The sequence below is a fragment of the Streptomyces sp. NPDC001415 genome, assembly GCF_053597395.1.
The window spans coordinates 1-55,817 of sequence record NZ_JBSFIE010000036.1 but is presented as its reverse complement, the minus strand read 5'-3'; the positions used below and the strand labels follow the sequence as shown (position 1 = coordinate 55,817).

Below are 55,817 nucleotides of genomic sequence, written 5' to 3'. Positions count from 1 at the left end.
AGCAGACCGCGGGCCGCGGCCGCCTGGACCGGCGCTGGTCGGCGCCGGCCCGCTCCGGGCTCTTCTTCTCCGTACTCCTGAAGCCGGGCGCGTCGGTGCCCGTCGAACGGTGGGGGTGGCTGCCGCTGCTCACCGGGGTCGCGGTGGCGACGGGACTCGCGCGGGCGGCGGGCGTCGACACGGCCCTGAAGTGGCCCAACGACCTCCTCGTCACGATCCCCAAGGACTCCGACGAGCCCCGTCCGGGGGAGGCCCCAACCGGCGAGGAGCGCAAGGCGGGCGGGATCCTCGCGGAGCGGGCCGGCGCGGACGGCGTCGTCGTCGGCATCGGCCTCAACGTGACCCTGCGCGCCGACGAACTCCCCGTCCCCGGCGCGGGCTCCCTCGCCCTCGCCGGCGCCGTCTCCACGGACCGCGACACCCTGCTGCGCGCGGTCCTTCGCTCCCTTGAGCAGTGGTACGGGTCGTGGCGCGCGGCATCGGGCGACCCGGCGGCGTCCGGCCTCCAGGAGGCGTACGCGGCGGCCTGCGCGACGCTGGGCCGCACGGTGCGGGCGGAGCTGCCCGGCGGCCAGTCGGTCGAGGGCGAGGCGGTCGCGGTGGACGGGGACGGGCGCCTGGTCCTCGCCACCTCGGAGGGCGTCCAGCGCCCGGTGGCGGCGGGGGACATCGTGCACCTGCGCCCGGCGGCGCCCTAGGTCAAGGGGCCGGGTGCTCCCGGGACGTGAGCTACGGCACACCTGCCGTATCGTTGAGCCCGATCCAGCGACAGATCGGCAGGGCAGTGCGCAGGCAACGGGCAGGAGGCGGCCGGTGACCGTCGACGAGACACGGTCCGGTGCGGGTGCCGGTACCGGTACCGGCGGCAGCCCCGGCGGCGCCTCCGGCACCCCTTCGGACCCCCCGGCCTCCGCGTATCCGACGCCGCACCACGCCGTCGACCACACCGCCGAACCGACCGACGACCCGCTCGCCATCCGCCTGGAACAGCTGATCCTCGGCGCCGACCGGCGCTACACCCCCTTCCAGGCGGCCCGTACCGCGGGCGTCTCCATGGAGCTGGCGTCCCGGTTCTGGCGGGCCATGGGGTTCGCCGACATCGGGCAGGCCAAGGCGCTCACCGAGGCCGACGTGCTGGCCCTGCGGCGGCTCGCCGGACTCGTCGAGGCGGGGCTGCTCAGCGAGCCCATGGCGGTGCAGGTCGCGCGCTCCACGGGGCAGACCACCGCCCGGCTGGCCGAATGGCAGATCGATTCTTTTCTGGAGGGGCTCACCGAACCCCCCGAGCCCGGCATGACCCGTACGGAAGTCACGTACCCGCTGGTCGAGCTGCTGCTGCCCGAGCTTGAGGAGTTCCTCGTCTACGTGTGGCGGCGCCAGCTCGCCGCCGCGACCGGGCGCGTCGTGCAGGCCGCGGACGACGAGGAGATGGTGGACCGCCGCCTCGCGGTGGGCTTCGCCGACCTCGTCGGATTCACCCGGCTCACCCGGCGCCTGGAGGAGGAGGAGCTCGGCGAGCTCGTCGAGGCCTTCGAGACGACCGCCGCCGACCTGGTCGCGGCCCACGGCGGGCGGCTCATCAAGACGCTGGGCGACGAGGTCCTCTTCGCCGCCGACGACGCGGGCACGGCCGCCGAGATCTCGCTGCGGCTCATCGAGACCATGGCCGGCGACGAGACGATGCCGGCTCTGCGCGTGGGCATCGCGTTCGGCACCGTCACGACCCGCATGGGAGACGTGTTCGGTACGACGGTGAACCTCGCGAGCCGGCTCACCTCGATAGCCCCCAAGGACGCCGTCCTGGTCGACGGGGCGTTCGCCGAGGAGCTGGCCCGTACCGGAGACGCGCCCGTCTCGGAGGCGCAGGCCGCCCAGGACGCGCTGGCCGCCGAGAAGGAGGGCGAGGAGTCGGCCCCCGCCGCCAAGTACCGCTTCGCGCTCCAGCCCATGTGGCAGCGCCCGGTGCGCGGCCTCGGCGTGGTGGAGCCCTGGCTGCTGCACCGTCGAGAGGCTCAGGGCCTGTCCTAGAAGCCCCGCCGGGCACCGCCTAGGATCACCCCGACGTAACGTTCGTTAACGCGGAGGGGTCGGCATGGCTGAGCAGCGGTTCGGGGAGTTCGTCGTGGTGCGGCGCGAGGGGTACGTCGCCGAGCTGGTGCTCGACCGGCCCAAGGCCATGAACGCCGTCTCCTCGGAGATGGCCCGCTCGATCGCCGCCGCGTGCGACGCGCTCGCCGCCGACCCCGACGCCCGGGTCACCGTGGTGAGCTCCACGAACGAGCGGGCGTTCTGCGTCGGCGCGGACCTGAAGGAGCGCAACTCCTTCACGGACGCCGAGCTCGTACGCCAGCGGCCCACCGCCCGCGCCGCGTACACCGGCGTGCTCGAACTGCCCATGCCCACCGTCGCCGCCGTGCACGGCTTCGCGCTCGGCGGCGGCTTCGAGCTGGCGCTCGCCTGCGACGTGATCGTGGCCGACGCGACCGCCGTGGTGGGCCTGCCCGAGGTGTCGGTCGGCGTCATCCCCGGCGGCGGCGGTACGCAGCTCCTGCCGCGCAGGGTCGGCGCGGCCCGCGCCGCCGAGCTGGTCTTCACCGCGCGCCGCGTCGAGGCCGTGGAGGCAAGGGAGTTGGGGCTCGTCGACGTACTGGCCGACGACGCCCGTACGGAAGCGCTCGCGCTCGCTGGGCGCATGGCGGCCAACTCGCCCGTCGGGCTGCGGGCGGCGAAGCGGGCGATGCGGCTCGGCCAGGGCCTCGACCTGCGGGCCGGCCTGGAGGTCGAGGACGCGGCGTGGCGGTCGGTGGCGTTCTCGGGGGACCGCGCGGAAGGCGTGGCCGCGTTCAACGAGAAGCGGAAGCCGGTGTGGCCCGGGGAGTGATCCCGGATGGCGGGTGCGCGACGGCGTCGACGGCATCCCGGGGGGCAAAACCTACTGAACCTCCCCAAGGTGCAGGAACCTCCCTAAGCTGGAGGAATGGGTGGAGAGGATGCCCGGCTGCGGGCCGTGGTTTCGCTGGCGCAGGCCATGGCCGCGGCACACACGCCGCGCGAGTCCTGGCGCGCCGCGGCGCTCGGTGCGCGCGACGCGCTCGGCGGGAACTTCGCCGCGCTCTCGGTGTGGGAGCGCGAGCTGGGGCACCTTCGGGTCCTGGTGAACGAGGGCGAACGGGCCCACGGCGAGCAGGAGTTCCCCGAGGACGAGACGTACCCGGTGCACCAGTTCCCCGAGATCACCCAGTTCCTGCACGAGCGGTGGGCCGGCGGCGGAGAGCCCAACGCCTGGGTCGAGACGGCCGCCGCGCCGCCCGAAGGCGAAGCGGGGTACTGCCACGAGCGGGTCACCGCGCTGCGCCGACGCGGCCGGGGCTGCTGCGTGGTCGCCCCGATCGTGCTGCACGGACGGGCCTGGGGCGAGCTGTACGTGGCCCGGCCCGTCGGGGCGCCCGTCTTCGACGCGGCCGACGCGGACTTCGCCACGGTGCTCGCCTCCGTCGCGGCGGCCGGTCTCGCCCAGACCGAGCGCCTCGAAGAGGTACGCCGCCTCGCCTTCACCGACCCGCTCACCGGGCTCGCCAACCGCCGCGCGGTCGACATGCGGCTCGACGAGGCGATCGAGCGGCACCGCGCCGACGGGTCCGTCGTCAGCCTCGTCGTGTGCGACCTGAACGGGCTCAAGCGGGTCAACGACACGCTGGGCCACGCCGTGGGTGACCGGCTCCTGGAACGCTTCGGGTCGGTCCTTTCGCTGTGCGGGGCGAGGCTGTCGGGCGCGCTGGCCGCGCGGCTCGGCGGGGATGAGTTCTGCCTGCTTTCCGTGGGGCCCTCCGCCGATGAGGTCCTGGCTGTGAGTGATGAACTCTGCCTGCGGGCAGGGGAGTTGGAGCTCGGGGAGGGGGTCGCGTGCGGGATGGCCTCGACAGGGGACCCCATCGGCCCGGTGCGCTCGGCCCGTCGGCTGTTCCGCCTCGCCGACGCCGCCCAGTACCGGGCGAAGGCCGCGCGTTCGGCGAAGCCGGTGGTGGCGGGGCGGGACGGGGCGGTGCTGCGCCTCGCCGACGCGCCGCCTGTCGCTCCGCATGACCGGCGGAGGTTCCGTGGCCGGAGCTGAGCGCTTCCGCGTGCGGTTGGTCGGGTGCGGGCTGTGGGTGGCTGGGCGCTCCCCCAAGTTCTCGGCTTCTCCCCCAAGTTCTCGGCTTGGCTCGAACAGGGGGGACCCCCATGAACAGGGGGACCCCCATCGCGGCGGAGCCGCACATGTCACAGCCCCGCGCCCTGGCAGGGTTGGTGCCGGCCCGCACCGGAGTGCTTCAGCCCGTCATGGGGGTCCCCCCTGGCCCTTATGGCCTTGGGGGAGTTCGAGGACGAGCGCCGTTCAGGCGCGAACGGGGTCCGGGGCGGAGCCCCAGGGGTCCAGGGCTAGTGACATGACGGGATTCAATCCGTAGGGTGCTGAATATGGATATGCACACTGTCGTGGTGGGGACCTCCGGGACCACCCCCGAGGACGTCATCGCCGTGGCCCGCGGCAACGCGAAGGTCGAGCTCTCCGCCGGGGCGATCGACGCGCTGGCCAAGGCGCGCGAGATCGTCGACGCGCTGGCCGCCAAGCCGGAGCCGGTGTACGGCGTCTCCACCGGCTTCGGTGCCCTCGCCTCCCGGCACATCAGCCCCGAGCTCCGCGCCCAGCTGCAGCGCAACATCGTGCGTTCGCACGCCGCCGGCATGGGTCCGCGGGTGGAGCGCGAGGTCGTCCGTGCGCTCATGTTCCTGCGCCTGAAGACCGTCGCCTCCGGGCACACCGGCGTGCGCCCCTCCGTCGCGCAGACCATGGCCGACGTGCTCAACGCGGGCATCACCCCGGTCGTCCACGAGTACGGCTCGCTCGGCTGCTCCGGCGACCTCGCGCCGCTCTCGCACTGCGCCCTGACCCTCATGGGCGAGGGCGACGCCGAGGGCCCCGACGGCGTCGTGAAGCCCGCCGGCGAGCTGCTCGCCGCGGCCGGCATCGAGCCCGTCGAGCTGCGCGAGAAGGAGGGCCTCGCCCTCCTCAACGGCACCGACGGCATGCTCGGCATGCTCTGCATGGCCATCGCCGACCTCAAGAAGCTCTACACCTCCGCCGACATCACCGCGGCCCTCTCCCTCGAAGCGCTGCTCGGCACCGACAAGGTGCTCGCCCCCGAACTGCACGCCATCCGCCCGCACCCCGGCCAGGGTGCGTCGGCCGCCAACATGCTGGCCGTGCTGAAGGGTTCGGGCCTGACCGGCCACTTCCAGGAGGAAGAGGCGCCGCGTGTGCAGGACGCGTACTCGGTGCGCTGTGCCCCGCAGGTCAACGGCGCGGGCCGCGACACCATCGCGTACGCCCTGACCGTCGCCGAACGCGAGCTGGCCTCCGCCGTCGACAACCCGGTGGTGCTGGCCGACGGCCGCGTCGAGTCCAACGGCAACTTCCACGGCGCCCCGGTCGCCTACGTCCTGGACTTCCTCGCCATCGCCGCCGCCGACCTCGGCTCCATCGCCGAGCGCCGCACCGACCGCCTCCTCGACAAGAACCGCAGCCACGGTCTGCCGCCGTTCCTCGCGGACGACGCGGGTGTCGACTCCGGACTCATGATCGCCCAGTACACGCAGGCCGCCCTGGTCAGCGAGATGAAGCGGCTCGCGGTGCCCGCCTCCGCCGACTCCATCCCGTCCTCCGCCATGCAGGAGGACCACGTCTCCATGGGCTGGTCGGCCGCCCGCAAGCTGCGCACGGCCGTCGACAACCTGACCCGCATCATCGCCGTCGAGATGTACGCGGCGACCCGCGGCATCGAGCTGCGCAAGGGCCTCACCCCGGCGCCCGCCTCGCAGGCCGCCATCGCCGCGGCCCGCGCGGCCGGCGTCCAGGGCCCCGGCCCGGACCGCTTCCTCGCCCCCGACCTGGCCGCCGCGGACGCCTTCGTACGCGAAGGAAAGCTGGTCGCCGCCGTGGAGCCGGTGACGGGTCCGCTCGCCTGACCCACCCGCTCATACGGAAGGGCCGCCCGGGATCCAGTATCCCGGGCGGCCCTTTCCGTATGGCCGACTTCCGTACGCGCTGCGGCAGTTGCGGTGTGTGTACGGAGTGGTCAGCAACCCCGCGATCTGCGGACCGAGTACGTCACGAACCCCGCCCCGAGGCCCAGGAACAGCGTGCCGCCGACCAGGTAGGGGGAGGTGTTCGCGCCGCCGGTGTCGGCGAGGGCGAGGGGGCCTTCGGTGGGGGCGGGGTCGGCCCGGTACGCGGAGTGCGCGGGGGCCGTCGAAGGGTGCTGCTCGTCCGTCGCGTTGGCGGACGGGACGAACCAGAGGGCGCAGAGCAGGGTGCCCGCCGCGGTGGCGGTGAGCAGGGGACGACGAGCGGCGGACAAGTGAGCGATCCCCTTGCGAATACGTCGAATTGGCGGGATGCGCTGATGCTAGTGAAAGCAGCGGGTCGTGGGAAAGTCGCGGCCCGCTTGAGCCCTACGCTCCCTCGCATGAGCGAAGAAGAGACATCACGGTTTGTTCGGCTCCGCGTCGATTTGGTCCTGGAGATCGAGGACGCCGACCGGCTAGCGGCGGCCGCCCTGGAGCGCATCGCCGAGGACCCGGCAATGCGACCCGAGGAACGCGCGCATGCCGAGGCGGCGGTGCGGGAAGACGGAGCGGAGGCCCTCGCCTACCTCGTGGACCCCGTGGACCTCGTGGAGGCGCTGCCGGGCGCGGAGCTGGTCCAGGCCTCGTGGAGCAGCGAGCGGGTCGGTTACGACCCCGACGACGAGGAATGGGACCTGGACGAGGAGGACGGCAATGTCGAGGAGTGAGGACTGAGGACATCGATGCCAGAGGGCTGACGAGGGGCTGACGAGGACTGACGGCGACCGAAGAGGGCGACTGGCGGAGGCTGAAGAAGTGGGGCGGGCGGTGCGCGGAATGCGGGGGCGGTCTTTTGGTGATCTTGTACCGTCCCGCCCCGACCCGTCCTCGGACGCGTGGTGTGCCCCACATTCACCCCCGCTGCGGAACGGGAGCGCGCAGTCTGATGTTCTAGACGTGATGAGGCGGGGGGACGAGGCGACGATGGAGAAGCGTGTGAAGACGGAGAGTAGGCGGCGCAAGCAGGGTCTCGCGGCGGCGTGCGCGGTGCTCGGCGGCGTACTGGTCCTTTCTGCCTGCAACGGGGACGGGGACAAGGGCGCCAAGGCCGACAGCTCGTCGTCGGCGCAGGCGGCGGCGGACAAGGCGGCCGAGAAGGACACCTCGGCCGCCAAGATCACCATCATGCCGAAGAACGGTGCGGACAACGTCGGCATCAACAGCGACACCAAGGTGACCGTCGCCCAGGGCAAGCTGACCGATGTGACGCTGACCTCCGCCGACGGTGCCAAGGTCGCCGGGAAGATATCCGCCGACGGCCTCAGCTGGGCGCCCGAGAAGGCCCTGAAGCGCTCGGAGACGTACAAGATCACGGCGACCGCGGCGGACGCCAAGGGGCGCCAGGCGCACGAGAACGCCTCCTTCACCACCGTCTCCCCGAAGAACAGCTTCATCGGCAACTTCACGCCCGAGGACGGCTCCACCGTCGGTGTCGGCATGCCGGTGTCGGTCAACTTCGACAAGGCGATCACCAACAAGAAGGGCGTGCAGGCCAAGATCACGGTCTCGTCCAGCAGCGGCCAGGAGGTCGTCGGGCACTGGTTCGGCTCGCAGCGCCTCGACTTCCGCCCGCAGGAGTACTGGAAGGAGAACTCGACCGTCACCATGAAGATGGACCTGGACGGCGTCGAGGGCTCCAACGGCATCACCGGCGTCCAGGAGAAGACGGTCACCTTCAAGATCGGCCGCAACCAGGTCTCCACCGTCGACGCCAACACCCACACCATGACCGTCACCCAGGACGGCAAGGTCGTGAAGACCATCCCGATCTCCGCGGGCTCCCCCGAGCACCCGACGTACAACGGCCAGATGGTGATCTCCGAGAAGTACAAGGAGACCCGCATGAACGGTGCGACCGTCGGCTTCACGGACAACGACGGCAAGGGCGAGTACGACATCAAGGACGTGCCGCACGCCATGCGCCTGTCCGCGTCCGGCACCTTCATCCACGGCAACTACTGGGGCGCCAAGTCCATCTTCGGCAGCGCCAACACCAGCCACGGCTGCGTCGGCCTGTCCGACACCAAGGGCGCGGGCGACGACAGCACCACGGCCGCCTGGTTCTACAACAACTCGATCACCGGCGACGTCGTCATCATGAAGAACTCCCACGACAAGACGATCCAGCCCGACAACGGCCTCAACGGCTGGAACATGAGCTGGGACCAGTGGAAGGCCGGCTCCGCCGTCTGACCCGCTACGGGGGCTCTGTCTCGGAGCCCCCCTCGGGGGCTCGGGCATCGGGCCCCTCAGGCCGCCCGCACCGGCTGCTCGGCGTTCCAGCTGCCGAGCAGCCGCAGCGACTCCTCGGACTTCGAGCCGGGCTCCGCGTGGAAGGTGACCAGCGACAGGTCGTGCGCGTCCGGCAGCTTCAGCGTCTCGTACGCCAGCGTCAGCTCACCCACCACCGGATGCCGCAGCCGCTTCACACCGTGGCCCTTGTCGGCGACCGTGTGCGCCGCCCACATCGAGCGGAACTCCTCGCTCTTGACGGACAACTCACCGATCAGCGCGGTCAGTTGAGGATCGTCGGGATAGCAGCCCGCGCACAGCCGCAGCACGCTCACCACGTCGACGGCCTTGTTGTGCCAGTCGACGTACAGCGAACGCGACGCCGGGTCGAGGAAGACGTGGCGCGCCAAGTTCCGTTCCTGCGGCGGAAGTTGGGACAGGTCGCCGAGCAGGGCGGCCGCCATCCGGTTCCAGGCGAGGATGTCCAGGCGCGGCCCGAGGAGGTAGGCGGGCACGCCTTCCATAGCGTCGATCAGCTGCTGTAGCGCCGGACGGAACTCGTGCGCCCGGGCGGCCGAGGCGCGCTTCTTCTTCGCCTTGCCCTTGGCGAGGTGGGTCAGGTGGTTCTGCTCGGTGTCGTTCAGGCGCAGCGCCCGCCCGATCGCCTCCAGGACCTCCACGGACACGTTCTGCGCGTTGCCCTGCTCCAGGCGCGTGTAGTAAGCCACCGACACCCCGGCCAGCTGCGCCAGCTCCTCCCGGCGCAGGCCGGGCACCCTGCGGTGGCGCCCGTGGTCGGGCATCCCCACGTCCGCCGGCTTCAGCCGGGCCCGGCGGGAGCGGAGGAATTCGCTGAGTTCGGCACGCTGGTCCATGACACCCCAGTATCCGTGGTCAGAGGCCTGGTCGTACGACCGGGAGCCTGACCCTGTCAGTGGTACGCACGGTGGACGTAGGCAGAACAGGGGCCTGGGTGGCAGGTGGGAACTGGTGCAGGCTGGATCGCGTACCCAAAGATTTGAGGAGACCGGCACATGACCACCGTCGCCGCCTACGCCGCCCCCGCCGCCAAGGCTCCCCTGGAGCGCACCACCATCGAGCGCCGTCCGGTGGGCCCGAACGACGTGCTCATCGAGATCAAGTACGCCGGTATCTGCCACTCCGACATCCACCAGGCCAGCGAGGGCTGGGGCCAGGCCATCTTCCCGATGGTGCCGGGCCACGAGATCGCCGGTGTGATCACCGAGGTCGGCTCCGCCGTCACCAAGTTCCAGGTCGGCGACCGCGCGGGCGTGGGCTGCTTCGTCGACTCCTGCGGCACGTGCGAGGCCTGTCGCTCGGGGCAGAACCAGTTCTGTCAGGACGGTGTCTCGACGTACAACTCGATCGGCCGGGACGGCAAGCCCGCCTACGGCGGCTACTCCACCCACATCGTCGTGGACGCCGACCACACCCTGCGCATCCCCGACAGCATCCCGCTGGACGTCGCGGCCCCGCTGCTGTGCGCCGGCATCACCCTGTACTCGCCGCTCAAGCGCTGGCAGGCCGGCCCCGGCAAGAAGGTCGCCATCCTCGGGCTCGGCGGCCTCGGCCACATGGGCGTCAAGATCGCGCACGCCCTGGGCGCAGAGGTGACCGTGCTCAGCCAGTCGCTGCGCAAGAAGGACGACGGGCTCAAGCTGGGAGCCGACCACTACTACGCGACCAGCGACGAGGAGACCTTCAAGCAGCTCGCCGGCTCCCTCGACCTGATCGTCTCCACCGTGTCCGCGCCGCTGGACCTGGGCGCGTACCTCTCGCTCCTGAAGACGGGCGGCGCGTTCGTCAACGTGGGAGCCCCCGAGGAGCCGAACTCGCTCAACATGTTCGGCCTCATCGGCGGCAACAAGATCCTCGCCGGTTCGATGATCGGCTCCATCGCCGAGACCCAGGAGATGCTCGACTTCTGCGCCGAGCACGGCCTGGGCGCCGAGATCGAGCTGATCCGCGCCGACCAGATCAACGAGGCGTACGAGCGGGTCCTTGCCAGCGACGTGCGCTACCGCTTCGTGATCGACACGGCGACGATCTGACGCTGCTGATCCCGCTGCCTCTGCCGATCCGGCTGCCCCTGGGCGGCTCGGCCGGGGTGCCGCGGCCCCGGAGGTTCCCCTGCCTCCGGGGCCGTTCGCTTGCCTCCGCGCGCCCTCCTCAGGCTCGATCGCGTGATCACCACCCACGCCCGACCGCCGGCCCGCCGAACTGTCTCGCGGGGCCGAAGTCATCGAGCTGGTCAAGGAGTTCGGGCAGACGACGGTGATCGAGGGGCAGGGGTTTCTGGGCGAGCAGGTGTGGCACTGGCGCAAGCGGGGGCGGGCAGTTCCGGCGGGGGCCGGTGCAGGGCGTGCAGGCAGAGGCCGCCGACGATGAGCGCGAGGCCCGTCCAGGCGGTGGGGGTCGGGGGCGCGATGCCGGTCACCAGGGCCTCACCCGCCAGGGTGAAGGGCACCTCCGCGGCCTGGGTCGCCTCCACCGCGCCCAGCGCGGCCGGCCGGTCCCGTACGAGATCGGTGGCGCGGAAGAACAGGGTGGTCGCGACCACCCCGGAAGCCAGCGCGACGATCAGGCACTGGACGACCTGGTCCCGCCCCGGCGCACCGACGCGCAGGCCCGCCGTAGCGGCGAGGGCCACCCACAGCGGCAGCGAGCCGAGCGTCATGGCGAGCGTGCGCTGCACCCCGTCGAGGCCGTCGCGGCCGAGCAGCTTCCGGTTGCCGAGCGGGTAGGCGACGGCCGCGACCAGCACCGGAACGACGACCCGGGCGACCGTACCGGCATCCATGCCGTGCGCGTTCTGGGTCTGCGCGAGTGCGACCCCGGCGACGATGAGCAGCGAGACCGCGAGGGTGCGGCGCGGCACCCGCCCGCCGATCACGATCCCCGCGACGATCACGAGCTGCCAGGTCGCCGCGAGCAGCCACCCCGCACCCTCCTGGCTCGCCCAGGTGAGCGGCGCGTAGAACAGCCCGAACCCGACGGTCGACCAGCCCAGCCACGCCCCGGGCCGGGCGCGCAGACTCCGTACGACCCCGGAAAGGCCGCCCCGTATCCAGACAAGCAGCACGAGCGGCGGCACCATGAACAGATAGCGAAGGCTCGCACTCCACAGCCAGGAGCCGCCCGCCAGGCTCATCTCGCGGTTGAGTACGAAGCTGGTCGCGAAACAGGCGGCGGCGACAACGCCGAGCCCCATGGGCACGGCGGCCCGTCGGTTCCTGTCCACGCCCCGTGCTCCCTCGCTACGCCCTTCACGCCTGCCCGCACTCGCCTTACGACGCCCGCCCGCAGTCGATCACAAACTAAAATGTTAGTCGTGCCAACCGAAGAGCCCGCCCCCGCCCCCGCTTCCGTCTCCTCCGCCCCTGCCTCCGAGCCGTCCCGCCGTCTGCTGCGCGATGTCGCGTACGAGGCGCTGCTCGCCTCGATCGTGTCGGGGGAGTTCGCCCCCGGCGCGAAACTGAGCGACGCCGAGCTCGCCGCCCGCCTTGGCCTCTCCCGCGCGCCGGTCCGCGACGCACTGGCCCGGCTCACCGCCGAACGCCTGGTCGTGTCCAAGCCGCAGAGCTACACGCGGGTGGCCCCGCTGGTCGCCAAGGAGATCCGGGGCGCGCTCGCCGTGGTGGGCGCGATGCACACCCTCGCGGTACGTGAGGCCCTGCCGCGCCTGGAGCCGGACCACCTGGCCCAGATGCGTACGGCGAACGAGGAGTTCGTACGAGCGGTGAGGGCGGGTGACGTCGCGGCGGCGATCGCGGCCGACGACGCCTTCCACGCCGTCCCGGTCGCGGCGAGCGGCAACCAGCCGCTGGCCGACACGGTGACCCGCTACACCCCGCTGCTGCGCCGCCTGGAACACCAGCGCTTCTCCAGCACGGCGGCCCGCGCCTCGGCCGCCCGCCACGAGGAACTGATCGCGGCATGCGAAGCGCGGGACGCGGACCGGGCGGCGGAGATCTCGTACGAGATCTGGGCGGAGCTGGATTGAGGTACCGGGTTGAGCAACCGCAGTGAGCTACCGGAAAGAGGTAGCGGATTGAGCGACCTGTAGATCTATACGGCCCGGGGATAGACCCGCTCGTCGGGCAACAGGGCTTGGGCAGCGTCGAGTTGGCCGTCCCGTACGAGAGCGTGGACGCGGTGGGCGAGCGGGGTCACATCGCGGATGCCGACGATCCACTCGTCCGCGTACCGCCGCACAGCCTCCCCGGCGAGGCCGAGTTGCAGTGAGCGGTACGGCAGCGGTCGCAGCCGCAGGTCCCGCTCGGGGTCCCACTGCACCCGGGCGGGCGCCTGCCTCAACTCCCTTTTCCAGGCGGCCTGTTCGCCGTGCAGCTCACGTACGTAATGCGAGAGGCAGGCGTGGTCGAGCGCCCAGTCGAACCCGTCCCGCCGGATCTCGACGGCGAGCACGGTGCGCTGCCCGTCCTTCGTGCCCCACGCCGAGCGGTACATCATCCACAGGAACGACGGCTTGACCCAGGTCATCCGCTCCCTTTTCCACGAGGCCGGAAACCGCCCGTCGCGGGCGGCGGGCAGCCCGAGTGCCGGGTCGTACGCCTGGTAGACGGTGACCGTCGACTCGGTGTGCAGGGCGCGGATCTGCTGGCGGGGCGGGGTGGTGGCGCGGTCCTGCGTGGCGTCGCTGGCTTCCGTGGCTTTCGTGGCTTCCATGGGGGAAGCGTGGCCCGGTCGGGTGGGGTGTGACCAGCGAATATCGGGCTACGGGCGGTCGGGGACGGGCAGTTCGGAGCCGGCCGAGTCCATGAAGGCCAGCATCCGGCGGTTGATCTCGTCCGCGTGGTCGATCTGCGGGCCATGACCGGTGTTGGAGACGATCTCGGCCCGGGCGCCCGGTACCAGCCGCGGCACGCGCTCCACCTGCCGCCGCGGATGCACGAGCAGACTGCGCTTGCCGAGCAGCAGATGGAGCGGGGTGCGGACGGTGGACAGCTCCGCGTCGGACAGCGGTTGCGGAACGGGGCGGCGAATGCGGTACGCACGGACGCTCGCCCTGCTCATCGCGCGCAACTCCGGTACGACGAGGACGGGTTGCTCCAGCCAGGCCGCCAGGCGCGGGCGCAGCGCCTTGGGGGCCGAGGTCGCGAAGAGGCTGGCGAAGATCCAGACGAAGAAGCGCAGGCCGACCTTCTCCAGGCCGCCCGGATCGAGCAGGGTGACCGACGCGAGGCGGCCGGGCCGCAGGTGCGCCTGGTTCAGGGCGAGCCAGCCGCCGTAGGACGAGCCGACGAGGTGAACGCGGTCGAGCCCGAGCCCGGCGAGCGTCTCGTCCAGCCACTGGGCGGCGCGTTCGGGCTGGTGAATGGGCTCGCGCTGCATGCTGCGGCCCGGGTCGCCCGGGGTGTCGATCGCGTAGACGGGGCGCTCGGCGCTGAGCGCGGCGGTGTTCGGGTACCACATCGCGGAGCAACTCCCGGCGCCGTGCACCAGGACGACCGGGGTGCGCGAGGCGACGGCCGGGTCGTCGGATCCGTACCGGTAGACGTGGGTCGTACCGAAGCTCGTCTCCACGTCCCGCTCCGCGACGGCCGGCGCACCCAGCGCGTAGAGGGCGTCGCACGCGGCGAAGTAGCGGTCGCGCAGGGCGTCGCTCACATACCGCCCGACATCGGGCCGGACACGTTCGCGGGTCGTGGACTTGGGCACGGGAAGCCACCTCCGGAGGTGATCGGGCTCGTTCGTGGTACGACCGTACCATCAACTTGATACGGCTGTACCATGAAAATCGACCGGCCGGGCCAGGTGGCCTGTGCTGCGGCCGGGCCCGGGTGAACCGGTGCGGATGACGATGGCTGTACAGGTGACGGTGACAGTGACGGTGGCTGTGCAGAGGGCGATGGACGAGAGGCCGGGACGCAACCGATGCCGAAGCGCGTGGACCACGCACAACGACGAACCGAGATCACCGAGGCGCTCGTCCGGGTCGCGGGCCGGCGCGGGCTGCACGCGGTGGGGATGCGCGATGTGGCGGCGGAGGCGGGGGTGTCGCTGCGGCTGATCCAGTACTACTTCGAGACCAAGGAGAAGCTGCTGCTCTTCGGGCTGCAGCATCTGACGGAACGGTTCGGGGAGCGGGTCGCCGCGCGGATCAAGGCAGTTGGGGACGCGCCGGGCCCGCGCGCCACGATCGAGGCCCTGCTGATGGCGGCCCTGCCCACCGACGACGAGAGCCGCACCTTCCACTTCCTCTACACCTCGTACGCGGTCCTGGCCATGACCGACGAGGTGCTGGCCGCCCAGCCGTTCATCGCGAACCCGGACGCGGCGGAGGAGGCCGTCGCGGGCCTCCTCCAGCAGGCGCGGGACGCGGACCTCACCGCTCCGGGGATCGACGCGAGGGGCGAGGCGATCGGCCTCCTCGCGATGTCGGCCGGTCTCGGCACGAGCATCCTGGTCGGCCAGCGGGACGCGGAGTCGGCGACGGCGGTGCTGAGGCTGCACCTGGACCGGATCTTCCGGGTGAGCTGAGGTCTCGGCGTATTCGGGGCTTCCGGGGCTTCCGGACGGGCTGGGGGCTCGGCGTAATCGGGGCTACTGGCCGTCGGGGGCGGACCGGTGTGGTTTCCTTCGGCGGGCGGACTCGATCCTGGTCCAGCGAGTGGGCTGACCTGGGGGTTTGTTGACGGGCTCAGCGCCGCTGCCGCCGGGCGGGATGCGGGTGCTGCCGGATCTCCACATCGGCATCCGTGACCGCCGACAGATCCCCCCGCGCCCGAGCCGCCCGCCGCACCCCGACCAACTCCGCACACACCGGGCAGCCCGGCGCGGGCCGGGGCGGCGCGTGCGGCAGTGTCAGGTGCACGGGATCCCCCATGGTCGTCCTCGGATCACTCACGCCTACCGCCTGTCCGGCCGAATACTGATGTCCCCAGCAATTCACCCGAACCCGCGGCCCGGTACGCCATGAACCGCTCGGACTCCCCCGAACGGACCCCGGCCGGCCCCTGGCCGACAGCGGCCGGTTGCCTTCCGAGGCGGGCGAGACGGTGCTGCCCGACCGCGAGGGGAGCGAGCCGTCACCTTGCCGGGGGCCGCGGGCCGGCCGACCTCCGCAACGCCTCGGCCAACTCTTCGACACGACCGGCGTCGGGACGCTGCCGACAGGGTCAGCTCTCGGCCCTGGCCACCCCGATCGGGCAGGACACGCCTGTGCCCCCGATCCCGCAGTACCCCGCCGGGTTCTTGTCCAGGTACTGCTGGTGGTAAGGCTCCGCGGCGTAGAACGGACGCCCCTCCGCGGGGAGCAGTTCCGTTGTGATCGTGCCGTGGCCCGAGGCCGTCAGGACCTTCTGGTAGGCCTCGCGGGAGGACTGGGCCGTGGCCTCCTGGGCGGGGGTGTGGGTGTAGATCGCCGAGCGGTACTGGGTGCCCACGTCGTTGCCCTGGCGGAAGCCCTGCGTCGGGTCGTGGTTCTCCCAGAACACCTTCAGGAGCTGCTCGTACGAGACGAGGGCGGGGTCGTAGACCACCCGGACCGCCTCCGTGTGGCCCGTCAGGCCCGAGCAGACTTCCTCGTACGCGGGGTTCACCGTGCTCCCGCCCTGGTAGCCGACCAGCGTCGTCCAGACGCCCGGGGTCTGCCAGAACTTGCGCTCGGCGCCCCAGAAGCAGCCCATCCCGAAGTCCGCGACCTCAAGCCCCTCGGGGTACGGGCCCGCCAGCGGGTTGCCGAGCACGGTGTGCCGGGACGGCAGGGTGAATTCGGGCTCCGGGCGTCCCTTGAGGGCCTGCTCGGGGGTGGGCAGCTCGGGCGTACGGCGGCCGAAGATCATCGGGGGCTCCTCGGAAAGGTGTGGGTCCCGCTGTGGGTGCCTATACGCAACGTACGGCCGGGCCGAGAGATTCCGGCCACCCCCATCGGCCTCGCGTCACGGCCGCCGCAGCGTCGCCGGGCTCCCGCCGTTCGCCTCGTAGCCCGCCACCGCCAGGGCCCGGCACAGGGTGTAGTCCGCCGCCGGGTCCTCGGAGACCGTCCAGGGGAGGGCACCCACATAGCCGTCCAGGGCGACGAACTGGTCCATCGACTCCGCCCAGCGTTCGGCGCGTACCAGGAAGAAGACCAGGAGGTGGCGGACCTGGGGCAGGACCGGGTCGTCGGGGCGGGCCTGGTGGACGGCGTGCAGGGCGCCCTCCATGGCGCGGCTCACCACCGCCGTGCGGAAGAAGTCGGACACGAGGACCACATCGGGGACGTGCTCGTACACCGCGAAGAGGGGCAGCGCGGAGAGCAGCGAGCCGCGCGGGGCGCGGGCCGCGGCCGACGTGGCGAACTCGTCGGCCTGGACGCGCGAGCCGTGCCACTTCTCGCAGTGGTAGTGCAGCGCCGCGAGGTGCGCGCCCATGTGGTGCGGGGCGCGGTCCATGACCTTGGCCCACAGCTGGTCGAACTCCGGGCGGGGGTAGGCCAGTCCACGGGCCACCGCGAGTTCGGTGATGTACGGGACGGGGTCGCCCGGCGCGAGCAGCGCGGCCTCGCCGCAGACCGTGCGGGCCTCCTCCAGGATGATGCGGAAGTCGTCCTGGCCGACGGACGAGGACCGCCAGGCCTGCTGGACCAGGAACTCCGCGTGGACCTGCGCGGCCCCCGCGTCCTTCGGCGCCTCCGAGCGCCACTTGCGCAGCCAGGCCCCGCCGACACCGGGGCGCTGGGCGAGTTCGAGGGAGGCCGCGCCCGCGAAGGCCTGGACGCGCTGCCAGCGCCGCTCGCCCTCCTTCGGGGTCTCGGCGAGGAGACGGGCGGCCGGCTTCCAGTCCTGGGTCTGCTGCACCACGGCGAGCACGTCGAGGAGATCCTGGTCGGGTCCGGGCATGCGCACGTCGAGCTCCTCCTGGAGCGCGAAGCCGTACGCCGCGGGGTCGGCGGCATCGGGCGCACCGGGCCGGGACAGCTGGATGCCGGCCCCGCCACGGCGGAACACGAACCGGCCGATGATCGCGACGAGCATGCACAGCGCGAGCAGGGTCCACAGAATCTCCATGCCCTCCAGCGAACCAGACCGCGGCCGGATATGACGAACCCGGTGGGCCGACGAACTAGGCTCTGGACCATGAGCCAAAAGCACGCAGACGATGCGGTCAAGAGCTTCGAGACCATCGCGATCCATGCCGGGAACACCGCGGATCCGCTGACCGGTGCGGTCGTACCCCCGATCTACCAGGTCTCCACCTACAAGCAGGACGGCGTCGGCGGCCTGCGCGGCGGCTACGAGTACAGCCGCAGCGCGAACCCGACGCGGACCGCCCTCGAAGAGAACCTGGCGGCGCTCGAAGGCGGCCGCCGCGGCCTCGCCTTCGCGTCCGGTCTGGCCGCCGAGGACTGCCTGCTGCGTACGCTGCTCGCCCCCGGCGACCACGTCGTGATCCCGAACGACGCCTACGGCGGCACGTTCCGCCTGTTCGCGAAGGTCGTCTCACGCTGGGGTGTGGAGTGGTCGGTCGCCGACACCTCGGACCCGGCGTCCGTGCGGGCCGCCGTCACCGACCGTACGAAGGTCATCTGGGTGGAGACGCCCTCCAACCCGCTGCTCGGGATCACGGACATCGCGGCCGTGGCGCAGGTGGCGGCGGACGCGGGCGCCAAGCTCGTCGTCGACAACACCTTCGCCAGCCCCTACCTGCAGCAGCCGCTGTCGCTCGGCGCGGACATCGTCGTGCACTCGCTGACCAAGTACATGGGCGGGCACTCCGACGTCGTGGGCGGCGCGCTGATCGCCAACTCGGCCGAGATCGGCGAGGAGTTGGCGTACCACCAGAACGCGATGGGCGCGGTCGCCGGGCCCTTCGACTCGTGGCTGGTGCTGCGCGGCATCAAGACGCTGCCCGTGCGCATGGACCGGCACAGCGAGAACGCGGGCAAGGTCGCCGAGATGCTGACCCGGCACGCCAAGGTCACCCAGGTCCTGTACCCGGGGCTGCCCGAGCACCCGGGCCACGACGTCGCGGCCAAGCAGATGCGGGCCTTCGGCGGCATGGTCTCCTTCCGCGTCGAGGGCGGCGAGGAAGCGGCGGTCGAGGTCTGCAACCGTACGAAGCTGTTCACGCTCGGTGAGTCCCTCGGCGGGGTCGAGTCGCTCATCGAGCACCCGGGCCGCATGACGCACGCCAGCGTCGCGGGCTCCGCGCTTGAAGTCCCGGCGGACCTCGTCCGGGTCTCGGTGGGCATCGAGAACGCGGACGATCTTCTCGCCGACCTTCAGCAGGCGCTGGGTTAGAGCCGGGCTTGAGCGGGCCTAGAGCCCCTCGACGGGTGGCGTCACCGTGGAAGGCGGCGTCACCCACGGCTGGGCCAGCGAGGCCCAGACCAGGAAGACGATCACCGCCACCGCGAGCAGCAGCCACAGGGTGCGGCGTACGAGGCGCCTCCGGTGCAGCATGCGCAGGCCCAACTCGACTGCCTGGGCGGCCAGTTCGGCCGGCACGGCCGGGTGCGGGCCGCTCTCCAGGAGGCGGCGGACCTCGGCGGTCTTGCGGTCGGGCGTTCTCATCGGACGGCCTCCCGTTCCAGGGTCCCGGGCCGACGCGAGGGCCCGGCCGCGTGCCGGCCCGCGTTTCCGCTCATGTGGCCACCCCGGGGGCCGGGGCGGCGGGCGCGGGCGGTGTCGCAGGGGTGCTGCGCATCGTGGCGATCGCCCGCGTGCAGATCGCGCGGACCCGGTCGGCCGGCAGTCCGACCAGCGCCGCGGTCTGCTCCTCGGCGACGCCTTCGTAAAGGCGCAGGACGAGGATGAGCCGTTCCTGCGGGGTCAGCCGCGCGAGGAGCCCCTCGTCGACGTGCGGCCGGGGCAGGCCGGGGACGACCGGCCGGTGGTAGCGCCAGGCGCCGCGGGCGAACCGGGCGGCGATCTCCTGGCGGGTGCGGTCGTACGGGTCCTCACCGCGCAGCCGGTGCCAGCGGGCGTACGTTTCGGCCAGGGCGGCGGTCAACAGGCGCCGGGCGCGCGGGTTGTCGTCGGGAAGCTCGGCGGTCAGCAGGGTGGCGGCATGCAGCAACCGGCCCCCCGCGCCCGCCACGTATGCCTCGAACTCCCGGGTGCGGCGGCGGTGTTGGCTGGAGTACCGCTCGCGCATGTGCCTCATATGAGGGCAGGCGCGAGCCCCAGGTCAAGAGGTCGGCGCGGACGGCTCCTGAGCGGCCGACTGGCGGGCCGAGAGCGCGGAGTTGAAGCGGGTGAGCAGCGTGCAGAACGACTCCCGCTCGTCCTCCGTCCACCCGTCGGTGACCTGCGCCATCAGCTCGCGCCGCGAGGAGCGCACCTCTTCGAGGCGGGACTGGCCGCGCGGGGACAGCTGGAGCACGACCGCCCGGCCGTCCTCGGGGTGCGACGTGCGCTTGACCAGGCCGGTGTCGACGAGCGGCGCGACCTGGCGCGTCACCGTCGACGAGTCGATCCCCATGCCCGCGGCGAGCGCCTTGACGCCCATCGGGCCTTCCAGATCAAGGCGGTTGAGCAGCAGGTACGCGGCTCGGTCCATCGAGTTGCGGACCTGTCCTACGCCGCCGAGCCTGGTCTGCTCGGCGCGGCGGGCGAACACGGCCACCTGGTGCTGGAGGGCATCGAGGAGGCCGGGGTGAAGCGGGGGAGTCATGTCCTGAACTGGGGGCATGGCCGGGGCTCTCTCGTGCGGGTGTCGGTGTGGTGGGGGACAGAGTACGCGGCCCGACCGGCATACGTACCGGCGGTGCGCAAACCTGTGGACAACTCCCGTGCGGATCAGAATCCCAGCGGCCGGAAAGGGGCGTGAGCTGCGAGACTTGCTGTCATGAGCTTCAGTACGTCTGGCCCCTTGCACCACCTGATCCTCGATGACATCCGCGGCGCGCAGAAGATGCTGTCGGGGGTGGCCCGCACCACCGCGATGGAGGGCTCCCGCCACCTGTCGTCGCTGGTGGGGGCCCCGGTCCACCTCAAGTGCGAGAACCTCCAGCGGACCGGCTCGTTCAAGCTGCGCGGCGCGTACGTGCGGATCGCGGGGCTGCGGCCCGAGGAGCGGGCGGCCGGGGTGGTCGCGGCGAGCGCGGGCAACCACGCACAGGGAGTGGCGCTCGCCTCGTCGCTGCTCGGCGTGCATTCGACGGTGTTCATGCCGATCGGCGCCCCGCTGCCGAAGGTCGCCGCGACCCGGCACTACGGCGCCGAGGTGATCCTGCACGGCACGGTCGTCGACGAGACGCTGGCCGCCGCCGAGGCGTACGCGGCCGAGACCGGCGCGGTGCTCATCCACCCCTTCGACCACCAGGACATCATCGCCGGGCAGGGCACGGTGGGGCTGGAGATCCTGGAGCAGTGCCCCGAGGTGCGCACCATCGTCGTCGGCATCGGCGGCGGCGGGCTCGCGGCGGGCATCGCGGTCGCGGTGAAGGCGCTGCGGCCCGACGTCAAGATCGTCGGCGTGCAGGCGGCGGCCGCCGCGGCCTACCCGCCCTCGCTGGCCGTCGGGCATCCCATCGCCATCGACCCGGCGCCGACGATGGCCGACGGGATCAAGGTGGGGCGCCCGGGCGACATACCGTTCGCGCTGGTCAGCGAGCTGGTGGATGAGGTGCGTACGGTCACCGAGGACGAGCTCTCCAGTGCGCTGCTGCTCTGCCTGGAGCGGGCGAAGCTGGTCGTGGAGCCGGCCGGGGCGAGCCCGGTGGCCGCGCTGCTCAGCGATCCGGGGGCGTTCCGTGGGCCGGTCGTCGCGGTGCTTTCCGGTGGAAACGTGGACCCGCTCCTGATGCAGCGGATCCTGCGGCACGGCATGTCGGCGGCGGGCCGCTATCTGTCGCTGCGGCTGCGCCTGACGGACCGCCCCGGGGCGCTGGCCTCGCTTCTCGGGGAATTGTCAGTGCTGGATGCCAATGTGTTGGACGTGAGTCACGTACGGACCGACCCCCGGCTCGGACTCACGGAAGTGGAGGTCGAGTTGCACCTGGAGACGAAGGGCCCGGAGCACTGCGCGGAGGTGTCGGCGGCGCTGCGGGAGGCGGGCTACACGGTCATGGGCTGAAACCGGGACCTGCGCGTGGACACGGGGGAGAGGAAGGTCGCGCAGGACCGCTGACAGGACGCGATGTATCGCGTTATGGTGTGGCTCGACAAAGGCTCCACCGGGCGATCCATGCCCGGAAAATCTAGGATTTGTCCAGCATATTCCGGGAAGTCACACCCGAAACTGGGGGTACTCACATGCCAGGCGCCATCTATGCCGAAGGCCTGGTGAAGACTTTCGGCGACGTAACGGCTCTGGACGGCGTGGACCTCGATGTCCCCGAGGGGACGGTCCTCGGCCTGCTCGGCCCCAACGGCGCCGGCAAGACCACCACCGTGCGCGTTCTGACCACCCTGCTTCAGCCCGACCGCGGCAAGGCGGTCGTCGCGGGCATCGACGTCCTCAAGCATCCCAACGAAGTCCGCCGATCCATCGGCCTGTCCGGCCAGTTCGCGGCCGTCGACGAATACCTCACCGGCCGCGAGAACCTCCACATGGTCGGCCAGCTCTACCAGATGAATAGCAAGGCCGCGAAGGCGCGCGCGGGCGAACTGCTCGACCGCTTCAACCTCGCCGACGCCGCCGACCGGCCCGCCAAGACGTACTCCGGCGGCATGCGCCGCCGCCTCGACCTCGCGGCCGCCCTCGTGGTCTCGCCGCCCGTCATGTTCATGGACGAGCCGACCACCGGCCTCGACCCGCGCAACCGGCAGCAACTGTGGGAAGTCATCCAGGAGTTGGTCGCCGGGGGCACCACCCTGCTGCTCACCACCCAGTACCTCGAAGAGGCCGACCGCCTCGCGCACGACATCTGCGTCGTCGACCACGGCAAGGTCATCGCGCGCGGCAGCTCCGACCAGCTGAAGGCCCGCACCGGCGGCGAGCGCGTCGAGGTCGTCGTCCACCAGAGCGACCAGATAGCCCCGGCCCGCGAGGTCCTCGCGGGCTTCGGCAAGGGCGAGGTCAACGTCGAGGAACACACCCGCCGGCTCACCGTCCCGGTCGCCGGCGGCGCCAAACTCCTCGCCGAGGTCATCCGCGAACTCGACGCCAGGGGCGTGGAGATCGACGACATCGGCCTGCGCCGCCCCACCCTCGACGACGTCTTCATCTCCCTGACCGGCCACGCCGCCGAAACCACCAAGGAAGAGGACGAAGAGCCCGCCGACGCCCACGGCAGGCCCAAGGCCCGCAAGGAGGCAGCGAAGTGAGTGCCATCACCGACGTCACGCCCGCACCCCGGGCCCGGGGCGGCATCGGCGGGTCCGTACGGGACTCGCTGGTGGTTGCGCGGCGGAACTTGATTCGGATGACCCGGATTCCCGAGATCGTCCTGTTCGGCCTGATCCAGCCCATCATGTTCGTGGTGCTCTTCACGTACGTCTTCGGCGGGTCCATCAGCGTGGGTGGCTCCACCGATCCGAAGCTCTACAAAGAGTTTCTGATGGCCGGCATCTTCGCGCAGACCGTCACCTTCGCGACCGCCGGAGCGGGCGCGGGCATCGCCGACGACATGCACAAGGGCCTCATCGACCGCTTCCGCTCGCTGCCCATGGCGCGCGGCGCGGTCCTGACCGGCCGCACCCTCGCAGACCTGGTGCAGACCGCACTCACCCTCGTAGTGCTTGCGGGCGTAGCCCTGCTCGTCGGTTGGCGGACACACGAGAACCTCGGCAAGGTGCTCTGCGGCTTCTTGCTGCTGCTCCTGCTCGGGTACGCGTTCTCCTGGATCGGCGCCCTGATCGGCCTGACCGTTCGAACCCCGGAGGCAGCCACCTCCGGCGGTCTGATCTGGCTGTTCCCGCTGACGTTCATCTCGAACGCCTTCGTGCCGGTCACCGGCATGCCGTCGTTCCTTCAGCACATCGCGGAGTGGAACCCCTTCAGCGCCACAGTGGCGGGGGCCCGTGAACTGTTCGGGAACACGATGTCGAACGCACCCAAGTCGATCACCGGCGCCTGGCCGATGGAACACCCGGTGATCGCCTCGATCATCTGGTCCGTCCTGATCATCGCCGTCTTCCGCACCCTCGCGGTCCGCAAGTACCGCTCGGCCAGCGCCTGACCCCGCCCCGCACGACAAAGCCCCTGGCCGCTCCAAAGAGCGCGACCGGGGGCTTTGTGCCGCGTACAGCAGGGCGTATCGGTGTCAGCCGTTGAACGGCTCGGCCGCCAGGATCTTCACCGAGGCCTTCTTGCCGTTGGGCAGCTCGTACTCGGCGTCCTCGCCGACCTTCTTGCCGTTCACGCCGGAGCCGAGCGGCGACTGCGGCGAGTACGTCTCGAAGTCGCCCGACGCGTATTCGCGCGAGGCCATCAGGAACTGCAGGGTGTCGTCCTCGTCGCCGTCGAAGGCGATCGTGACGAGCATGCCGGGGGCCACCACGCCGTCCGCGGCGGGGGCCTCGCCGACCTTGGCGTGCTCAAGGAGCTGGGTCAGCTGGCGCACCCGGAGCTCCATCTTGCCCTGCTCCTCCTTGGCCGCGTGGTACCCGCCGTTCTCCCGGAGGTCACCCTCCTCACGGGCCGCCGCGATCTTTACGGCGATCTCCGTGCGCGCGGGACCAGACAGGTACTCCAGCTCGGCCTTGAGCTGGTTGTACGCCTCCTGGGTCAGCCAGGTGACGTTGTCGCTGGTCTGGGTCACAGGTGCTCCTCGTCGGTACTGGGAAATACAAAGCATCGCCCTACCCCCAAGCATGTGCCTTGATGGGTGGGCGAAACCACGAGCCTAACAATTCAGGCGCCGTAGGGGGAGGACATAAACCGCTAGAACTTCATCAACGCAGGTCAGGACCGCTGCGTTGTCAACCGCGATCAGTAAGTTGATCAGGAGGACGGTCAGTGGGTTGACCGGTGGCCCGGGCCGTACGAGCCGCCGGGATCAGTCGGACTGGCAGCTGACGAGGTCGGCGGCCGTCGCCCGCGAGGTCGTGGTGATCGTGACGACCTTGTCGACCTGCTTGACCGGCTCGTCGAACCGGAAGTCCGCCCGGCCCACGTCGTCGCCGCTGGTCTGCTGGGCGCGCAGGGTGCAGGTGCCCTTGGCGTCCTTGTCCTTGCGGACCTCCAGGTGCACCTCGACCGAGGTGTCCGAGACCACCTTGAACTTGATCACCTGCGCGGAGAGCGACTGCCCGCCCACGTAGTCGTAACCGATCCAGCCGATCACGCCGAGCAGCACGACCCCGAGCACCGAGCCGGCGATCTTCAGCTTGCGGTCCGCGCGCTCGTCCGCCGAGCGCCCGTAGCGCCCCTGGGGAAGCTGCTCGCGAACAGCGGCCATGATCGTCCTCCTGCTGGTGGGGGTCTCCGGAATTTTCCGCCCCCCGATTCGGTCACTATAGAAGCCGCCCATTGCGCCGATCACAGAGGGCGCCGAATTCACTTACTGAGTCACCGAGGATCGAGTCTTGACTGAGCAGCTGCGACTGATGGCCGTCCACGCCCACCCCGACGACGAGTCGAGCAAGGGCGCGGCCACCATGGCGAAGTATGTGTCCGAGGGGGTGGACGTGCTGGTCGTGACCTGCACGGGAGGCGAGCGAGGCTCCATCCTCAACCCCAAGCTCCAGGGCGACAAGTACATCGAGGAGCACATTCACGAGGTCCGCAAGCGGGAGATGGACGAGGCGCGCGAGATCCTCGGCGTCCGCCAGGAGTGGCTCGGTTTCGTCGACTCGGGGCTGCCCGAGGGCGACCCGCTGCCGCCGCTGCCCGAGGGCTGCTTCGCCCTGGAGGACGTGGACGTCGCCGCCGGCCGCCTCGTGCGGTCCATCCGCACCTTCCGTCCGCAGGTCATCACGACGTACGACGAGAACGGCGGCTACCCGCACCCCGACCACATCATGACCCACAAGATCACGATGGTGGCCTTCGAGGGCGCGGCCGACACCGAGAAGTTCCCCGAGGCCGAGTTCGGCCCGGCCTTCCAGCCGCGGAAGCTCTACTACAACCAGGGCTTCAACAAGCCGCGCACGGTCGCCCTGCACGAGGCGCTCCTGGCCCGTGGCATGGAGTCCCCGTACGGCGAGTGGCTGGAGCGCTGGAAGGAGTTCGAGCGCGCCGAACGCACGCTGACCACGCACGTTCCGTGCGCGGAGTTCTTCGAGATCCGGGACAAGGCGCTCATCGCGCACGCCACCCAGATCGACCCCGACGGCGGCTGGTTCCGCGTGCCGCTCGACCTCCAGAAGGAGGTCTGGCCGACCGAGGAGTACGAGCTCGCGAAGTCGCTCGTGGACACTTCCCTCCCCGAGGACGACCTCTTCGCGGGCGTACGCGACAATGCCTGATATGAGCGCAAGCCTCGCAATGACGCACATGGTCCCGCTGGCCGCCGAGATCAACAACGACAAGGTGACGCCCGGCGTCCTCGGCTTCATCGTCTTCGCCGCCCTCGCGCTTGGCGTGTGGATGCTGATGAAGTCGATGAACCGGCACATGGGAAAGGTCGACTTCGAGGAGGCCCCGGACCCGTCCGCGGCGCCCCCGGCGGCCGCCCCGGGCAAGGGCGCACCGAAGAACGCCTGACCCTCAGGGTCCGCTGAGCGCCGCCGCCGCGCCCGTTCAGGGGCCCGGCGGCGGGCGCTGTCGGCCGCCGCCGACCTCAGCGCCCGGCCTTCACCGGCACCCCCATGACCTCCCGGGCGTGCCGGTCCGGGACCATGCCCAGATGCCAGGCCTGCCAGCCGGCCTCCAGGGAGATGCCGCGCTCCAGCATGAGCGCGAAGGCCTCCGCGCAGTCCTCCAGCTTCCTGTCGCGGGAGCCGTGCCGGGCGCGAATCAGCTGGGCCACCTCCTCCTGGGCGACCGCCGTGCCCACCTCCACCCCGCCCGCGCCCGCGTACGGCAGCAGCGTGCAGCGCAGGAAGCGGGCCCAGTCACCGCCGCGCCGGTCGTCGTACGAGGCGAACAGCGCGGTCGCCTCGTCGCACAGGGCGAGCGCCGGGCCCGGGCGGTTGTTGCCCGCGTCGATCAACGCGAGTTCCAGGCAGGTCCAGGCCTCGCCGTGCGCCACCCCGATGCGGTGGAAGTCGGCGCGCGCGTCGACCAGGAGCTGGCGGGCGAAGCCGGAGTTGCGCAGGTTGCCGGTCTGGGCGGCGCGCTGGTCGCGGGTGACCCGGCCCGAGTGGTGGCGGGCGCAGGCGAGCCCGTACACGTCGCGCATGCGGGAGAACATCGTGCGGGCCCGCTCCAGCTCGCGCACCGCCTGGTCGCGGTCGCCGCGCTCCTCCAGGGCCTGGCCCAGGTAGTACAGCGTCCAGGCCTCGCCGCGCGCGTCCTCCTGCTCGCGGTGGCGCGACAGGGCCTGGCGGAGCTGGTCGACCGCGGCCGACGCGTCGCCGTCGACGAGGCGCGCCCGGGCCAGCTGGGTCATCGCCCAGGCCTCGCCGCGGCCGTCGCGCGTGCGCCCGTACATGTCGAGCGCGGTACGCAACTCGTCCTCGGCGCGCGGGACTTCGCCCATTCGCAGATACAGCTGGCCGAGCTGGAAGTGCGTCCAGGCCTCGCCGTGCAGCGACTCGTTCTCGCGGTGCAGGGCGAGCGCGGTGGCGAGCAGGGTCAGCGCGCCGGCCAGGTTCGCGCGGTCGCGCTCGACCGCCGCGAGCGCGTGCAGCGACCAGGCGCGGTCGCCGGACAGCTCCTCGCCGGACTGGAGGTCGATGGCCTCGCGAAGCCGGGCCGCCGCCTCGGTCAGGTTGCCCTGGTGGTGCAGGGTGATGCCGAGTGAGCACAGCGCGAGAGCCTGGCCCGCGTCGTGCTGGGCCTCGCGGTAGAGGTTGACCACGGACGACAGCGTCGTACGCGCCGTGTCGAGCTCGCCGAGCTGGCGGGCCGCGATGCCGGTGCGCCACTGCACGGAACGGACGAGCAGCCCTTGGTCGACGGCCTGGGTCAGCTCGCTGATCTCGCCCAGGCGGTAGAGGTCGCCGCGCAGCAGGCAGTAGTCGCACAGCGCGCCGAGCAGGCTGAGGACGGCCTCCTGGTCGACGCCCTCGGCCTGCCGCAGGGCGGCGGTGATGAAGCTCGACTCGTCGTCCAGCCAGCGCAGCGCCGCCTCCAGGGACGGGAAGCCGTGCCCGCCGAACTGGCCGGCCCGCGTCGACATCTTGCCGTCGACCATGCGGCCCACCGCGTCGGCGAGCTCCGCGTAGTTGCGGATGAGGCGCTCCTGCGCGGCCACCCGCTCGGCCTGCTCCTCCTCGTCGGCGAGGCGGGCCTCGGCGAAGGACCGTACGACGTCGTGCAGCCGGTAGCGGCTGCCCCGCACGTGGTCGATGAGCCCGGCCGTGGCAAGCGCCGAGAGCTGGCGCTGGGCCTCCTGCTCGTCGGCGGCGAGCAGCGACGCCGCGGCCGCCGCCCCGAGCGAGGCCCGGCCCGCGAGCGCCAGACGGCGAAGGAGGCGGCGGGCGGGCTCGGACTGGTCGGTGTAGCGCAGCCACAGGGCCCGCTCGGCGGGCGCCACCGGGCCGTACGCCGCGAGGTCGGCGGCCAGGGCCCGTGCCGAACGCGGGCCGAGCGAGGACCCGGCGATGCGCAGCGCCAGCGGGAGCCCGCCGCACAACTGCCGTACCAGCTCGGTCGATTCGGCGTCGTAGGGGCCGGACTCCTTCTCCCCGGCGGACTCGCGGAGCAGCTCCTCGGCGCCCGCCGCGTCCAGCGGCTCGACGGGCAGCTGGTGCACCCACGCGGGGAAGTCGGCGGGCAGGTCTAGCGGCTTGGAGGAGGTGACGAGAACCAGGCCCTCGGAGCGCTGCGGCACCAGCGTGCGGACCTGCTCGGCGTCGTCGGTGTCGTCCAGTACGACGGTGACCGCGAGGCCCGTCAGATGCTGGTGGTAGAGCTCGGCGAGGCGGCGCACCTGCTGTTCGGGCGACGACCTCTCGCGGAACAGGAGCTGTTCGCGGGGCGCGCCGAGCCGGTTGAGCAGGTGAAGCAGTGCGTCCCGGGTCGGCAGTGGGCCCTCGCCCGACAGGCCGCCGCCGCGCATGTCGACCAGGCACGCGCCGCGGAACTGGTCGCGCAGCCCGTGCGCCGCCCGCAGCGCGAGGGTGCTGCGGCCCGAGCCCGGCGGGCCGTGCAGGACCACGACCACCGGGCGGGTCTCCGTCGAGGCGCGGGCCGCCTGCACCCACTGGCCGATCCGCGCCAGCTCCGCCCGGCGCCCCGCGAACGGGCCCTGGGGGTCGGGCAGATGGCCGAACGACTGCTCAAGCACCGATCGGCGGCGGGCCGCCGCGCTCTTGTCCGTGCCGCGCAACTGCGTCGGCACCTTCTTCTGAGGCGGCTTGGGGCTCACCGCCCGCTGCTGGTCCAGGAACGGCCGGATGCCCCGCACCTCAAGGGCCGTCAGCCACTGGAGGCGCAACTGCTCCAGGCCGCCCGGCTGGCCGAGCGCCCCGGCCCGGCGGTGCGCGGCCGGCACGTGCGAGGCCGTCACCTTGGCGACCGTCCCCGCGGCCCCGGCCACCGCCACGGCCGCCCCGGTGCCCACCGCGCCGCCCGCGCCGACGCCGAGCGCGATGTCGACGGCCACGGCGGCGACAGCGCCAAATCCCGTGGCCAGTAAGCCGGTTGGGCCGCCGTCGCGTTTGAATCGCTTCCCGAACGAGAGGTGCCCGGCCGCCGCCTCGTCCAGGGCGTGGGTGTAGGCCGCGTACTCCTCCGCGGCGCTCTGGGCCAGCGCGTCGAGCGCGCCCCGGCCCCGGGAGAGCAGCGCGCTCCCGTCGGACCGTCCGCCGGAGCGCCGTACCTCTTCCTCCACGGCGCGTACCAACAGCCGCTCGGCCTCGGCCCGATGGCTGTCCCGCATGTGCGTCCCCCTCCGAGAGCCCGTCGCCCGCCTGCGTCTCCAAGTGTCCAGGGTGACGCGCGTCGGCGCGAGGGAGTCGGCGGATCATCTCCCGTGTGGGGGAGTATGGGGTCATGCCGAACCGCCTCGCCCATGAGACGTCCCCCTATCTCCTGCAGCACGCCGACAACCCGGTCGACTGGTGGCCCTGGTCGCCCGAGGCCTTCGAGGAGGCCCGCGAACGCGGGGTTCCGGTGCTGCTCAGCGTCGGGTACAGCAGCTGTCACTGGTGTCATGTCCTCGCGCACGAGTCGTTCGAGGACGAGGTCACGGCGGCGTTCATGAACGAGCACTTCGTGAACGTGAAGGTCGACCGCGAGGAGCGGCCCGACGTCGACGCCGTCTACATGGAAGCGGTGCAGGCGGCGACCGGGCAGGGCGGCTGGCCCATGTCCGTCTTCATGACCCCGGACGGCGAACCGTTCTACTTCGGTACGTACTTCCCGCCCGAGCCCCGGCACGGCATGCCGTCCTTCCGGCAGGTCCTGGAAGGGGTCCAGGGCGCGTGGGCCAACCGGCGCGACGAGGTCGCCGACGTCGCAGGGAAGATCACCCGCGATCTGGCGGCCCGCGAACTGGACCACGGCACGGGCGGGCTGCCCGGCGAGGAGGAGCTCGCCCAGGCGCTGCTCGGAATCACCCGGGAGTACGACCCGGCGAGCGGTTGGCTCGGCAGCGGCGACACCAAGTTCCCGCCGAGCATGGTGATCGAGTTCCTGCTGCGCCACCACGCCAGGACCGGCTCCGAGGCTGCCCTGGAGATGGCCGAGGGCATGTGCGAGGCCATGGCGCGCTCCAGCCTCTACGACCAGCTGGGCGGCGGCTTCCACCGCTACGTACTGCGCCCGCGCCCGGGGGCCACCCTGGTGCCGCACTTCGAGAAGATGCTGTACGACAACGCCCTGCTGTGCCGGGTGTACGCGCACCTGTGGCGGGCCACCGGCTCCGACCTGGCACGCCGGGTCGCCCTGGAGACCGCCGACTTCATGGTGCGCGAGCTGCGCACCAACGAGGGCGGGTACGCCTCCGCGCTGGACGCCGACAGCGACGACGGTGCCGGGCACCATGTGGAGGGCGCGTTCTATGTGTGGACGCCCGAGCAGCTCACCGAGGTCCTGGGCGAGCGGGACGGCGAGGCGGCGGCCCGGCACTTCGGGGTGACGGAGGAGGGCACGTTCGAGGAGGGCGCGTCTGTCCTCCAACTCCCCTCCGATGGTGGTGAGTTGGGTGCCGGTCTGGCGGATCGGCTGCTGGCCGCGCGTGAGCTGAGGGAGCGTCCGGGGCGGGACGGCAAGCTGGTGGCCGCCTGGAACGGCCTGGCCGTCGCGGCCCTTGCCGAGGTCGGCGCGCTCTTCGACCGCCCGGACCTCGTCGAGCGCGCGACCGAGGCCGCGGACGTTCTCGTACGGGTCCACATGGACGCCCACGCCCGGCTCGCCCGCACCTCCAAGGACGGTCAAGTGGGTGCGAACAGCGGGGTGTTGGAGGACTACGCCGACGTCGCCGAGGGCTTCCTCGCGCTGGCCGGGGTGACGGGGGAGGGGGTCTGGCTGGAGTTCGCCGGCTTCCTGCTCGACATCGTCCTGGACCAGTTCGTCGGCGAGCAGGGTGTCCTCTACGACACGGCGCACGACGCGGAGAAGCTGATCCGGCGTCCCCAGGACCCGACGGACAACGCGACGCCCTCCGGGTGGACGGCCGCGGCTTCGGCCCTGCTGTCGTATGCCGCGCACACGGGGTCCTCGGCGCACCGGGAGGCGGCGGAGGGGGCGCTGGGGGTGGTCCGGGCGCTCGGGCCGCGGGCACCGCGGTTCATCGGGTGGGGGCTTGCGGCGGCCTCCGCCGCGCTGGACGGGCCGCGGGAGGTCGCGGTGGTGGGTGCCCCCACCGACCCGCGGACGGGGGCGCTGCACCGTACGGCGCTGCTGGCGTGTGCGCCGGGGGCGGTTGTGGCGGTGGGGGCGCCGGGGGGAGCGGAGTTCCCCCTCCTGGCGGACCGGCCGCTGGTGGACGGCGCTCCGGCGGCGTATGTGTGCCGGCGGTTCACCTGCGAGGCGCCGGTGACATCGGCGGACGCGCTGGCGGAGGCCCTGAGTTAGTCCCCCGGCGGGCTGCGCCGGGGCTCCGCCCCAGGGCCTCAGGTGGGCTGCGTGCCCAGGGGCAGGCCATCGCTCAGCGTGTTCATCGTTCGGGCGATCAGGTCGAGGAGGTCGTCCTCGTGGTTGCGCTCCGCCCAGTACACCGTCGTCTCGTGGAGCGCCCCGAGCACCGCCATCGCGAAGACCCGAACCTCCAGGTCCACCCCGTCGCGCCCCGTCCGCTCCGCCAGTACCTCGCACAACAACCGGCTCGTCGCGGCCACCGATTCCATCATGCGGGCCCGCAGCGCGGGCACCTCCGCGATCAGGCGGGTGCGCTGCAGGGTTTCGTCGCGGTCGTGCAGCAGCGAGAGCCGGACCGCCTCGGTGATGATGGCCCGCAGCGATTCCAGCGGGGGTTCCCCGGCCGGCCGGGACCGCAGCTCCCGCAGCATGATCGGGTCGAACTCGTCGGTCAGGACGATGTCTTCCTTGGTCGGGAAGTAGCGGAACACCGTCGAGGGGGAGACCTCCGCCGCCTCCGCGATCTGCTCGACCGTCGTGGCCTCGTACCCCTGCTCCGCGATCAGCCGGTACGTGGCCCGGCGGATCGTGGTGCGGGTCTTGATCTTCTTGCGTTCGCGCAGGCTCAGCTGCGGCTGGAGGCTCTCCGCGACCGAGTCGAGGGAAGCGGCGGCTGGGGTGCGGGAGGTGGCGGCCATGGTCGTCATTGTCCGGCATCGGGCGCGGCGGGTGCGACGTCGCCCGGCGCCGGACCTGCGGGTTCGGTCTTCGGGAGCAGGGCCGCGGCGAGCAGCGCGGTCACGAGGGCGGCCAGGAAGCAGACCAGCAGGACGACGCCCATGCCGTGCACGTACGAGGAGTCGGCGGTCGACAGGAGATGCGGGTCGCCGGTCTTCGCGGACACCAGGTGCGCCGCCACCACCGAGTCCGCGGCCGCGTGCGGCGACCCGGTCGGCAGCCCGTCCGCGTACACCCCGGCGAGCAGCGATCCGAGCAGGGCGATGCCGATGGCGCTGCCCACCTGACGCACCGTCATGAGGAGCCCGGAGCCGCTGCCCGCGCGGTCCGGGGGCAGGGTGTCGAGAGCCGCCGTCATCGCGGGCACCATCGCGAAGCCGAACCCGAGGCCGGCAAGCGCCAGCCACAGGGCCGTGAAGCCGTAGCCGTTTTCGACGCCGGTCCGGCTGCCGAGCAGCGCGGCGAAGGCGAGCACCACGAGTCCGGCGCTGATCACGCCGCGCGCCCCGAACCGCGCGGTCAGCGGTGCGACGCCCTTGGCCGCGAACATGAGCCCGCCCATCAGCGGCAGCATGCGGAGGCCGGTGCCGAACGCGTCGTTGCCCAGCACCGCCTGGAGATAGGGCGGCAGGACGAACATGAGGCCGGACAGGATGAACATCACCAGCGTCGCGGCGAGCGTGTTCAGCAGGAACGGCCGGTGGCCGAGCAGCTTGAGGTCCAGCATCGGGCGTGCGGCCCGCCGCTCCCGTATGACCAGAGCCGCGATCAGGACCGCGCCGCCACCCAGCATGGCGAGCACCAGGGGGCTGCCCCAACCCCGGTTCGGGGCCTCGATGATGGCGTAGATCAGTACCCCGAGCCCGGCCGCGGTGAGCGCGGTGGACAGGGCGTCGACCTTCGGGGACGCCGGGTCGCGGGTCTCGGGCAGCAGGAAGGCGCAGGCGGCTGTGCCGATGCCGACCATCGGGATGTTGATCAGGAAGACCGAGCCCCACCAGAAGTGGTTGAGCAGGAAGCCGCCGATGATCGGGCCGAGCGGCATGCCGAGCGCGGAGGCCGCGGTGACGATGCCCATCGCCTTGCCGCGCTCGTCCGGGGCGAACAGCGAGGGAAGGACCGCGAGGGCGAGCGGCATGACGAGCGCGCCGCCGATGCCCATGACCGCGCGGGCCGCGACGACCGGTTCGACGCTGCTCGCGAGCGAGCCCACGAGCGAGCCGGCCAGGAAGACACCGAGGCCGGTGATCAGCATCCGGCGCCGCCCGAACCGGTCGCCGAGCAGCCCGGCGGGCAGCATCAGCGCCGCGAACACGACGATGTACGCGTCGGCCATCCACTGCTGCTGGCCGGTGGTGGCGCCGAGCTGGGCGGCCATGGTCGGCAGCGCCACATTGAGGATCGTCATGTCGAAGCCGAGCACCAGCATGCTCGCGACCATCGCCCCGAGCGCCCACCAGCGCCGGGGGCCCGGGGCCTGAACGGTCGCGACGGCGGGCGCGGCGGCGCCGGTGACGGGTGTGGGCGGTGTGGTCATGGTCGGCCCCCGTGGGTGAGTTTCCGTTCGCGCGGTCATGCGTCCAGCGATTGGGACGCGGTGAGAGTCCCTCTCTTATGAGAGTAACTCTCAAAAGGTGGTTGGCGTCAATGGTTCGGGGAATGCCAAGAGCCCCCGGCGCTTTCGCGCCGAGGGCCCTTCGGGAGCCGGAGTGCGGGTCAGCCGTGCTGGTAGGCGACGAGCGAGATGCCCACGTAGTGGACGACGAACGCGGCCAGGGTCAGTGAGTGGAACACCTCGTGGAAGCCGAAGAAGCGCGGCGACGGGTTCGGGCGCTTGATGCCGTAGATCACGCCGCCCGCGCTGTAGAGCAGTCCGCCGACGATGACCAGGACGAGCACCGCGATGCCGCCGGCCCGCATGAAGTCGGGCAGGAAGAAGACGGCCGCCCAGCCCATCGCCAGGTAGCAGGGGGTGTAGAGCCAGCGCGGGGCGCCGATCCAGAACACCCGGAACGCTATGCCCGCCGCCGCGGCCGCCCACACCGCCCACAGCAGGACCCGGCCCGTGGAGTCCGGCAGCAGAAGCAGGGTGAGCGGGGTGTACGTCCCCGCGATGATGAGGAAGATGTTGGCGTGGTCGAGGCGGCGCAGGATCGCCTCCCCGCGCGGGCCCCAGTTGCCCCGGTGGTAGAGACCGCTGATCCCGAACAGCAGGCAGGCGGTCAGAACGTAGATCCCGCAGGCGATCCGCGCCTTGGTGGAGCCCGCGAGTGCGGTCAGCACCAGGCCCGAGATCAGTACGGCCGGGAACATCCCGGCGTGCAGCCAGCCGCGCATCTTTGGCTTCACCTGTTGTGTCACCGGGTCGATCGCGGGGGCCATCACCTGATCAGTCATGCTCCGCATGCTACCTACGGCCCCGTAAGTTACGGATAGGTACGGCCTGTCACCGAGCGTCCTTCGGCCGTCGGGTAAGTGAACGGCAAATGGCAGTTAAGAAGGCGGTAAGTGGTGATGCTCACGTGAGAGGCCCCCTGGACATATGGGCGAACGACGCGGAAGATCAGATGAGTGCGGTCGGCACCGGATGAGCGCCAAGAGGATCCACGGGGTCAAGCATCCGGGTCGCAGCCCCCACGGGGCGGCAATGAAGTAGTTCGTCAACCCGTCCAGAGACCCTCATCAAGGAGCGATCGTGGCGCGCGATATCGCGGCTCCCCTCTCAGCCCCCACCAAGCACCAGGAACTGATCTCGTGGGTCAACGAGATCGCGGAACTGACCCAGCCGGACAGTGTGGTCTGGTGCGACGGATCCGAGGCCGAGTACGAGCGCCTGTGCGGGGAGCTCGTCGCCAAGGGCACGTTCAAGAAGCTCGACGAGGCCAAGCGCCCCAACTCCTACTACGCCGCCTCCGACCCCCGCGACGTCGCCCGGGTCGAGGACCGTACCTTCATCTGCTCCGAGAAGGAGGAGGACGCGGGCCCGACCAACCACTGGAAGGCCCCGGCGGAGATGAAGGAGATCTTCGCCGGCGAGAAGGGGATCTTCCGCGGGTCGATGCGCGGGCGCACCATGTACGTCGTCCCCTTCTGCATGGGCCCGGTCGGCTCGCCGCTCTCCGCGATCGGCGTCGAGATCACCGACTCCGCCTACGTCGCCGTGTCGATGCGCACCATGACCCGCATGGGGCAGCGCGTCCTGGACGAGCTCGGCACCGACGGCTTCTTCGTGAAGGCCGTCCACACCCTCGGCGCCCCGCTGGCCGAGGGCGAGGCGGACGTGCCGTGGCCGTGCAACTCCACCAAGTACATCTCGCACTTCCCCGAGTCGCGCGAGATCTGGTCCTACGGTTCGGGCTACGGCGGCAACGCCCTGCTCGGCAAGAAGTGCTACGCGCTGCGCATCGCCTCCGTCATGGCGCGCGACGAGGGCTGGCTCGCCGAGCACATGCTCGTCCTCAAGCTGACCCCGCCGAGCGGCGAGCCCAAGTACGTCACCGCGGCCTTCCCGAGCGCCTGCGGCAAGACCAACCTCGCCATGCTGGAGCCGACGATCCCCGGCTGGAAGGTCGAGACCATCGGTGACGACATCGCCTGGATGCGCTTCGGCGAGGACGGCCAGCTGTACGCGATCAACCCCGAGGCCGGGTTCTTCGGCGTCGCGCCCGGCACCGGCGAGCACACCAACGCCAACGCCATGAAGACGATGTGGGGCAACTCCGTCTTCACCAACGTCGCGCTCACCGACGACGGCGACGTGTGGTGGGAGGGCATGACCGAGACGGCGCCCGCGCACCTCACGGACTGGAAGGGCAACGACTGGACGCCCGCCTCCGACACCCCGGCCGCCCACCCCAACGCCCGCTTCACCGTGCCGGCCGGGCAGTGCCCGATCATCGCGCCCGAGTGGGAGGACCCCAAGGGCGTGCCGATCTCGGCGATCCTCTTCGGCGGCCGCCGCGCCTCCGCGGTGCCGCTGGTCACCGAGTCCTTCGACTGGAACCACGGCGTCTTCCTCGGCGCGAACGTCGCCTCCGAGAAGACCGCCGCCGCCGAGGGCAAGGTCGGCGAGCTGCGCCGCGACCCGTTCGCGATGCTGCCGTTCTGCGGCTACAACATGGGCGACTACATGGCCCACTGGGTCAAGGTCGGCGCCAACGCCGATGCCGCCAAGCTGCCGAAGATCTACTACGTGAACTGGTTCCGCAAGAACGACGCGGGCAAGTTCGTGTGGCCCGGGTTCGGCGAGAACAGCCGCGTCCTGAAGTGGATCGTGGAGCGCCTCGAAGGCAAGGCCGAGGGCGTCGAGACCCCCATCGGCATCCTGCCGACGAAGGAGTCCCTGGACACCGACGGTCTGGACCTGCCCGAAGCCGACCTCGACTTCCTGCTCAAGGTCGACAAGGAGGTCTGGCGCGAGGAGGCGGCGCTGGTGCCCGAGCACCTCAACACCTTCGGCGACCACACGCCCAAGGAGCTGTGGGACGAGTACCGCGCCCTGGTGTCCCGCCTCGGCTGACCGCCCCGAAACCCCCTCCGGTCACGGCCGCCTGTCCTGGCCCGGCCGGAGGTGCCGCGGCGGGTCGGTTCGACATCCGCCCTGACCTGTGGGGTCACTCGTGACCCGCCGCGCATGAAGGCCGACCCCCGGAGTCCCCTCACGGCTCCGGGGGTCGGCCTTTTTTCTCGTACGTCAGCTCAACTGGTGTGCGCGGTACGGCAGTTGGGCGGATGAAACCCGGTTCAGTGGGAGTGTGGCACCCGGTCCGCAGACCTCCGCGGCTCGCGGACCGGGGCCGAACAGGGGCCGCTCAGGAGGCGGCGGTGAGGGCGCAGGCGGCCGCGTGGGCGTCCATGCGCTCCGCTGCCAGGATCGCGGCGGCGGTGTCGGCGCGCGAGGCGGCGACGAGAAGGGCGCGGCCCGCGAGGGCGTGGGCGCGCGTGTGGAGGGCGCCCGCGTCGGCCCGGCTGAGCCCCGCGTGGCGGACCGGCGGCAGACCGCCGCGCAGCCGGGCGACCTGTCGTGCGATGGCGTCTCCGGCCTCGGTGAGCCCGAGCTCGTCGGTGACGGCGAGCAGGGCGGAGAGGTGTCCGGCGAGCTGGATGTCCAGCTCTTCCTCGCGGGAGCGGTGCGGGATGCGGGCACTGTCGGCGGCCACCGTGCTGTGGACCGACTTGGTGCGGATCGGTTCGTACATGGGGATGGCCTCCTGAGTGTTTCAGGAGGCCATCCTAGCTTAGATTCTGTCTAAAGTTGAGTCGGGCCCAGATGGAGAGGCCGGGAGCCCCGGGAGCCGGGGGCCGGGTTACATCTGGCTGTAGCCGTCCAGGAAGTTCCCGATCCGCGTCACCGCGTCCGCCAGGTCCTTCGCGGACGGCAGCGTCACGATCCGGAAGTGGTCGGGCTCCGGCCAGTTGAACCCGGTCCCGTGCACCACCATGATCTTCTCGGCCCGCAGCAGGTCGAGCACCATCTGCCGGTCGTCCTTGACCTTGTAGACGTTCGGGTCGAGACGCGGGAACAGGTACAGCGCGCCCTTCGGCTTCACGCAGGTGACGCCGGGGATCTGCGTGAGCAGCTCGTACGCCGTGTCCCGCTGCTCCAGGAGCCGCCCGCCCGGCAGCACCAGCTGCTCGATCGACTGCCGGCCGCCGAGCGCGGTGGCCACCGCGTGCTGGGACGGCATGTTCGCGCAAAGGCGCATGTTCGCGAGGATGGTCAGGCCCTCGATGTACGAGGACGCGTGGGCCTTCGGCCCGCACACCGCCAGCCAGCCGGAGCGGTAGCCGGCCACCCGGTAGTTCTTCGAGAGGCCGTTGAAGGTCAGCACCATCAGGTCGGGCGCGATGACCGCGGTCGGGGTGTGGGTGGCGCCGTCGAACAGGATGCGGTCGTAGATCTCGTCCGAGCAGACGACCAGGTTGTGGCGGCGGGCGATCTCGGTCAGGCCGCGCAGCATCTCGTCGTCGTACACCGCACCCGTCGGATTGTTCGGGTTGATGATGACGATGGCCTTGGTGCGGTCGGTGACCTTGCGCTCGATGTCGGCGAGGTCCGGCATCCAGTCGGCCTGCTCGTCGCAGCGGTAGTGCACGGCGGTGCCGCCCGCGAGCGAGACCGAGGCCGTCCACAGCGGGTAGTCCGGCGCGGGGACCAGCACCTCGTCGCCGTCGTCGAGCAGCGCCTGCATCGACATCTGGATGAGCTCGGACACGCCGTTGCCGAGGTAGACGTCCTCGACGTCCAGCTCGATGCCCTTGGTCTGGTAGTGCTGCATCACCGCACGGCGCGCGGACAGCAGGCCCTTCGCGTCGCCGTAGCCGTGTGCGCCCGCGAGATTGCGGAGGATGTCCTCCAGGATCTCGGGCGGGCACTCGAAGCCGAAGGCTGCCGGGTTGCCGGTGTTCAGCTTGAGGATGCGGTGACCCTGCGCCTCAAGACGCATCGCCTCCTCAAGCACCGGGCCCCGGATCTCGTAACAGACATTGGCGAGCTTCGTCGACTGGATCACCTGCATGACCGCCACCTTACGGGCGTGTTTCGCGGGGTGCCTCGTGTTTTGGGGCCGGGTGGGTTTGGGGCGCTCGGTGTCGGCTTTCATCGCAATGTGGCGGGGTTGGGCGGGCCGGGGGAATGGGGGGCGTGGGGGGTGGGCTGGCTTGGAATGGGGGTGCGGGGTGGTGTGGGGTGAGATCTTCCCCACCCCGCCCCTTCCCGAGACCCTCCGGGGGTGGGGGGAGGGTGAAGGTTGGTTTCCTGGGGCTGCGCCCCAGACCCCCTGCGGGGACTTCGTCCCCTGCACCCCTCTCGGGGGCGGAGCCCCCGGACCCCCGTTCGCGCCTCAAGGGCCAGGGGGACCCCCATGACGGGCTGGCTATGCCCGCTCCGGCCGCACGCACAGCGCCGCCGCCCCCGTCAGCCACCCCAGGCCCAACCCCCACACCGCCCCGAACGCCGCGCCGATCGCCCCGTACAGCAGCCAGCCGGCCGGGCCCGACTCGACCATTCGGGCTGTCACCAGGCCGCGCCACAGGCCCGCGGTCGCCGCGCCCGCGATCAGGGCGGTCCAGCCCGCGAGGAGGCGGCGGGCGCGGCCTGCGGCCGGGTGGCGGCGCAGATGGCGGCGCATCCGCAGCACCGCCACCGTCACCAGGACCGCCGCCGCGAAGTCCTCGCACAGGAGCTGGGGCCAGCCCGTGCTCCCCAGTGGCACGGCACGTAGCGAGGGCAGGGCGAACGGCACCCCGAGGGCGGTCGGCACCAGGGCCATGCCCTCGTGCGCGGTGAACGCGGTCAGGACCGGGGTCAGGCCCAGGAGCAGTGCGAGCAGCAGGCAGACCCCGGCGACGGCGGCCACCGCCGGCTCGATTCCGGGCAGACGCACAGGCAGGCGCATGAGCTGACGCATGGGCGGACCTTAGGGCACGGAGCGAATGAACAGAAGATGCTGAACAAAACTCAACTACAGCTGTGAGCAGGGCTGTTGAAGGTGTGGCGGAGCCCTTAGAGTCCGGCCATGCGGCTACGGGCGATCAGGCGGACGGCGGCGGGCGCGGCACTGGCGGTGGCCGTCGCCCTTCTGGTGGTGGTCGGCCCGACCGGGGCGGGGTCCGCGCACACCGCCGCCGGGCACCGTTGGATCACCGACGACCAGGGCCGCGCCCTCGTCCTGACCGGTCTCAACACCGCGAGCAGCGCCAAGTCCCAGCCGGACGGCCTCCCTTGGATCAAGGAAGCCGACGTACAGCGCGAATCGGATGCGCTCGGCTCCGACTTCGTACGGTTCCTCATCCAGTGGCGCAACGTCGAGCCGAGGCCGGGGGAGTACGACGACGGCTACCTCGCGCGGGTCGCCGAGCGCGTGCGCTGGTACGGGGCGCGCGGCTACCGCGTGATGCTCGACCTGCACCAGGACGTGTACGGGCCGAAAGTGAAGGGCAACGGTGCGCCGGCTTGGGCGACCGAGAACGAAGGGCTGCCTGTCGCCGAGCAGGGCCAGTGGGAGCTCAAGTACATCGAGCCGGGGACGGTGCGGGCCTTCGACAACTTCTGGGGGACGAGGCGGGGCGGCCGCGATCTCCGGACGCACTACGCGGCCGCCTGGGCCCACGTCGCCGCGCGGTTCGCCGACGACCCGGCCGTCCTCGGCTACGACCTGATGAACGAGCCCTTCGGCGGCAGTGTCCAGGGCCCCGCCTTCGAGGCGGGGCCGCTCGCCGCCCTCTACCGCCAGACCATCGCCGCCATCCGCAAGGTCGACCACGACTCCTGGATCTTCGTCGAACCCGAGGCCGTCAGCGCCAACTGGGGCCTGCCGAGCGGACTTCCCTACCTCGCCGATCCACGCGGCGACGGGGAGGACGCCCGCATCGCGTACGCGCCGCACCTCTATCCCCTCCCGATGGACCTCGGCGGCGGCTACACCGGAGACGCCGAGAAGTGGGTGGACCGCACGCTCTCCTCCTGGCGCGAGCAGACCGAGAAGACCGCGCGGAGGCTCGGCGCCCCCGTCCTCATCGGCGAGTACGGCCTCGACACCACCCTCCCCGGTGCCCTGCGCTACGTGACCAAGGTGCGAGCCATGGCGGACGACATGGGCGCGGGCACGGCGTACTGGTCCAACGACCCCGGATCCTGGGCGCCTTGGGGACAGGGCCTCAAGCCCACCCCGCTGCTCCCGGTCCTGGACCGCCCGGAACCGAGAGCGATCGCGGGCGACCCCGTCGCGTACGCCTGGGGCGAGCCGAGCCGCACGCTGTCGGTGAGCTGGCGGCCCACGGAGGGGGTGCGCGGCGACACGGAGGTGTATCTGCCCGCCCGGTTCTTCCCCAAGGGTGGTGTGGTGGCGGGGGATGGGGCGACGGCCGGGGCGTGGGACCCCAAGTCCCGTACCCTGCACGTCACTTCAGGCGGGACGGGCCCGGTCTCGGTTCGGATCACCCCGAGGGTGTGAGCGGAGGCGGGACGTATTGAGCCATGCCCGGCAGGGCGGCGTTGTGTCGCGAGCGGGGGTGTTTCTAGCGTCCGGTAGGTCCGTACGCACGACGGACGTCCGTCACCCCGCGCGCATCAGACACAGGCTCTCAGGAGGCAGTGGCCATGACCGATCGGTTCCGTGGGCGGCTGTGGTGGCGGGGGCTCCTTGCCGCCGCGCAGCGGGAGTACGACGCGCCAACTCCCCACTACGACAAGGTGATTGAGCTCCTCGACCAGGTGGTCGGGGCCCCCGTGCCCGGGGCCGCCCGGCGCAGCGCGAAGGCCCTGCAAGCCCTCGCGCTCACCCAGCTCGCCTACTCCGCCGAGTACGGCCCCCTGCGCACCGTCTACCTGACGGCGGCCCGCGAACTGTCGACCGGCACGCTCACCGCGCCCCGGGTGTCCGCCGCACCGAGCGGCCCGCCAGCACACCGGTCCGCCTGCCGTCCTCGATGACGAACTTCCCGTCGATCAGGACGTACGGGATGCCGACGGGCAGCGTGCGCGGGGACTCGAAGGTGGCGCCCGCCGAGACCGTGTCCGGGTCGAACAGGACGAGGTCCGCGCGGTAGCCCTCGCGGACCAGGCCCCGGTCGGGCAGCCGCAGCCGTGCGGCGGGCCGGGAGGTGAGGTGGGCGACGGTCTCCTCAAGGGACAGGATGCCCAACTCCCGTGCGTAGCGCCCGAGATAGTGCGGGAACGTGCCGTAGGCGCGGGGGTGGGGCTTGTCCCCCTGGAGGATGCCGTCGCTGCCGCCGGTGTGCACCGGGTGCCGCATGATGGCCCGCACGTTCTCCTCGTGCCCGACGTGCTGGAGGATGGTGGACCCGAGCCCGTCGTCGATGAGCAGCCGCCGGGCGGTGGTCCAGGGCGTCTCGCCGCGCAGGGCGGCGGCCTCGGCGACGGTCTTCCCGACGCAGCCGGCGAGCCCGGGATGGCTCACGCCCGAGATCTCGATGGTGCCCCAGTCGATGGGCACGCCGTGGCAGCCGTCCGCGCCGATGGCCTCCATGTGGTGGCGGACGCGTTCGGCGGTGTCGTCGTCGCGGAGCCGCGCGAGAATGGCCTCAGGCCCGCCCTCGCTCGCCCAACTGGGCAGCATGGCAACGAGAGTTGTGCACCCCGGGGTGTAGGGGTAGGTGTCGAGCGAGATGTCGGCTCCGGCGGCGAGGGCGTCGTCGAGAAGATGGAGGAGCTGGGGTGCCCGGCCCTTGTTCACGCCGAAGTTCATGGTGGCGTGGGCGAGATGGAGCGCGCAGCCCGCGTCCCGGGTGAGCCGCACCATCTCCTCGTACGCTTCGAGGGCGCCGGCGCCGTAGGAGCGGTGGTGGGGGCAGTAGTAGCCGTCGTAGCGCGCGACGACGCGGCAGAGCTCGGTGAGTTCGGAGTCGGTGGCGTACATGCCGGGCGTGTAGGTGAGCCCGGAGGACATCCCGACGGCGCCCTGCTCCATGCCTTGGGCCACCAACTGCCGCATGTGGTCGAGCTGTTGGGGGGTCGCGGGCCGGTCGTCCCAGCCGACGGCGTACATCCGGACCGTGCCCTGCGGGACGAGGTAGGCGGCGTTGACGGCGATGCCGCGGTCGAGGCGGTCGAGGTACTCGCCGACGGTGCGCCAGTCGAACTCGATGTCGCTGCCGTCGCCGTTCCACCCGGTGATGGCCCGGCGGACCTCGCCGAGCGTGCGATCGTCGACGGGCGCGTACGAGAGCCCGTCCTGCCCGAGCACCTCTAGCGTGACGCCCTGGGCGGCCTTGGCGCTGTGGTCCGGGTCGCGGAGCAGGGCGAGGTCGGAGTGGGCGTGCATGTCGATGAACCCGGGGGCCAGGGCGAGGCCGTGGGCACGGAGGGTGCGGCGGGCGGTGAGCGGGGGCTCACCGGGTTTCCTGATCGCGGCGATCCGGCCGTCCGTGATGCCGACGTCTGCGGGGTAGGAGGGGGTGCCGGTGCCGTCGATGACGCGGGCGTCCCGGATCAGGAGGTCCATGGGTGCCTCTCGTGTGGGTCGGGTGGTTTTCCCGCCCCTGGCGGGTGCGCCCCTCCGGGGGTGGGGTTGTGGCCGGGCGGGCTGCGCTGGGGCTCCGCCCCAGGGCCCGGTGGCCCCTTCCCGCCCCTTCCCGCTGTGACACTCTGCGGCTCCGCCGCGTGGCCTCCGGGGGTGGGTGGGGTCGGATCCGGCCGGGGGTGGGTGGGGTTCGGCTCCGGCCGGTGGTGATCGGTATTCGGCTGCGGGCCGTGGGTGGCTGGGCGCTCCCCCAAGTTCTCGGCTTCTCCCCCGAGTTCTCGGCTTCGCTCGAACAGGGGGGACCCCCATGAACAGGGGGACCCCCATCGCGGCGGAGCCGCACATGTCACAGCCCCGCGCCCCTGGCAGGGTTGGTGCCGGCCCGCACCGGAGTGCTTCAGCCCGTCATGGGGGTCCCCCTGGCCCTTATGGCCTTGGGGGAGTTCGAGGACGAGCGCCGTTCAGGCGCGAACGGGGTCCGGGGCGGAGCCCCGAAAGGGGTGCAGGGGACGGAGTGCCCGCGGGGGCGGGGGGGTCTGGGGCGCAGCCCCAGAAGCCGAACCACCCAACCCCTTGCACGGGAGGGAGGGTGGGCAGCCCCCTGGGGGTCTGGGGCGCAGCCCCAGGGGGGTGCGCGGGATCGGGGTCAGAAGTACGTGCGGATGTAGTCCGACACCGCACCGTCCCGCTCCACCACCGGAATCAACCCCCACTTGTCGAACACCGTGCACGGATGCGAAAGCCCCATCCCCACCCAGTCCCCGACCGACAGGGAAACCCCCGGCTCCGTACCGAGCCACCCGTGCTGATCGGAAAGCCCCGTCACCGAGATGCCCGACGCGGGCCGGACCTCTCCGGTGACCGCGTCCCGCACCAGCTCCGCCGACGGCATGTCCAGGTCGTACGCCGCGTCCCGCTTCCCCGCGTTCACGAACGCCTGCTCCGGCGTGGGCCGGGAGACGACCTGGGCCCAGAGGCGGAAGGCAGGCTGGAGGGCGCCTTCGGAGGGCACCCGGTTGAAGGGGGTGAGCTTCCGGTAGTGCCCCGAGTCGTGCGAGACGTACGCCCCGGAACGGAGCAACTTCAGTACGGGCAGCGACAGTTCGGGGATGTCGGCGAAGGCCTCCGCGACCGAGTCGAACCACGCCGATCCGCCCGCGCTGACCACGATTTCATCGAGGCCGAGCCCCGAGAACCGGCCCGCCTTGTCGAAGTCCACCGCCAGCGAGACGAGTCGGGAGAGGTAGGCGGAGACCCGTGCGGGGTCCGCCCGCGGCACCTCGCCCTCGTACCCCGCGACGCCGACGAGCCGCAGCGTCCCCGTGCGGGCCACCGCGTCGGCGACCTCCGCGCACTCCGCCTCCGTACGCACCCCCGTACGCGCGCCCTCGCCCGCCGCCAGCTCGACCACCACGTCCACCGGACGGGCGGAGCCCCGCAGCGCCTCGTCCATCAGCTCGACCCCGCGTACGGAGTCGACGTAACAGACGAAGCGGAAGGACGGGTCCCGCGACAGCTCCCCGGCGACCCAGCGCAGCGCGGCGGCGTCGACGAGCTCGTTCGCGAGGAAGATCCGCTCGGTCCCGAACGCCCTTGCCACGCGCACCTGGTGGGGCATCGCGAGCGTGATCCCCCAGGCGCCCCGCTCGACCTGGCGGGCGAAGAGCTGCGGCGCCATCGAGGTCTTGCCGTGCGGCGCGAAAGCCAGGCCGTGGCGTTCCGCGTACGTCTCCAGGAGGGCGAGGTTGTGCTCGACGGACTCCGCCGACAGCGTCAGGACCGGAGTGGTGAAGCCGCCGGTGAAGAGGTCGCGGCGCTGGGCGGCGAGCTCGGCGACGGTGAGCCCCTCCGCGTCCGGCGGCAGCCCCTTGAAACGGTGGTCGACGCGTTCGGCGCCCAGCGCCGCGAGCCTGTCTTCGCGATCGGTGACTGCCACGGAAACCTCACCCTCCTCGGCGTTGCATCATCTGCAACACCCATTGCGTATATCGCTCAATGCTGTCTAACATCCGGGCCAACGCCGGGTCAATGACCTGCCCCGGCCGCCCATCAGCGAGGAGCCAGCGGTGACCACCGGATCCCCAGCCGCCGCGAACGACGTCGACACTCCCGTCGATGTCGTCTGCCTCGGCGAGTCCATGGTCACCTTCCTTCCGGCCCGCCCGGGCCGCCTCGCCGATGTTCCCGCCTTCGAGCGGACCATCGGAGGCGCCGAGTCCAACGTGGCCTGCGCGCTCGCGGCCGCCGGGCACACCGCGAAGTGGGTCAGCCGGGTCGGCTCCGACGGCTTCGGCGACCACCTGGTCGAGGCGATCGGCTCGTACGGGGTCGACGTGCGCGCGGTGCGCCGCGACCCCGTGCGGCCCACCGGCATCTACTTCCGCACCGCCGACGACCGGGCGGCCGACGGTCACGAGGTGCTCTACTACCGCGCCGGGTCGGCCGCCTCCGCGATGTCCCCTGCGACCGTGCCGTACCGGGACGTGTGGGGCGGGCGGATCCTGCACCTGTCCGGCATCACGGCCGCGCTCTCCGACGACTGCCTCGCCCTGATGCGCGACCTCGTCCCGCGCCGGCCCGGCCGCCCCCTCGTCTCGTTCGACGTCAACTACCGGCCGGGCCTGTGGCGGGACGCGGCCGGGCCCCGGGTCCTGCTCGACCTCGCCCGCGGCGCGGACATCGTCTTCGTGGGGGAGGACGAGGCGGAGGCGGCCTGGGGGCTGCGCGGGGCGGCGGCCGTCCGCGATGCGCTGCCCGAGCCGGACGTACTGGTCGTGAAGCTGGGCAGGGGCGGCGCCATCGTCATGGAGCGGGGAGGCGAGGCGGCCGAGGGGCTCGCGGACGGCGCCGGAACGGCCACCCCCGTACGCCCTGCCACCCTCGTACGGCCCCCGGCCGTCGACGTGGTCGCCCCCGTCGGCGCGGGCGACGCCTTCGCCGCCGGGTTCCTCAGCGCCACCCTGCGCGACCTCCCCGTACGCGACCGCATCCGGCACGGGCACCTCATGGCCGCCGCCGTGCTCACCGTGCCCGGCGATCTCACCCGGCCCCCGGCACGCGCACACGCCGACCGGCTCGTGGCCCTGGACGACACCGCCTGGGGGAGACTTCGTCTCGGCCCCGGGTGGACGGGGGACGACCAGGAGGTACGTACGTCATGAGCCAGACCGTCGACCGGGCGCTGACCATCCTGCCGCTGCTCGCGCAGGGCCCCGCCGACCTCGGGCAGGTCGCCGACCGGCTCGGGGTGCACAAGTCAACCGCGCTGCGGCTCCTGCGCACCCTGCACGAGCACGGGCTCGTCTACCGCCAGGAGGACCAGCGCTACCGGCTCGGCGCCCGCCTCTTCGCCCTCGCCCAGGAGGCGGTCGAGAACCTGGACGTACGCGAGATCGCCCACCCCCACCTCGTCGCCCTCAACGAACGGATCGGGCACACCATCCACCTCGCCGTGCACGAGGAGGGCGAGGTCCTCTACATCGACAAGGTCGAGAGCCGCTACCCGGTGCGGATGTACTCCCGTATCGGGAAGCCGGTCGCGATCACCGTCGCCGCCGTCGCCAAGCTGCTGCTCGCCGACCTGCCGGAGGCCGAGCGCCGCGCCGTCGCGGAGAAGCTCGACTACCCCACCTACACGTCCCGTTCGACACCCAACGCCGCCGCCTTCCTCAAGGAGCTGGCGACCGTGCGCGAACAGGGCTGGGCCACCGACCTCGGTGGCCACGAGGAGTCCATCAACTGCATCGGGGCCCCCATCCGCGGTGCGGACGGCCGGGTCGTCGCCGCCATGTCGGTCTCCGCGCCGAACGTCGTCGTCACCGCCGAAGAACTCCTCACCCTGCTTCCCCAGGTGCGCCGCACCGCGGAAGCCATCAGCCGCGAGTACTCCGGCACGGCACCCAACACCCCACCCGCACAAGGAAGTTCCGATGACCGATAAGACCGCCATCACCCCGGCCACGCACACCACCCCGCCCGCCAAGTTCTCGCACGGCGTACGGAAGGGGAACATCCTCCAGGTCGCCGGCCAGGTCGGCTTCCTCCCGGCGGTCGAGGGCCAGGCGCCCACCCCGGCCGGCCCCACCCTGCGCGAGCAGACCCTCCAGACCTTCGCCAACGTCAAGGCGATCCTGGAGGAGGGCGGCGCGAGCTGGGACGACGTGATGATGATGCGGGTCTACCTCACGGACGTGGACCACTTCGCGGAGATGAACGAGATCTACAACGCGTACTTCGAGGAGCAGGACCTGAAGGCTCCCGCAGCCGCCCGCACGACGGTGTACGTGGGTCTCCCCGCGGGCCTGCTCATCGAGATCGACGCCCTCGCGGTCCTGGACGCGTAATTCCTTGCCGCCCTTAGCCACACCGCTCGACCCGCCGCACGGTGCGGCGCCCCGGACCGCCGGGGTGCCGTGCCGCGGTCCTCCCTGCCCTGGAACCCCCCTGCTGCACAACGGAGTTGGCACATGTTGTTCCAAGCTGTCGCGGCCGCCACCCCACCCAAGCCCGTTCACACGGGCGGCATCCTGCCCCTCGTCGGCGGCACCGCCGGCCTGCTGACCGTCGCCGTCCTGGGCGTCGCCCTCCTCCTCTTCCTGATCATCAGGGTCAGGCTCCAGCCGTTCGTCGCCCTGCTCGCGGTCTCCATAGCCGTCGGCCTGGGCGCGGGCCTGTCGGTCACCGAGCTCTTCGGCACGGTCCAGAAGTCCGCCGCCGTCTCGGTCGTCGAATCCGGCATGGGCGGCATCCTCGGACACGTGGCGATCATCATCGGGCTCGGCACGATGCTCGGCGCGATCCTCGAAGTCAGCGGCGGCGCCGAGGTGTTGAGCACCCGCCTCCTGCACCTTTTCGGCGAGCGGCGCGCCCCGCTCGCGATGGGCCTGACGGGGCTGATCTTCGGCATCCCGGTCTTCTTCGACGTAGGCATCTTCGTCCTCGCGCCGATCGTGTACGCCGCCGCCAAGAGGTCCGGCAAGTCGATCCTGCTGTACTGCATGCCGCTGCTCGCGGGCCTGTCCATGACCCATGCCTTCCTGCCGCCGCACCCCGGCCCGGTGGCGGCGGCCGGCCTGTTCCACGTTTCGCTGGGCTGGGTGATCCTGATGGGGGCCCTGGTCGGCATCCCGGCCGTCCTCGCCGCGTGGGCCTACGCCGCCTGGATCGGCAAGCGCATCTTCGTCGAGGTCCCGCAGGACATGCTGGAGGCCGCCGAGGAGGCGAAGGCCGCCGTCGCCGCCGAACAGCGGGCTGCCGGGGTCACCCCGCGCGAGGCGCCGGCGCCGCTCGGCGCGGTCCTCGCCATCATCGGTACGCCGCTGATCCTGATCCTGGCCGCGACGTTCTCCTCGATCGCCCTGGCCCCTTCCACCCCGCGGTCGGCCCTGGAGTTCTTCGGCAACCCCTTCGTCGCCCTGACCATCGCCCTCGTCCTCGCCTACTACCTGCTGGGCGTCCGGCGCGGCTGGTCCCGCAAGTCCCTTGAAACGGTGTCGACTTCGTCCCTGAAGCCGGTCGGCAACATCCTGCTGGTGGTCGGCGCGGGCGGCATCTTCGGCGCGGTCCTGAAAGCGTCGGGCATCGCGGACGCCCTCGCCACCACCTTCAACGGCGTAGGCCTCCCGGCCATCCTCCTGGCCTGGCTGATCTCGGTCGCCCTGCGCGTAGCCCAGGGCTCGGCGACGGTGGCGATCGTGACGACGGCCGGCATCGTGGTCCCCCTGGTGGAGGGTTCCGGCTACTCCCAGGCCCACCTCGCGCTGATCATCATGGCGATCTCGGCGGGCTCGATCTTCGCCTCGCACGTGAACGACGGCGGCTTCTGGATGGTCGCCAAGTACTTCGGCATCACGGAGCGGGACACCCTGAAGTCCTGGACGGTCCTGGAATCCGTCCTCTCCGTGACCGGCTTCGCGGTGGCGGGGTTGCTGAGCCTGGTGATCTAGGGGGACACCCCCTAGCCCTTCGGGCTCGGACCACGAGGGCGCCCTTCGGATGAGGGCGTCCTCAAATGTGCGCAACCTCCACAACTCCTTTTGTCCACTTGCCCGTTGACCACCCCAGCCTCAACAATGCGCATGACAAACCGCACTCCTTCATCATCCGAGCACCCTCAAAAGGGGAACCCCCACATGAAGAAGTCCTACGTCGGCGCACTCGGCGCCGTCTGTGCCCTGCTGCTCGCGGCCGCGGGCGCGGTGCCTGCCGTGGCCGCCCAGCCCTCCGACAGCAAGGCCCCCGCCGCGGCGGTCACCGCCCCCGCCAAGGCCGCCCCCGCCCAGCCCACCGTCAAGGCGGTCAACTTCGCCGGGACCGTGGCGCTGAGCAACTGTTCGGGCTCCGTGATCCGTACGCCCAGTTCGCAGCCGAACGACCCCGCGCTCGTGCTCTCCAACGGACACTGCCTCGAAAGCGGATTCCCCGCCGCCGGCGAGGTCATCACCGACCAGCCGTCGTCCCGCTCGTTCTCGCTCCTGAACGCCTCGGGCTCCAAGGTCGCCACCCTGCGCGCCACCAAGGTCTCGTACGCCACGATGACCGACACGGACATCTCGATCTACCAGCTCAGCACGACCTACGCCAAGATCCAGAGCAGCTACGGGATCAGCGCGCTCACCCTCAACGACGCGCATCCGACGCAGGGTTCGGCGATCAAGGTCGTCTCCGGGTACTGGAAGCGGACCTACAGCTGCAACGTGGACGGCTTCGTCTACCGGCTGAAGGAAGGCGACTGGACCTGGAAGGACTCGGTCCGCTACACCTCGTCCTGCAACACCATCGGCGGCACCTCCGGCTCCCCGGTGATCGACACGACCACCGGCAAGGTCGTCGCCGTCAACAACACCGGCAACGAGGACGGCGAGCGGTGCACGGACAACAACCCGTGCGAGGTCGACCAGAACGGCAACGTCACTGTTCACCAGGGTATCAACTACGCCCAGGAGACGTACATCATCGTTCCCTGCATCGGGGCCGGCAACAAGATCGATCTGACGCGCGCCGGTTGCACTCTGCCGAAGCCGTGAGCTTGTAGGCACAACCAAGTACAACAACATGGCAGCAGCGCCGCCCGGGGGAGTGGGCGGCGCTGCTGTCCTGTGCGGTGCCGCGCTACGGCAGGGCGTGGACGTGCGGGCCCACCGCGTTCGACCAGGCTTGGCCCGAGGACGCGTCCCAGTTGGTGGACCACGTCATCGCGCCGCGCAGGCCCGGGTACGTCTTCGACGGCTTGAACGAGCCGCAGTTCGTGCCCTGGGTCAGGCAGTCCAGCGCCGCGTTCACCACCGACGGGGAGACGTAGCCGCTGCCCGCGCCGGACGTCGACGCCGGCAGGCCCAGGCCCACCTGCGACGGGTCGAGGCCGCCCTGGAGCTGGATGCAGGCAAGCGCGGTCAGGAAGTCGACCGTGCCCTGCGAGTAGACCTTGCCGTCGCAGCCGTTCATCGAGCCGCTGTTGTAGTACTGCATGTTGACGACGGTCAGGATGTCCTTGATGTTGAGGGCCGTCTTGAAGTACTCGTTCGACGGCGACTGCATGTCGATGGTCTGCGGGGCCATCGTGATGACGAGCTTGCTGCCCGCCTTGGCGGAGAGGGACTTCAACGCCTGTGTCATGTAAGTGGAGTTGAGGCCGTTCTCCAGGTCGATGTCGACGCCGTCGAAGCCGTACGTCTGCATCAGCGAGTAGACGGAGTTCGCGAAGTTGCTGGCCGAGGTGGAGTCGCTGACCGAGATCGTGCCGTTCTGGCCGCCGATCGAGATGACCACCGACTTGCCCGCCGCGTGCTTGGCCGCGATGTCCGCCTTGAACTGGTCGACGGTGTAGCCGCCCAGGCCGTTGGTGTCGAGGGTGAAGCTCACCGCGCCCGGCGTCGTCGTGGCGTCCGCGAAGGCCACGGCGATGATGTCGTAGTTCGCCGGCACGTCGCTGATCTTCTGGACGGTCGCGCCGTTATTGAAGTTCTGCCAGTAGCCGGTCACCGCGTGCTTGGGTACGGTCCCGCCGCCACCCGGGTTGCCGCCGGTCGCCGACGTCGTGCCGGTCACCGCCGCCGACTTCGGGGACTCGCCCGCCGCATTGGTCGCGGTCACCTGGAACTGGTACGAGGTCGACGCGCTCAGCCCGGTCACGGTCGCCGAACTGCCCGTCACCGACTGCACTTTGGTGCCGCCCTGGTAGACGTTGTACCCGGTCGCGTTCGACACCGCGCCCCACGACAGGTTCACCGAGGACGAGCTGACCGAGCCGACCGCGAGCCCGCCCGGAGCCGCCGGGATCGTCGGCGCGGGGTCGCCGCCCCCGCCGCCGTCGGGCCCGTACACCGAGATGTCGTCGGCGTAGTACGCGGGCTGGCCGTACCAGCCGTGCGTGTAGATCTGCACCGAGGTCGTGGAGGAGCCGGTGGTGAAGGTCGTCGACAGCTGGCTGTAGCCGCTGCCGGTGCCCGGCGTCCAGGTCGAGACGTCGGTCGTGCCGGTACCGCTCGCGCCGAGGTAGACGTAACTGCCCTGCACCCAAGCGCTCAGCGTGTACGTCGAGTTGGGCTTGACGGCGACGGTCTGCGAACACTGGCCGGTGTCGGACCCCGACGGGGTGGCCTTGAGGGCGGCGGTTCCGCCGTGCACCGGGGAGGAGACGACCGAGCCGCTGCCGGCCGAGCAGCTCCAGCCGCCGAGGCCCGACTCGAACCCGGCGTTCTTGGCGTTGTTGACGTCGGCCGCCGAGGCGACCCCGGTCAGGCCGGCTATGGACAGCGCGCCGGCCGCGGCCACGGCCAACCCGAATCTTGCACGGTTCACTTGCTGCCTCCGGGAGGGGAGTTGGGAGGTGAGGGGACGTGGGGGTGGGGGCGTCCTGGTCGCACAACTTGGTCCAGACCAATTAGGTTGTCAAGGCCTCGGGCGATGACCGGTACGAGGTGCCGTGCCGTGTTCCCCGGCCGGAAGTCCCCCAGGGCGAAGGGTCAATTCCGGCCGCAAGGCTGGCCGACTTTCAACGCAACTCCCGTCCCATGCGCACCAAAACCAGCCGTGGAAGCACACAGGAAAGGAGAAGACGGTTCTCCGGCCGGTAGGTCGTGGATAAAGTGCTGAGGCAGGTGGGAATTGCAGTGATCAGTTGCGGTCGTGGGGGCTCGCACACGCTCGCGCGTCCGAAGGAAACGGGGGCCGCAAGGTGGCGACCGCGATCAGCGAACGGGGGCCCGCGACGTGCCGACCGCGATAGCCGTCACCAGCCCCGACCTGGTGCTGCCGCCGACCGATCCGCAGACGCCGCTCGCGGCGCTGCTCCAGTCGCCGCACGCCCAGCCCCTCGACGCCGCGCTCGTCGACATGCACCGGCTCCTCGAACAACACGGCTACGTCATCGCCTTCTATCCGGCATCAATTGACGCCGCCCATGAACACCGGCTGCATACCGTTCGGTCTCTCCTGGAAACCGATCGGATCACCCTGATCAAATCCGATCTGCCGCCGCTCGGACTGGCCATCCTCGTACGGCAGTTGAGGCAACTCTCGGTCTGCGACTTCAGCCCCGGCGTCATCGCCTCGGCGGCCCGGCTGCTCTCCCACTACATCCACGCGGGCGCCGTCCTCAACTCCGTGACCCGCCTGGAGCGCGTCCCGGTCGGCCTCACCGCACACGCCAAGTCCTGGATGCCGGGCAGTCGGTTCGCGGTCCTCGCCAACCCCGATCCGCAACTCGTCAAGGTCGGCCCGGCCGGGGCCCTCACCGGGCCGGACTTCGCCTGCCACCTCCTGCTGGCCAGAGGCACCGCCAACGCCGACTGGATCACCGGCACCCTCGCCCCCGCCTGGCAGATCAAGGCCGTGCAGGAAGCGGCCCTGCCCGCTGACTCGGCCGCCTGGTGGGGCACCGGAAAGCTGACCGAGTTCGCGGCCTACCTGCCCGACATCTCGGTCCTCTACCAACTCGTCGCCTCCGTACGGCGCGAACAGTGCCGCTGGTGCGCCATGGAGCTCATCGGCGACCGCTGCGGATTCTGCGCCTCGCGGCAGCCGCCCGACGAGGAGCCCGCCGACCCGTACGGCGCCGCCGCCCTCGGCCCCGTCCCCGCCTCCGCCTACCGCGCCCGGCCTCTCACCCGGGCCGAACGCCGCCGCGCCATCGCTCCCGGACCCTGATCCAACGCGCCTCAGCAGCCCGCCACTTGCCCGCTCCGCCCCACGTCAGCGAACGAGGTCGTACGGTCGATGAACTCCCGACAGCGCCGCGGCATCATCCTTCTCCTCCTCTCGGTCCTGTGCGCCCTCGGGGCGTTCGCAGGGGTGCTCACGGTGATCAGCGACGTGAACTCCAAGGTGGGGCCGGAGGTGACGGCGTACAAACTCAAGGACGACATCCCCGCCTACACTCCGCTCAAGGCCGACCTGTTCGTGAAGACGAGCATGCCCAAACGGTGGCTCTCGCAGGGTGCGGTCACCGACATCTCGGACGTCAACGGCAAGATGGCCGCGACCCGCCTCACCCGCGGCTCGCTGCTCCAGAACGGCATGTTCACCGAGCGGCCCCAACTCAAGCCTGGCGAACAGGAGATCGCCATCATGATCGACGCGGCGACCGGAGTCGCCGGAAAGATCAACGCGAGCGACACGGTCAACATCTTCGCCACCTTCGCCGCCACCAAGCAGGGCGACACCCCCGAGTCCAAGCTCATCGTCGCGAACGCCCGGGTCATCGCCGTGGGTCAGCTCCAGGCGCTCAATCCGGATGCCGCTGCCAAGAACCAGACCACCCAGGCCGTCCCGATCACCTTCGCCCTCTCCACCCTCGACGCCCAACGGGTCGCCTACGCCGAGTCGTTCGCCACCCATGTCCGCCTCGCGCTCGTCGGCCGCGGCAACGGCGACAGCACGATCCCGCCCGGTGACCGTACGTACCGGCTCGAAAAGGACCAGTGAGGTGCGGATGACCACCAGAATCCTTCCGGCCGTCGCCGACGCGGACGCGGCCCGCTCCGTCACCACCCTGCTCAGCCAGCTCCCCGACGCCGAACCCGCGATGCCCGTCGGCGACTCCACCCAGCTCCTCGACACCCTGGCCAGGCTCGCGGGCGAGTCCCTGGACGAGCTCCCCGAGGTCGTCCTCGTCCACGAACGCATCGGGCCGGTCCCGGCCCTGGAACTGATCCGCGAAGTCGCCCTGCGCTTCCCCGCGGTCGGCGTCGTCCTGATCTCCTCCGACGCCGGGCCCGCGGTCTTCTCCGCCGCCATGGACTCCGGCGCCCGCGGCCTGGTCGCGCTGCCCCTGGCGTACGAGGAGCTGGCGGTACGCGTCCAGGCGGCGGCTCAGTGGTCCGCGGGTGTACGCCGCCACCTGGGCGCCAGCCTCGACGTCTTCACCGGGCCCGGCGGCACCGTCACGACCGTGACCGGCGCCAAGGGAGGCGTCGGAACCACGCTCGTTGCGGTCCAACTCGCCCTCGCGGCACGGGCGTCGGGCCGCACGACCGTCCTGCTCGACATGGACCTCCAGGCCGGCGATGTCGCCTCCTACCTCGACGTCCAGTTCCGGCGCTCCATCGCCGACCTCGCGGCGATCACCGACATCTCGCCCCGGGTCCTCGCCGACGCCGTCTTCAACCACGAGAGCGGGCTCGCCCTGCTGCTCGCCCCCGGCGAGGGCGAACGCGGCGAGGAGGTCACCGACCGGGCCGCCCGCCAGATCATCGGCGCGCTGCGCACCCGCTACGAGGCCGTCGTCGTGGACTGCGGCACCCAGATGAACGCGGCCAACGCCGCCGCCGTCGAAATGGCCGACGTGGCCCTGCTCGTCACCACCCCGGACGTCGTGTCCGTACGGGGCGCCAAACGGACCGTACGGATGTGGGACCGGCTCCAGATCCGCAAGGCCGAGGAGACCACCACGCTGGTCAACCGGCACACCCGGCACACCGAGATCCAACCCCAGCTCGTCCAGAAGATCACCGGCACCCGGGTCGCGCAGACCGCGATCCCGGCCCACTTCAAGGAACTCCAGGCCGCCGTCGACGCGGGGCGCCTGCACGACCTCGACAACAAGAGCACGGTGAAGCAGGCCCTGTGGGCGCTGGCCGGCGAACTCGGCCTCCTCAAGGCCCCGGAGGGCAGAGCGAAGGCGCGGGCCGCGCGGGGCTCGGGACTGGTGCTCAGGCGCAGGGGCGGCTGATGAGGCCGATGCGCGGGACGCGTCTCCTACGGATTCCCCGGGGCGAGCGGGACCGGGGGCAGACGGTCATCGAGTTCGTCGGCGTGGTCCCGCTGATCCTGCTGCTCCTCGTCGCGCTGTGGCAGTGCGCTCTGGTCGGCTACACCTTCGTCCTCGTGGGCAACGCGGCGGACGAGGGGGCGCGGGCGGGGGCGGCGGCGGAGGGGGACGCGGTGGCCGCGTGCCGGACGGCGGCCCTGCATGAGGTGCCCTCGTCCTTCCACCCTGACTCTCCTGCTTGCGAACCGGAGGGGACGGGCATGTACCGGGCCACCGTCACCCTGCACATCCCCATCCTGATCCCGGGCGTCCTCAACGGCTTCCCCGTCGACGGCACCGCCGCCCATGTGAAGGAGCGCTGAGCCGTGCGCATGCGCTTAGAGCCTGTGTCTAAACCCCGCCCGGGCCCGGGGCGTCTGGCACGCACGCTCGCCGCGTTGCCGAAACGCCCTAGTAGCTCCGCTACGAGGACCTTCCGGCGCCTTGCGATCGCACGCACCAGACGC

Annotated in this window: 51 protein-coding genes (1 of these 51 running past the window's edge); 29 read left to right on the top strand and 22 right to left on the bottom strand. The window is 71.3% G+C overall.

What is annotated here, in order from left to right:
• The 5 genes from ACWC2B_RS31910 to hutH form a co-directional block, all read left to right on the top strand.
• Positions 1-698, top strand: the 3' portion of a protein-coding gene (locus ACWC2B_RS31910; RefSeq protein WP_450722743.1) for a biotin--[acetyl-CoA-carboxylase] ligase. It extends 202 nt beyond the left edge of the window; the window shows 698 of its 900 coding nt (coding positions 203-900); the start codon falls outside the window, past its left edge; its stop codon occupies positions 696-698.
• Positions 699-813: 115 nt separating this feature from the next.
• Positions 814-2,028: an adenylate/guanylate cyclase domain-containing protein gene (locus ACWC2B_RS31905; RefSeq protein ID WP_450722741.1), complete on the top strand. Its 1,215-nt coding sequence runs from the start codon at positions 814-816 to the stop codon at positions 2,026-2,028.
• Positions 2,029-2,092: 64 nt separating this feature from the next.
• Positions 2,093-2,881: an enoyl-CoA hydratase/isomerase family protein gene (locus tag ACWC2B_RS31900; RefSeq protein WP_450722739.1), complete on the top strand. Its 789-nt coding sequence runs from the start codon at positions 2,093-2,095 to the stop codon at positions 2,879-2,881.
• 96 nt (positions 2,882-2,977) lie between these two features.
• A complete protein-coding gene (locus ACWC2B_RS31895) occupies positions 2,978-4,111 on the top strand; it encodes a diguanylate cyclase domain-containing protein (protein ID WP_450722737.1) in 1,134 nt (377 codons plus the stop codon).
• Between the two features lie 353 nt (positions 4,112-4,464).
• Entirely contained in the window at positions 4,465-6,006 is a 1,542-nt protein-coding gene (gene hutH, locus ACWC2B_RS31890) for a histidine ammonia-lyase (RefSeq protein WP_450722776.1), read from the top strand.
• Between the two features lie 110 nt (positions 6,007-6,116).
• Here the strand turns inward: hutH and ACWC2B_RS31885 are convergent, their stop codons facing one another.
• A complete protein-coding gene (locus tag ACWC2B_RS31885) occupies positions 6,117-6,398 on the bottom strand; it encodes an LPXTG cell wall anchor domain-containing protein (protein WP_450722735.1) in 282 nt (93 codons plus the stop codon).
• Positions 6,399-6,506: 108 nt separating this feature from the next.
• On the opposite strand from ACWC2B_RS31885, the gene ACWC2B_RS31880 reads away from it, so the two are divergent.
• Positions 6,507-6,833, top strand: coding sequence for a hypothetical protein (locus ACWC2B_RS31880; RefSeq protein ID WP_450722733.1), 327 nt, complete (start codon positions 6,507-6,509; stop codon positions 6,831-6,833).
• Positions 6,834-7,089: 256 nt separating this feature from the next.
• Entirely contained in the window at positions 7,090-8,358 is a 1,269-nt protein-coding gene (locus ACWC2B_RS31875; protein WP_450722731.1) for a L,D-transpeptidase, read from the top strand.
• 56 nt (positions 8,359-8,414) lie between these two features.
• On the opposite strand, the gene ACWC2B_RS31870 is transcribed toward ACWC2B_RS31875, so the two are convergent.
• On the bottom strand, positions 8,415-9,272 hold the full coding sequence (locus ACWC2B_RS31870; RefSeq protein ID WP_450722729.1) for a helix-turn-helix domain-containing protein: 858 nt from the start codon (positions 9,270-9,272) through the stop codon (positions 8,415-8,417).
• 159 nt (positions 9,273-9,431) lie between these two features.
• On the opposite strand from ACWC2B_RS31870, the gene ACWC2B_RS31865 reads away from it, so the two are divergent.
• A complete protein-coding gene (locus ACWC2B_RS31865) occupies positions 9,432-10,469 on the top strand; it encodes an NAD(P)-dependent alcohol dehydrogenase (RefSeq protein ID WP_450722727.1) in 1,038 nt (345 codons plus the stop codon).
• A gap of 200 nt (positions 10,470-10,669) precedes the next feature.
• Here the strand turns inward: ACWC2B_RS31865 and ACWC2B_RS31860 are convergent, their stop codons facing one another.
• Positions 10,670-11,659, bottom strand: a complete 990-nt coding sequence (locus tag ACWC2B_RS31860; protein WP_450722725.1) for a DMT family transporter — start codon at positions 11,657-11,659, stop codon at positions 10,670-10,672.
• A 90-nt stretch (positions 11,660-11,749) separates the two neighbouring features.
• On the opposite strand from ACWC2B_RS31860, the gene ACWC2B_RS31855 reads away from it, so the two are divergent.
• Positions 11,750-12,421: a GntR family transcriptional regulator gene (locus tag ACWC2B_RS31855; RefSeq protein WP_450722723.1), complete on the top strand. Its 672-nt coding sequence runs from the start codon at positions 11,750-11,752 to the stop codon at positions 12,419-12,421.
• Between the two features lie 65 nt (positions 12,422-12,486).
• On the opposite strand, the gene ACWC2B_RS31850 is transcribed toward ACWC2B_RS31855, so the two are convergent.
• Both ACWC2B_RS31850 and ACWC2B_RS31845 read right to left on the bottom strand, forming a co-directional pair.
• Positions 12,487-13,107 (bottom strand): DUF4291 domain-containing protein, encoded by a 621-nt coding sequence (locus ACWC2B_RS31850; protein ID WP_450722721.1) that lies wholly within the window; start codon positions 13,105-13,107, stop codon positions 12,487-12,489.
• 48 nt (positions 13,108-13,155) lie between these two features.
• On the bottom strand, positions 13,156-14,100 hold the full coding sequence (locus ACWC2B_RS31845; RefSeq protein WP_450722719.1) for an alpha/beta fold hydrolase: 945 nt from the start codon (positions 14,098-14,100) through the stop codon (positions 13,156-13,158).
• A 216-nt stretch (positions 14,101-14,316) separates the two neighbouring features.
• On the opposite strand from ACWC2B_RS31845, the gene ACWC2B_RS31840 reads away from it, so the two are divergent.
• On the top strand, positions 14,317-14,922 hold the full coding sequence (locus ACWC2B_RS31840; RefSeq protein WP_450722717.1) for a TetR/AcrR family transcriptional regulator: 606 nt from the start codon (positions 14,317-14,319) through the stop codon (positions 14,920-14,922).
• A gap of 638 nt (positions 14,923-15,560) precedes the next feature.
• Here the strand turns inward: ACWC2B_RS31840 and msrA are convergent.
• Together msrA and ACWC2B_RS31830 are read right to left on the bottom strand one after the other, a co-directional pair.
• The gene (msrA, locus tag ACWC2B_RS31835; RefSeq protein ID WP_450722715.1) at positions 15,561-16,226 is read right to left on the bottom strand and encodes a peptide-methionine (S)-S-oxide reductase MsrA; all 666 of its coding nucleotides are present in this window, start codon (positions 16,224-16,226) and stop codon (positions 15,561-15,563) included.
• A 96-nt stretch (positions 16,227-16,322) separates the two neighbouring features.
• Positions 16,323-17,432: a hypothetical protein gene (locus ACWC2B_RS31830; protein WP_450722713.1), complete on the bottom strand. Its 1,110-nt coding sequence runs from the start codon at positions 17,430-17,432 to the stop codon at positions 16,323-16,325.
• Positions 17,433-17,501: 69 nt separating this feature from the next.
• On the opposite strand from ACWC2B_RS31830, the gene ACWC2B_RS31825 reads away from it, so the two are divergent.
• Positions 17,502-18,665 (top strand): cystathionine gamma-synthase, encoded by a 1,164-nt coding sequence (locus ACWC2B_RS31825; protein ID WP_450722711.1) that lies wholly within the window; start codon positions 17,502-17,504, stop codon positions 18,663-18,665.
• 18 nt (positions 18,666-18,683) lie between these two features.
• On the opposite strand, the gene ACWC2B_RS31820 is transcribed toward ACWC2B_RS31825, so the two are convergent.
• The 3 genes from ACWC2B_RS31820 to ACWC2B_RS31810 form a co-directional block, all read right to left on the bottom strand.
• Entirely contained in the window at positions 18,684-18,938 is a 255-nt protein-coding gene (locus ACWC2B_RS31820) for a hypothetical protein (protein WP_450722709.1), read from the bottom strand.
• A gap of 70 nt (positions 18,939-19,008) precedes the next feature.
• On the bottom strand, positions 19,009-19,521 hold the full coding sequence (locus ACWC2B_RS31815) for a sigma factor-like helix-turn-helix DNA-binding protein (protein ID WP_450722707.1): 513 nt from the start codon (positions 19,519-19,521) through the stop codon (positions 19,009-19,011).
• Positions 19,522-19,554: 33 nt separating this feature from the next.
• A complete protein-coding gene (locus ACWC2B_RS31810; protein WP_450722705.1) occupies positions 19,555-20,058 on the bottom strand; it encodes a MarR family winged helix-turn-helix transcriptional regulator in 504 nt (167 codons plus the stop codon).
• Between the two features lie 156 nt (positions 20,059-20,214).
• Between ACWC2B_RS31810 and ilvA the strand changes: the two genes are divergently transcribed.
• From ilvA to ACWC2B_RS31795, 3 genes are all read left to right on the top strand, one after another.
• Positions 20,215-21,444 carry a threonine ammonia-lyase gene (gene ilvA / locus ACWC2B_RS31805; RefSeq protein WP_450722703.1) on the top strand — a complete coding sequence of 410 codons (1,230 nt, stop codon included), beginning with the start codon at positions 20,215-20,217 and terminating at the stop codon, positions 21,442-21,444.
• Between the two features lie 179 nt (positions 21,445-21,623).
• Positions 21,624-22,637, top strand: a complete 1,014-nt coding sequence (locus tag ACWC2B_RS31800) for an ATP-binding cassette domain-containing protein (protein ID WP_450722701.1) — start codon at positions 21,624-21,626, stop codon at positions 22,635-22,637.
• Entirely contained in the window at positions 22,634-23,491 is an 858-nt protein-coding gene (locus tag ACWC2B_RS31795; protein ID WP_450722699.1) for an ABC transporter permease, read from the top strand. The genes ACWC2B_RS31800 and ACWC2B_RS31795 overlap by 4 nt, the downstream gene beginning before the upstream one ends.
• A gap of 84 nt (positions 23,492-23,575) precedes the next feature.
• On the opposite strand, the gene greA is transcribed toward ACWC2B_RS31795, so the two are convergent.
• On the bottom strand, positions 23,576-24,073 hold the full coding sequence (greA, locus tag ACWC2B_RS31790; RefSeq protein WP_450722697.1) for a transcription elongation factor GreA: 498 nt from the start codon (positions 24,071-24,073) through the stop codon (positions 23,576-23,578).
• A gap of 237 nt (positions 24,074-24,310) precedes the next feature.
• Positions 24,311-24,712, bottom strand: a complete 402-nt coding sequence (locus ACWC2B_RS31785; protein ID WP_450722695.1) for a DUF4307 domain-containing protein — start codon at positions 24,710-24,712, stop codon at positions 24,311-24,313.
• A 127-nt stretch (positions 24,713-24,839) separates the two neighbouring features.
• On the opposite strand from ACWC2B_RS31785, the gene mca reads away from it, so the two are divergent.
• Entirely contained in the window at positions 24,840-25,721 is an 882-nt protein-coding gene (mca, locus tag ACWC2B_RS31780; protein WP_450722693.1) for a mycothiol conjugate amidase Mca, read from the top strand.
• Entirely contained in the window at positions 25,714-25,959 is a 246-nt protein-coding gene (locus ACWC2B_RS31775; protein ID WP_450722691.1) for a hypothetical protein, read from the top strand. The genes mca and ACWC2B_RS31775 overlap by 8 nt, the downstream gene beginning before the upstream one ends.
• Before the next feature lie 76 nt (positions 25,960-26,035).
• Here ACWC2B_RS31775 and ACWC2B_RS31770 read toward each other — a convergent pair whose 3' ends face one another.
• Positions 26,036-29,242 carry a tetratricopeptide repeat protein gene (locus tag ACWC2B_RS31770; protein WP_450722689.1) on the bottom strand — a complete coding sequence of 1,069 codons (3,207 nt, stop codon included), beginning with the start codon at positions 29,240-29,242 and terminating at the stop codon, positions 26,036-26,038.
• A gap of 113 nt (positions 29,243-29,355) precedes the next feature.
• On the opposite strand from ACWC2B_RS31770, the gene ACWC2B_RS31765 reads away from it, so the two are divergent.
• Positions 29,356-31,380 carry a thioredoxin domain-containing protein gene (locus ACWC2B_RS31765; RefSeq protein WP_450722687.1) on the top strand — a complete coding sequence of 675 codons (2,025 nt, stop codon included), beginning with the start codon at positions 29,356-29,358 and terminating at the stop codon, positions 31,378-31,380.
• A 38-nt stretch (positions 31,381-31,418) separates the two neighbouring features.
• Here ACWC2B_RS31765 and ACWC2B_RS31760 read toward each other — a convergent pair whose 3' ends face one another.
• The 3 genes from ACWC2B_RS31760 to trhA all read right to left on the bottom strand — a co-directional run bounded on the left by ACWC2B_RS31760 (position 31,419) and on the right by trhA (position 34,527).
• Positions 31,419-32,081, bottom strand: coding sequence for a TetR/AcrR family transcriptional regulator (locus ACWC2B_RS31760; protein WP_450722685.1), 663 nt, complete (start codon positions 32,079-32,081; stop codon positions 31,419-31,421).
• A gap of 5 nt (positions 32,082-32,086) precedes the next feature.
• A complete protein-coding gene (locus ACWC2B_RS31755) occupies positions 32,087-33,562 on the bottom strand; it encodes an MFS transporter (protein WP_450722774.1) in 1,476 nt (491 codons plus the stop codon).
• 275 nt (positions 33,563-33,837) lie between these two features.
• Entirely contained in the window at positions 33,838-34,527 is a 690-nt protein-coding gene (gene trhA, locus ACWC2B_RS31750; protein WP_450722683.1) for a PAQR family membrane homeostasis protein TrhA, read from the bottom strand.
• A gap of 289 nt (positions 34,528-34,816) precedes the next feature.
• On the opposite strand from trhA, the gene ACWC2B_RS31745 reads away from it, so the two are divergent.
• Positions 34,817-36,640 carry a phosphoenolpyruvate carboxykinase (GTP) gene (locus tag ACWC2B_RS31745; RefSeq protein WP_450722681.1) on the top strand — a complete coding sequence of 608 codons (1,824 nt, stop codon included), beginning with the start codon at positions 34,817-34,819 and terminating at the stop codon, positions 36,638-36,640.
• A 292-nt stretch (positions 36,641-36,932) separates the two neighbouring features.
• Here the strand turns inward: ACWC2B_RS31745 and ACWC2B_RS31740 are convergent, their stop codons facing one another.
• From ACWC2B_RS31740 to ACWC2B_RS31730, 3 genes are all read right to left on the bottom strand, one after another.
• Entirely contained in the window at positions 36,933-37,319 is a 387-nt protein-coding gene (locus ACWC2B_RS31740; protein WP_450722679.1) for an SCO4983 family protein, read from the bottom strand.
• Between the two features lie 108 nt (positions 37,320-37,427).
• Positions 37,428-38,639: a pyridoxal phosphate-dependent aminotransferase gene (locus tag ACWC2B_RS31735; protein WP_450722677.1), complete on the bottom strand. Its 1,212-nt coding sequence runs from the start codon at positions 38,637-38,639 to the stop codon at positions 37,428-37,430.
• A gap of 357 nt (positions 38,640-38,996) precedes the next feature.
• Positions 38,997-39,530 carry a hypothetical protein gene (locus ACWC2B_RS31730; RefSeq protein ID WP_450722675.1) on the bottom strand — a complete coding sequence of 178 codons (534 nt, stop codon included), beginning with the start codon at positions 39,528-39,530 and terminating at the stop codon, positions 38,997-38,999.
• A gap of 108 nt (positions 39,531-39,638) precedes the next feature.
• On the opposite strand from ACWC2B_RS31730, the gene ACWC2B_RS31725 reads away from it, so the two are divergent.
• Both ACWC2B_RS31725 and ACWC2B_RS31720 read left to right on the top strand, forming a co-directional pair.
• The gene (locus tag ACWC2B_RS31725; RefSeq protein ID WP_450722673.1) at positions 39,639-41,075 is read left to right on the top strand and encodes a cellulase family glycosylhydrolase; all 1,437 of its coding nucleotides are present in this window, start codon (positions 39,639-39,641) and stop codon (positions 41,073-41,075) included.
• A gap of 146 nt (positions 41,076-41,221) precedes the next feature.
• A complete protein-coding gene (locus ACWC2B_RS31720) occupies positions 41,222-41,554 on the top strand; it encodes an alkyl sulfatase dimerization domain-containing protein (protein WP_450722671.1) in 333 nt (110 codons plus the stop codon).
• On the opposite strand, the gene ACWC2B_RS31715 is transcribed toward ACWC2B_RS31720, so the two are convergent.
• Together ACWC2B_RS31715 and ACWC2B_RS31710 are read right to left on the bottom strand one after the other, a co-directional pair.
• Positions 41,484-43,412 (bottom strand): amidohydrolase family protein, encoded by a 1,929-nt coding sequence (locus ACWC2B_RS31715; RefSeq protein WP_450722669.1) that lies wholly within the window; start codon positions 43,410-43,412, stop codon positions 41,484-41,486. The genes ACWC2B_RS31720 and ACWC2B_RS31715 overlap by 71 nt on opposite strands.
• Before the next feature lie 337 nt (positions 43,413-43,749).
• Positions 43,750-45,039, bottom strand: coding sequence for an amino acid deaminase (locus ACWC2B_RS31710; RefSeq protein ID WP_450722667.1), 1,290 nt, complete (start codon positions 45,037-45,039; stop codon positions 43,750-43,752).
• A gap of 130 nt (positions 45,040-45,169) precedes the next feature.
• Between ACWC2B_RS31710 and ACWC2B_RS31705 the strand changes: the two genes are divergently transcribed.
• The 5 genes from ACWC2B_RS31705 to ACWC2B_RS31685 all read left to right on the top strand — a co-directional run bounded on the left by ACWC2B_RS31705 (position 45,170) and on the right by ACWC2B_RS31685 (position 50,128).
• Positions 45,170-46,264: a sugar kinase gene (locus ACWC2B_RS31705; RefSeq protein WP_450722665.1), complete on the top strand. Its 1,095-nt coding sequence runs from the start codon at positions 45,170-45,172 to the stop codon at positions 46,262-46,264.
• Complete coding sequence (locus tag ACWC2B_RS31700; protein WP_450722663.1) at positions 46,261-47,043, top strand: IclR family transcriptional regulator; 783 nt, start codon at positions 46,261-46,263, stop codon at positions 47,041-47,043. The genes ACWC2B_RS31705 and ACWC2B_RS31700 overlap by 4 nt, the downstream gene beginning before the upstream one ends.
• Positions 47,033-47,446, top strand: coding sequence for a RidA family protein (locus ACWC2B_RS31695; RefSeq protein ID WP_450722661.1), 414 nt, complete (start codon positions 47,033-47,035; stop codon positions 47,444-47,446). Before ACWC2B_RS31700 ends, ACWC2B_RS31695 begins: the two co-directional genes overlap by 11 nt.
• Positions 47,447-47,569: 123 nt before the next feature.
• Positions 47,570-49,048, top strand: coding sequence for a GntP family permease (locus ACWC2B_RS31690; protein ID WP_450722659.1), 1,479 nt, complete (start codon positions 47,570-47,572; stop codon positions 49,046-49,048).
• 186 nt (positions 49,049-49,234) lie between these two features.
• Positions 49,235-50,128 (top strand): S1 family peptidase, encoded by an 894-nt coding sequence (locus ACWC2B_RS31685; protein WP_450722657.1) that lies wholly within the window; start codon positions 49,235-49,237, stop codon positions 50,126-50,128.
• Between the two features lie 85 nt (positions 50,129-50,213).
• On the opposite strand, the gene ACWC2B_RS31680 is transcribed toward ACWC2B_RS31685, so the two are convergent.
• Entirely contained in the window at positions 50,214-51,902 is a 1,689-nt protein-coding gene (locus tag ACWC2B_RS31680; protein WP_450722655.1) for a chitinase, read from the bottom strand.
• A gap of 411 nt (positions 51,903-52,313) precedes the next feature.
• Here ACWC2B_RS31680 and ACWC2B_RS31675 point away from each other — a divergent pair, with 411 nt between their 5' ends.
• The 4 genes from ACWC2B_RS31675 (at position 52,314) to ACWC2B_RS31660 (ending at position 55,673) form a co-directional block, all read left to right on the top strand.
• The gene (locus ACWC2B_RS31675; RefSeq protein ID WP_450722653.1) at positions 52,314-53,249 is read left to right on the top strand and encodes a hypothetical protein; all 936 of its coding nucleotides are present in this window, start codon (positions 52,314-52,316) and stop codon (positions 53,247-53,249) included.
• A gap of 69 nt (positions 53,250-53,318) precedes the next feature.
• Positions 53,319-54,026: a Flp pilus assembly protein CpaB gene (gene cpaB, locus ACWC2B_RS31670; RefSeq protein WP_450722651.1), complete on the top strand. Its 708-nt coding sequence runs from the start codon at positions 53,319-53,321 to the stop codon at positions 54,024-54,026.
• Positions 54,027-54,033: 7 nt separating this feature from the next.
• Positions 54,034-55,272, top strand: a complete 1,239-nt coding sequence (locus ACWC2B_RS31665) for an AAA family ATPase (RefSeq protein WP_450722649.1) — start codon at positions 54,034-54,036, stop codon at positions 55,270-55,272.
• Between the two features lie 8 nt (positions 55,273-55,280).
• The gene (locus ACWC2B_RS31660; protein ID WP_450722647.1) at positions 55,281-55,673 is read left to right on the top strand and encodes a TadE/TadG family type IV pilus assembly protein; all 393 of its coding nucleotides are present in this window, start codon (positions 55,281-55,283) and stop codon (positions 55,671-55,673) included.
• Positions 55,674-55,817: the final 144 nt, after the last annotated feature.

What these genes read in the sequence shown, in the direction of transcription:
- ACWC2B_RS31900 (WP_450722739.1), top strand. Translation starts at nt 2,093, where the DNA reads ATGGCTGAGCAGCGGTTCGGGGAGTTCGTCGTGGTGCGGCGCGAGGGG.
- ACWC2B_RS31895 (WP_450722737.1), top strand. Translation starts at nt 2,978, where the DNA reads ATGGGTGGAGAGGATGCCCGGCTGCGGGCCGTGGTTTCGCTGGCGCAG.
- hutH (WP_450722776.1), top strand. Translation starts at nt 4,465, where the DNA reads ATGCACACTGTCGTGGTGGGGACCTCCGGGACCACCCCCGAGGACGTC.
- ACWC2B_RS31880 (WP_450722733.1), top strand. Translation starts at nt 6,507, where the DNA reads ATGAGCGAAGAAGAGACATCACGGTTTGTTCGGCTCCGCGTCGATTTG.
- ACWC2B_RS31875 (WP_450722731.1), top strand. Translation starts at nt 7,090, where the DNA reads ATGGAGAAGCGTGTGAAGACGGAGAGTAGGCGGCGCAAGCAGGGTCTC.
- ACWC2B_RS31870 (WP_450722729.1), bottom strand. Translation starts at nt 9,272, where the DNA reads ATGGACCAGCGTGCCGAACTCAGCGAATTCCTCCGCTCCCGCCGGGCC.
- ACWC2B_RS31865 (WP_450722727.1), top strand. Translation starts at nt 9,432, where the DNA reads ATGACCACCGTCGCCGCCTACGCCGCCCCCGCCGCCAAGGCTCCCCTG.
- ACWC2B_RS31850 (WP_450722721.1), bottom strand. Translation starts at nt 13,107, where the DNA reads ATGGAAGCCACGAAAGCCACGGAAGCCAGCGACGCCACGCAGGACCGC.
- ACWC2B_RS31840 (WP_450722717.1), top strand. Translation starts at nt 14,317, where the DNA reads ATGCCGAAGCGCGTGGACCACGCACAACGACGAACCGAGATCACCGAG.
- msrA (WP_450722715.1), bottom strand. Translation starts at nt 16,226, where the DNA reads ATGATCTTCGGCCGCCGTACGCCCGAGCTGCCCACCCCCGAGCAGGCC.
- ACWC2B_RS31830 (WP_450722713.1), bottom strand. Translation starts at nt 17,432, where the DNA reads ATGGAGATTCTGTGGACCCTGCTCGCGCTGTGCATGCTCGTCGCGATC.
- ACWC2B_RS31825 (WP_450722711.1), top strand. Translation starts at nt 17,502, where the DNA reads ATGAGCCAAAAGCACGCAGACGATGCGGTCAAGAGCTTCGAGACCATC.
- ACWC2B_RS31820 (WP_450722709.1), bottom strand. Translation starts at nt 18,938, where the DNA reads ATGAGAACGCCCGACCGCAAGACCGCCGAGGTCCGCCGCCTCCTGGAG.
- ACWC2B_RS31815 (WP_450722707.1), bottom strand. Translation starts at nt 19,521, where the DNA reads ATGCGCGAGCGGTACTCCAGCCAACACCGCCGCCGCACCCGGGAGTTC.
- ACWC2B_RS31810 (WP_450722705.1), bottom strand. Translation starts at nt 20,058, where the DNA reads ATGCCCCCAGTTCAGGACATGACTCCCCCGCTTCACCCCGGCCTCCTC.
- ilvA (WP_450722703.1), top strand. Translation starts at nt 20,215, where the DNA reads ATGAGCTTCAGTACGTCTGGCCCCTTGCACCACCTGATCCTCGATGAC.
- ACWC2B_RS31800 (WP_450722701.1), top strand. Translation starts at nt 21,624, where the DNA reads ATGCCAGGCGCCATCTATGCCGAAGGCCTGGTGAAGACTTTCGGCGAC.
- ACWC2B_RS31785 (WP_450722695.1), bottom strand. Translation starts at nt 24,712, where the DNA reads ATGGCCGCTGTTCGCGAGCAGCTTCCCCAGGGGCGCTACGGGCGCTCG.
- ACWC2B_RS31775 (WP_450722691.1), top strand. Translation starts at nt 25,714, where the DNA reads ATGCCTGATATGAGCGCAAGCCTCGCAATGACGCACATGGTCCCGCTG.
- ACWC2B_RS31770 (WP_450722689.1), bottom strand. Translation starts at nt 29,242, where the DNA reads ATGCGGGACAGCCATCGGGCCGAGGCCGAGCGGCTGTTGGTACGCGCC.
- ACWC2B_RS31765 (WP_450722687.1), top strand. Translation starts at nt 29,356, where the DNA reads ATGCCGAACCGCCTCGCCCATGAGACGTCCCCCTATCTCCTGCAGCAC.
- ACWC2B_RS31760 (WP_450722685.1), bottom strand. Translation starts at nt 32,081, where the DNA reads ATGGCCGCCACCTCCCGCACCCCAGCCGCCGCTTCCCTCGACTCGGTC.
- ACWC2B_RS31755 (WP_450722774.1), bottom strand. Translation starts at nt 33,562, where the DNA reads ATGGTCGCGAGCATGCTGGTGCTCGGCTTCGACATGACGATCCTCAAT.
- trhA (WP_450722683.1), bottom strand. Translation starts at nt 34,527, where the DNA reads ATGCGGAGCATGACTGATCAGGTGATGGCCCCCGCGATCGACCCGGTG.
- ACWC2B_RS31740 (WP_450722679.1), bottom strand. Translation starts at nt 37,319, where the DNA reads ATGTACGAACCGATCCGCACCAAGTCGGTCCACAGCACGGTGGCCGCC.
- ACWC2B_RS31735 (WP_450722677.1), bottom strand. Translation starts at nt 38,639, where the DNA reads ATGCAGGTGATCCAGTCGACGAAGCTCGCCAATGTCTGTTACGAGATC.
- ACWC2B_RS31730 (WP_450722675.1), bottom strand. Translation starts at nt 39,530, where the DNA reads ATGCGTCAGCTCATGCGCCTGCCTGTGCGTCTGCCCGGAATCGAGCCG.
- ACWC2B_RS31725 (WP_450722673.1), top strand. Translation starts at nt 39,639, where the DNA reads ATGCGGCTACGGGCGATCAGGCGGACGGCGGCGGGCGCGGCACTGGCG.
- ACWC2B_RS31720 (WP_450722671.1), top strand. Translation starts at nt 41,222, where the DNA reads ATGACCGATCGGTTCCGTGGGCGGCTGTGGTGGCGGGGGCTCCTTGCC.
- ACWC2B_RS31715 (WP_450722669.1), bottom strand. Translation starts at nt 43,412, where the DNA reads ATGGGGGTCCCCCCTGTTCGAGCGAAGCCGAGAACTCGGGGGAGAAGC.
- ACWC2B_RS31700 (WP_450722663.1), top strand. Translation starts at nt 46,261, where the DNA reads ATGAGCCAGACCGTCGACCGGGCGCTGACCATCCTGCCGCTGCTCGCG.
- ACWC2B_RS31695 (WP_450722661.1), top strand. Translation starts at nt 47,033, where the DNA reads ATGACCGATAAGACCGCCATCACCCCGGCCACGCACACCACCCCGCCC.
- ACWC2B_RS31690 (WP_450722659.1), top strand. Translation starts at nt 47,570, where the DNA reads ATGTTGTTCCAAGCTGTCGCGGCCGCCACCCCACCCAAGCCCGTTCAC.
- ACWC2B_RS31685 (WP_450722657.1), top strand. Translation starts at nt 49,235, where the DNA reads ATGAAGAAGTCCTACGTCGGCGCACTCGGCGCCGTCTGTGCCCTGCTG.
- cpaB (WP_450722651.1), top strand. Translation starts at nt 53,319, where the DNA reads ATGAACTCCCGACAGCGCCGCGGCATCATCCTTCTCCTCCTCTCGGTC.
- ACWC2B_RS31665 (WP_450722649.1), top strand. Translation starts at nt 54,034, where the DNA reads ATGACCACCAGAATCCTTCCGGCCGTCGCCGACGCGGACGCGGCCCGC.
- ACWC2B_RS31660 (WP_450722647.1), top strand. Translation starts at nt 55,281, where the DNA reads ATGCGCGGGACGCGTCTCCTACGGATTCCCCGGGGCGAGCGGGACCGG.